This is a genomic window from Neobacillus sedimentimangrovi (genome assembly GCF_010614825.1).
GTDB lineage: Bacteria > Bacillota > Bacilli > Bacillales > Cytobacillaceae > Neobacillus > Neobacillus thermocopriae.
Genome location: NZ_JAAFZF010000001.1, coordinates 57,672 through 115,342 on the forward strand (window position 1 = coordinate 57,672; position 57,671 = coordinate 115,342).

General features: G+C 36.4%; 58 protein-coding genes and 3 pseudogenes (1 of these 61 only partly in view). 44 read left to right on the forward strand and 17 right to left on the reverse strand.

Annotation, left to right across the window (positions count from 1 at the left end; all coding sequences use genetic code 11):
• Nucleotides 1-231 precede the first annotated feature (231 nt).
• The 3 genes from GZA11_RS00320 to guaC form a co-directional block, all read right to left on the reverse strand.
• On the reverse strand, nucleotides 232-1,071 hold the full coding sequence (locus GZA11_RS00320; protein WP_163182490.1) for an RMD1 family protein: 840 nt from the start codon (nucleotides 1,069-1,071) through the stop codon (nucleotides 232-234).
• Between the two features lie 22 nt (nucleotides 1,072-1,093).
• Nucleotides 1,094-1,699: a cell wall hydrolase gene (locus tag GZA11_RS00325; RefSeq protein ID WP_235924726.1), complete on the reverse strand. Its 606-nt coding sequence runs from the start codon at nucleotides 1,697-1,699 to the stop codon at nucleotides 1,094-1,096.
• Between the two features lie 280 nt (nucleotides 1,700-1,979).
• Nucleotides 1,980-2,966: a GMP reductase gene (gene guaC, locus GZA11_RS00330; RefSeq protein WP_038535390.1), complete on the reverse strand. Its 987-nt coding sequence runs from the start codon at nucleotides 2,964-2,966 to the stop codon at nucleotides 1,980-1,982.
• A 294-nt stretch (nucleotides 2,967-3,260) separates the two neighbouring features.
• Between guaC and GZA11_RS00335 the strand changes: the two genes are divergently transcribed.
• The 14 genes and pseudogenes from GZA11_RS00335 to GZA11_RS00400 all read left to right on the forward strand — a co-directional run bounded on the left by GZA11_RS00335 (nucleotide 3,261) and on the right by GZA11_RS00400 (nucleotide 15,743).
• On the forward strand, nucleotides 3,261-4,370 hold the full coding sequence (locus tag GZA11_RS00335) for an FtsZ/tubulin family protein (RefSeq protein ID WP_163182491.1): 1,110 nt from the start codon (nucleotides 3,261-3,263) through the stop codon (nucleotides 4,368-4,370).
• Between the two features lie 234 nt (nucleotides 4,371-4,604).
• Nucleotides 4,605-4,865, forward strand: a complete 261-nt coding sequence (locus GZA11_RS00340) for a hypothetical protein (protein ID WP_163182492.1) — start codon at nucleotides 4,605-4,607, stop codon at nucleotides 4,863-4,865.
• A 555-nt stretch (nucleotides 4,866-5,420) separates the two neighbouring features.
• Entirely contained in the window at nucleotides 5,421-6,113 is a 693-nt protein-coding gene (gene vanR / locus GZA11_RS00345; protein WP_163182493.1) for a VanR-ABDEGLN family response regulator transcription factor, read from the forward strand.
• A complete protein-coding gene (vanS, locus tag GZA11_RS00350; protein ID WP_163182494.1) occupies nucleotides 6,106-7,245 on the forward strand; it encodes a vancomycin resistance histidine kinase VanS in 1,140 nt (379 codons plus the stop codon). The genes vanR and vanS overlap by 8 nt, the downstream gene beginning before the upstream one ends.
• A 272-nt stretch (nucleotides 7,246-7,517) precedes the next feature.
• Nucleotides 7,518-7,634: pseudogene (locus GZA11_RS16995) on the forward strand (D-lactate dehydrogenase VanH-E); the annotation flags it as partial.
• Between the two features lie 50 nt (nucleotides 7,635-7,684).
• Nucleotides 7,685-8,605: a VanY-A/VanY-F/VanY-M family D-Ala-D-Ala carboxypeptidase gene (vanY, locus tag GZA11_RS00360; protein WP_163182496.1), complete on the forward strand. Its 921-nt coding sequence runs from the start codon at nucleotides 7,685-7,687 to the stop codon at nucleotides 8,603-8,605.
• Nucleotides 8,602-9,192 (forward strand): VanZ family protein, encoded by a 591-nt coding sequence (locus tag GZA11_RS00365; protein ID WP_235924728.1) that lies wholly within the window; start codon nucleotides 8,602-8,604, stop codon nucleotides 9,190-9,192. The genes vanY and GZA11_RS00365 overlap by 4 nt, the downstream gene beginning before the upstream one ends.
• Nucleotides 9,193-9,371: 179 nt before the next feature.
• Nucleotides 9,372-9,815 carry an ASCH domain-containing protein gene (locus tag GZA11_RS00370; protein ID WP_163182497.1) on the forward strand — a complete coding sequence of 148 codons (444 nt, stop codon included), beginning with the start codon at nucleotides 9,372-9,374 and terminating at the stop codon, nucleotides 9,813-9,815.
• A gap of 255 nt (nucleotides 9,816-10,070) precedes the next feature.
• Complete coding sequence (locus GZA11_RS00375; RefSeq protein ID WP_321175674.1) at nucleotides 10,071-10,562, forward strand: DUF456 domain-containing protein; 492 nt, start codon at nucleotides 10,071-10,073, stop codon at nucleotides 10,560-10,562.
• Between the two features lie 411 nt (nucleotides 10,563-10,973).
• Nucleotides 10,974-11,234: a CGCGG family putative rSAM-modified RiPP protein gene (locus GZA11_RS00380; RefSeq protein WP_163182498.1), complete on the forward strand. Its 261-nt coding sequence runs from the start codon at nucleotides 10,974-10,976 to the stop codon at nucleotides 11,232-11,234.
• 338 nt (nucleotides 11,235-11,572) lie between these two features.
• Complete coding sequence (locus tag GZA11_RS00385; RefSeq protein ID WP_235924736.1) at nucleotides 11,573-12,490, forward strand: beta-carotene 15,15'-monooxygenase; 918 nt, start codon at nucleotides 11,573-11,575, stop codon at nucleotides 12,488-12,490.
• A 361-nt stretch (nucleotides 12,491-12,851) separates the two neighbouring features.
• Complete coding sequence (locus GZA11_RS00390) at nucleotides 12,852-13,064, forward strand: spore germination protein (RefSeq protein WP_163182499.1); 213 nt, start codon at nucleotides 12,852-12,854, stop codon at nucleotides 13,062-13,064.
• A 538-nt stretch (nucleotides 13,065-13,602) separates the two neighbouring features.
• Entirely contained in the window at nucleotides 13,603-14,247 is a 645-nt protein-coding gene (locus GZA11_RS00395; protein ID WP_163182500.1) for a class I SAM-dependent methyltransferase, read from the forward strand.
• Nucleotides 14,248-14,624: 377 nt separating this feature from the next.
• Nucleotides 14,625-15,743, forward strand: a complete 1,119-nt coding sequence (locus GZA11_RS00400; protein ID WP_163182501.1) for a PrsW family glutamic-type intramembrane protease — start codon at nucleotides 14,625-14,627, stop codon at nucleotides 15,741-15,743.
• Between the two features lie 67 nt (nucleotides 15,744-15,810).
• Here GZA11_RS00400 and GZA11_RS00405 read toward each other — a convergent pair whose 3' ends face one another.
• A complete protein-coding gene (locus tag GZA11_RS00405) occupies nucleotides 15,811-16,371 on the reverse strand; it encodes an HD domain-containing protein (RefSeq protein ID WP_163182502.1) in 561 nt (186 codons plus the stop codon).
• A gap of 161 nt (nucleotides 16,372-16,532) precedes the next feature.
• On the reverse strand, nucleotides 16,533-17,963 hold the full coding sequence (locus GZA11_RS00410; protein WP_163182503.1) for a Na+/H+ antiporter NhaC family protein: 1,431 nt from the start codon (nucleotides 17,961-17,963) through the stop codon (nucleotides 16,533-16,535).
• Nucleotides 17,964-18,249: 286 nt separating this feature from the next.
• On the opposite strand from GZA11_RS00410, the gene hutU reads away from it, so the two are divergent.
• From hutU to GZA11_RS00425, 3 genes are read left to right on the forward strand one after another with little or no spacing between them, the layout of a single operon-like run.
• Complete coding sequence (gene hutU, locus GZA11_RS00415; protein WP_163182504.1) at nucleotides 18,250-19,926, forward strand: urocanate hydratase; 1,677 nt, start codon at nucleotides 18,250-18,252, stop codon at nucleotides 19,924-19,926.
• Between the two features lie 5 nt (nucleotides 19,927-19,931).
• The gene (gene hutI / locus GZA11_RS00420) at nucleotides 19,932-21,239 is read left to right on the forward strand and encodes an imidazolonepropionase (protein ID WP_163182505.1); all 1,308 of its coding nucleotides are present in this window, start codon (nucleotides 19,932-19,934) and stop codon (nucleotides 21,237-21,239) included.
• Entirely contained in the window at nucleotides 21,202-22,206 is a 1,005-nt protein-coding gene (locus GZA11_RS00425) for an agmatinase family protein (RefSeq protein WP_235924741.1), read from the forward strand. Before hutI ends, GZA11_RS00425 begins: the two co-directional genes overlap by 38 nt.
• Before the next feature lie 37 nt (nucleotides 22,207-22,243).
• Here the strand turns inward: GZA11_RS00425 and GZA11_RS00430 are convergent, their stop codons facing one another.
• On the reverse strand, nucleotides 22,244-23,170 hold the full coding sequence (locus tag GZA11_RS00430; RefSeq protein ID WP_163182611.1) for an LCP family protein: 927 nt from the start codon (nucleotides 23,168-23,170) through the stop codon (nucleotides 22,244-22,246).
• Between the two features lie 367 nt (nucleotides 23,171-23,537).
• On the opposite strand from GZA11_RS00430, the gene GZA11_RS00435 reads away from it, so the two are divergent.
• Nucleotides 23,538-24,293 (forward strand): thermonuclease family protein, encoded by a 756-nt coding sequence (locus GZA11_RS00435; RefSeq protein WP_163182612.1) that lies wholly within the window; start codon nucleotides 23,538-23,540, stop codon nucleotides 24,291-24,293.
• Between the two features lie 412 nt (nucleotides 24,294-24,705).
• Here the strand turns inward: GZA11_RS00435 and GZA11_RS00440 are convergent, their stop codons facing one another.
• From GZA11_RS00440 to GZA11_RS00460, 5 genes are all read right to left on the reverse strand, one after another.
• Nucleotides 24,706-26,109 carry a PQQ-dependent sugar dehydrogenase gene (locus tag GZA11_RS00440; protein WP_163182506.1) on the reverse strand — a complete coding sequence of 468 codons (1,404 nt, stop codon included), beginning with the start codon at nucleotides 26,107-26,109 and terminating at the stop codon, nucleotides 24,706-24,708.
• A 111-nt stretch (nucleotides 26,110-26,220) separates the two neighbouring features.
• Nucleotides 26,221-26,562: a hypothetical protein gene (locus GZA11_RS00445; protein ID WP_163182507.1), complete on the reverse strand. Its 342-nt coding sequence runs from the start codon at nucleotides 26,560-26,562 to the stop codon at nucleotides 26,221-26,223.
• Between the two features lie 259 nt (nucleotides 26,563-26,821).
• Complete coding sequence (locus GZA11_RS00450; protein WP_204317729.1) at nucleotides 26,822-27,442, reverse strand: DUF2812 domain-containing protein; 621 nt, start codon at nucleotides 27,440-27,442, stop codon at nucleotides 26,822-26,824.
• A 12-nt stretch (nucleotides 27,443-27,454) separates the two neighbouring features.
• On the reverse strand, nucleotides 27,455-27,769 hold the full coding sequence (locus tag GZA11_RS00455; protein WP_163182509.1) for a PadR family transcriptional regulator: 315 nt from the start codon (nucleotides 27,767-27,769) through the stop codon (nucleotides 27,455-27,457).
• 273 nt (nucleotides 27,770-28,042) lie between these two features.
• The gene (locus GZA11_RS00460; protein ID WP_163182510.1) at nucleotides 28,043-28,414 is read right to left on the reverse strand and encodes a winged helix-turn-helix transcriptional regulator; all 372 of its coding nucleotides are present in this window, start codon (nucleotides 28,412-28,414) and stop codon (nucleotides 28,043-28,045) included.
• A 196-nt stretch (nucleotides 28,415-28,610) separates the two neighbouring features.
• Between GZA11_RS00460 and GZA11_RS00465 the strand changes: the two genes are divergently transcribed.
• From GZA11_RS00465 to GZA11_RS16410, 3 genes are read left to right on the forward strand one after another with little or no spacing between them, the layout of a single operon-like run.
• Nucleotides 28,611-29,840: an MFS transporter gene (locus GZA11_RS00465; RefSeq protein ID WP_163182511.1), complete on the forward strand. Its 1,230-nt coding sequence runs from the start codon at nucleotides 28,611-28,613 to the stop codon at nucleotides 29,838-29,840.
• Between the two features lie 15 nt (nucleotides 29,841-29,855).
• Nucleotides 29,856-30,701, forward strand: a complete 846-nt coding sequence (locus GZA11_RS00470) for an aldo/keto reductase (protein ID WP_038535353.1) — start codon at nucleotides 29,856-29,858, stop codon at nucleotides 30,699-30,701.
• 40 nt (nucleotides 30,702-30,741) lie between these two features.
• Complete coding sequence (locus GZA11_RS16410; protein ID WP_038535351.1) at nucleotides 30,742-30,936, forward strand: hypothetical protein; 195 nt, start codon at nucleotides 30,742-30,744, stop codon at nucleotides 30,934-30,936.
• Here the strand turns inward: GZA11_RS16410 and trmL are convergent.
• The 3 genes from trmL to GZA11_RS00485 all read right to left on the reverse strand — a co-directional run bounded on the left by trmL (nucleotide 30,928) and on the right by GZA11_RS00485 (nucleotide 33,794).
• A complete protein-coding gene (trmL, locus tag GZA11_RS00475) occupies nucleotides 30,928-31,398 on the reverse strand; it encodes a tRNA (uridine(34)/cytosine(34)/5-carboxymethylaminomethyluridine(34)-2'-O)-methyltransferase TrmL (RefSeq protein ID WP_038535348.1) in 471 nt (156 codons plus the stop codon). The genes GZA11_RS16410 and trmL overlap by 9 nt on opposite strands.
• A gap of 121 nt (nucleotides 31,399-31,519) precedes the next feature.
• Nucleotides 31,520-32,419 carry a nuclease-related domain-containing protein gene (locus GZA11_RS00480; RefSeq protein WP_163182512.1) on the reverse strand — a complete coding sequence of 300 codons (900 nt, stop codon included), beginning with the start codon at nucleotides 32,417-32,419 and terminating at the stop codon, nucleotides 31,520-31,522.
• 316 nt (nucleotides 32,420-32,735) lie between these two features.
• Nucleotides 32,736-33,794: a DUF3231 family protein gene (locus GZA11_RS00485; protein WP_235924744.1), complete on the reverse strand. Its 1,059-nt coding sequence runs from the start codon at nucleotides 33,792-33,794 to the stop codon at nucleotides 32,736-32,738.
• A 591-nt stretch (nucleotides 33,795-34,385) separates the two neighbouring features.
• Here GZA11_RS00485 and GZA11_RS00490 point away from each other — a divergent pair.
• Nucleotides 34,386-34,835: a DUF5946 family protein gene (locus GZA11_RS00490; protein ID WP_163182513.1), complete on the forward strand. Its 450-nt coding sequence runs from the start codon at nucleotides 34,386-34,388 to the stop codon at nucleotides 34,833-34,835.
• Between the two features lie 489 nt (nucleotides 34,836-35,324).
• A complete protein-coding gene (locus tag GZA11_RS00495) occupies nucleotides 35,325-36,440 on the forward strand; it encodes an aminopeptidase (protein WP_163182514.1) in 1,116 nt (371 codons plus the stop codon).
• A gap of 380 nt (nucleotides 36,441-36,820) precedes the next feature.
• Here the strand turns inward: GZA11_RS00495 and GZA11_RS00500 are convergent, their stop codons facing one another.
• Nucleotides 36,821-37,225, reverse strand: a complete 405-nt coding sequence (locus tag GZA11_RS00500) for a DUF5367 family protein (protein WP_163182515.1) — start codon at nucleotides 37,223-37,225, stop codon at nucleotides 36,821-36,823.
• Nucleotides 37,222-37,809, reverse strand: a complete 588-nt coding sequence (locus tag GZA11_RS00505) for a TetR/AcrR family transcriptional regulator (RefSeq protein ID WP_163182516.1) — start codon at nucleotides 37,807-37,809, stop codon at nucleotides 37,222-37,224. Before GZA11_RS00505 ends, GZA11_RS00500 begins: the two co-directional genes overlap by 4 nt.
• Before the next feature lie 283 nt (nucleotides 37,810-38,092).
• On the opposite strand from GZA11_RS00505, the gene GZA11_RS00510 reads away from it, so the two are divergent.
• The 11 genes from GZA11_RS00510 (at nucleotide 38,093) to GZA11_RS00560 (ending at nucleotide 48,686) form a co-directional block, all read left to right on the forward strand.
• Nucleotides 38,093-38,842: a conserved phage C-terminal domain-containing protein gene (locus tag GZA11_RS00510; RefSeq protein ID WP_163182517.1), complete on the forward strand. Its 750-nt coding sequence runs from the start codon at nucleotides 38,093-38,095 to the stop codon at nucleotides 38,840-38,842.
• Nucleotides 38,835-39,167 (forward strand): replicative helicase loader/inhibitor, encoded by a 333-nt coding sequence (locus GZA11_RS00515; protein WP_163182518.1) that lies wholly within the window; start codon nucleotides 38,835-38,837, stop codon nucleotides 39,165-39,167. The genes GZA11_RS00510 and GZA11_RS00515 overlap by 8 nt, the downstream gene beginning before the upstream one ends.
• Nucleotides 39,168-39,172: 5 nt before the next feature.
• Nucleotides 39,173-40,477 carry a replicative DNA helicase gene (dnaB, locus tag GZA11_RS00520; protein ID WP_235924746.1) on the forward strand — a complete coding sequence of 435 codons (1,305 nt, stop codon included), beginning with the start codon at nucleotides 39,173-39,175 and terminating at the stop codon, nucleotides 40,475-40,477.
• A gap of 304 nt (nucleotides 40,478-40,781) precedes the next feature.
• Entirely contained in the window at nucleotides 40,782-41,222 is a 441-nt protein-coding gene (locus GZA11_RS00525) for a PH domain-containing protein (RefSeq protein WP_163182519.1), read from the forward strand.
• A 242-nt stretch (nucleotides 41,223-41,464) separates the two neighbouring features.
• Nucleotides 41,465-41,830, forward strand: a complete 366-nt coding sequence (locus GZA11_RS00530; protein WP_038535336.1) for a PadR family transcriptional regulator — start codon at nucleotides 41,465-41,467, stop codon at nucleotides 41,828-41,830.
• A complete protein-coding gene (locus tag GZA11_RS00535; RefSeq protein ID WP_163182520.1) occupies nucleotides 41,817-42,407 on the forward strand; it encodes a DUF3784 domain-containing protein in 591 nt (196 codons plus the stop codon). Before GZA11_RS00530 ends, GZA11_RS00535 begins: the two co-directional genes overlap by 14 nt.
• 32 nt (nucleotides 42,408-42,439) lie before the next feature.
• Entirely contained in the window at nucleotides 42,440-42,718 is a 279-nt protein-coding gene (locus tag GZA11_RS00540; protein WP_038535331.1) for a DUF3784 domain-containing protein, read from the forward strand.
• A 288-nt stretch (nucleotides 42,719-43,006) separates the two neighbouring features.
• Complete coding sequence (locus GZA11_RS00545) at nucleotides 43,007-44,869, forward strand: PDDEXK-like family protein (protein WP_163182521.1); 1,863 nt, start codon at nucleotides 43,007-43,009, stop codon at nucleotides 44,867-44,869.
• A gap of 242 nt (nucleotides 44,870-45,111) precedes the next feature.
• Nucleotides 45,112-47,046, forward strand: coding sequence for a DUF2075 domain-containing protein (locus tag GZA11_RS00550; RefSeq protein ID WP_163182615.1), 1,935 nt, complete (start codon nucleotides 45,112-45,114; stop codon nucleotides 47,044-47,046).
• Between the two features lie 291 nt (nucleotides 47,047-47,337).
• Entirely contained in the window at nucleotides 47,338-47,661 is a 324-nt protein-coding gene (locus GZA11_RS00555) for a nucleoside triphosphate pyrophosphohydrolase (protein ID WP_163182522.1), read from the forward strand.
• A gap of 29 nt (nucleotides 47,662-47,690) precedes the next feature.
• Nucleotides 47,691-48,686: an HNH endonuclease gene (locus GZA11_RS00560; protein ID WP_163182523.1), complete on the forward strand. Its 996-nt coding sequence runs from the start codon at nucleotides 47,691-47,693 to the stop codon at nucleotides 48,684-48,686.
• A gap of 384 nt (nucleotides 48,687-49,070) precedes the next feature.
• On the opposite strand, the gene GZA11_RS00565 is transcribed toward GZA11_RS00560, so the two are convergent.
• Nucleotides 49,071-49,529 carry a MarR family winged helix-turn-helix transcriptional regulator gene (locus tag GZA11_RS00565; protein WP_235924775.1) on the reverse strand — a complete coding sequence of 153 codons (459 nt, stop codon included), beginning with the start codon at nucleotides 49,527-49,529 and terminating at the stop codon, nucleotides 49,071-49,073.
• Nucleotides 49,530-49,667: 138 nt separating this feature from the next.
• Between GZA11_RS00565 and GZA11_RS00575 the strand changes: the two are divergent.
• The 10 genes and pseudogenes from GZA11_RS00575 to GZA11_RS00620 form a co-directional block, all read left to right on the forward strand.
• Nucleotides 49,668-50,870: pseudogene (locus GZA11_RS00575) on the forward strand (FAD-dependent oxidoreductase).
• Nucleotides 50,871-51,237: 367 nt separating this feature from the next.
• Nucleotides 51,238-51,501: a metal-sensitive transcriptional regulator gene (locus tag GZA11_RS00580; protein ID WP_163182527.1), complete on the forward strand. Its 264-nt coding sequence runs from the start codon at nucleotides 51,238-51,240 to the stop codon at nucleotides 51,499-51,501.
• A gap of 219 nt (nucleotides 51,502-51,720) precedes the next feature.
• Entirely contained in the window at nucleotides 51,721-52,200 is a 480-nt protein-coding gene (locus GZA11_RS00585) for a DsrE/DsrF/DrsH-like family protein (RefSeq protein ID WP_163182528.1), read from the forward strand.
• A gap of 156 nt (nucleotides 52,201-52,356) precedes the next feature.
• Complete coding sequence (locus GZA11_RS00590) at nucleotides 52,357-52,944, forward strand: sulfurtransferase TusA family protein (RefSeq protein ID WP_038535304.1); 588 nt, start codon at nucleotides 52,357-52,359, stop codon at nucleotides 52,942-52,944.
• Between the two features lie 167 nt (nucleotides 52,945-53,111).
• Nucleotides 53,112-54,239: an MBL fold metallo-hydrolase gene (locus GZA11_RS00595; protein ID WP_038535303.1), complete on the forward strand. Its 1,128-nt coding sequence runs from the start codon at nucleotides 53,112-53,114 to the stop codon at nucleotides 54,237-54,239.
• Nucleotides 54,240-54,267: 28 nt separating this feature from the next.
• Nucleotides 54,268-54,498: a sulfurtransferase TusA family protein gene (locus tag GZA11_RS00600; RefSeq protein WP_038535301.1), complete on the forward strand. Its 231-nt coding sequence runs from the start codon at nucleotides 54,268-54,270 to the stop codon at nucleotides 54,496-54,498.
• Nucleotides 54,499-54,548: 50 nt separating this feature from the next.
• The gene (locus GZA11_RS00605; protein WP_038535299.1) at nucleotides 54,549-55,319 is read left to right on the forward strand and encodes a sulfite exporter TauE/SafE family protein; all 771 of its coding nucleotides are present in this window, start codon (nucleotides 54,549-54,551) and stop codon (nucleotides 55,317-55,319) included.
• A gap of 247 nt (nucleotides 55,320-55,566) precedes the next feature.
• Nucleotides 55,567-56,259, forward strand: a complete 693-nt coding sequence (locus GZA11_RS00610) for an MBL fold metallo-hydrolase (RefSeq protein WP_163182529.1) — start codon at nucleotides 55,567-55,569, stop codon at nucleotides 56,257-56,259.
• A 235-nt stretch (nucleotides 56,260-56,494) separates the two neighbouring features.
• Nucleotides 56,495-56,953, forward strand: a complete 459-nt coding sequence (locus tag GZA11_RS00615; RefSeq protein WP_204317730.1) for a DinB family protein — start codon at nucleotides 56,495-56,497, stop codon at nucleotides 56,951-56,953.
• A 365-nt stretch (nucleotides 56,954-57,318) separates the two neighbouring features.
• Nucleotides 57,319-57,671, forward strand: a pseudogene (locus GZA11_RS00620) (helix-turn-helix domain-containing protein); it runs 103 nt beyond the window's last position.

Sequence of the window (57,671 nt, forward strand, 5' to 3'; positions counted from 1 at the left end):
CCAAATTAAAAACCCAAGAATGTTGATTTAACAGCATTCTTGGGTTTTGCTTTTATAAAGATTACGGCTGAAATACTACTTTCCGGACAGCCCCTTTTTTTGTTAAAAGCTTTCATGTATTACACGTCTAAAAAGAGAGTGTTATGGAAAGGAAGCCATATGCCATTAATCATTATTTCTCAAATTGAACTGGTTAAAACTTCTTCTTGCATAAATTCTAAAATATGTTTTTTATGATGGAAGCAGGCCGGCAATTTCTAAAAGAGTGAGGACAATCTCAAAAAGAATAAGAATAACGATAATCCATTCGACGAAAAGCCCTCGCATCGAATGGCTGATGGTAGAAAACCCATCCATGATGTTATACAATATTTCCGTTTTACTTTTTAATATTTTATACCGATCATTCAACTCGAAAAATTCGGTCATGTTATCATAAAATTCACTAGCATCACTGCTTGTCCATGTAATGTCAGGCTTATCTAAAATCATAATATAGGCAAGGGTGTTGTACTCATGGCGGACAATTATTGCTGTGGTCCTAGCCAATTCTTTATTACCAATTCTCAAATTCCCTTTTTCCAGCCGATCGATCATGGTCTCGAGTTTATCGAGTATTTTTCCAAGTTGTTCTTCGGTTTTTTCCAAAGCAACAGATTTGGCTAGTACGGTGGAGATTAATTCCGGATAGAAATCCTCATATTTAGGCACTAATACATATTCATCATCGAATTCAATTTGTTCATTTTCAGCAATGTGAAGACTATAATCATCGGTATACTTGTCAATATTTCCCATATCAAAATCTGGCTCGAACGAATGGATGAAGGTTAATAAACGATTGATCATATTTGTGGAAGAATGGTTAATAAACACGACGCTCCCAAAAGAAAAAACAAGTACTTGCTCTGATTCCTTTACCTCTTCGTCCAGAATGGAACGTAAAATAGGACCCCTTAAAATTAATGGTTCCTCCCATGTAAATTTCTTTGGAATTCCGCAGTGAATAGCGATTTTGTTTAAGTCAATTTCATTGGTTATGGCGTATGCTTTAAAGGTCATTTCTTTCATGATCGATCACCTAATTAGGGAATTATTTTTTAAAAACATGATTGCCAATAACGAGCGTGGTTGCTCTAGAATCGAGCCAGCGACTGGTAGCAATATCCGGATTATAAAAGAACAGTGAATCCCCTGCCAAATTTCTTTGTTCATTTATTGCCGCATGAACGGCTTGAATGGATTCCTCATCAGTTGGTTGGTTGATTTTTCCATTCATGACAGGTTGGAATTGATTTTTTTGATAAATGACTTCTTTGATGGTGTCTGGAAATGTAGGACTAGCTACTCTATTAAGGACGACACAAGCAACGGCTATTTTCCCTCGAAAGGGTTCGATTTCCGCTTCTGCCCGAACTAGTCTTGCAAGCAAATCTATTTCGCGTTTGGAATATCCTACTTTTATTTCTGGAGCATTTGAAGGTGAAGCTTCTGATTTTATAGTATGGACCATTTCTCCCGCATATATAAGATCGAGGTTCTGAATGGGTGAATCCATTATTGCCAACTCTTCTAATGGGGGAGACTGTTCACTGCTGATTTTTGTCATGTTCTCGCTACTTTGATGGAAGGTTGCAGAAGCAGGAGAGACCATTGATAGGCATAAAATAAGTACGAGAGTCGCAAATAGTTTTTTCAATCGTTTTTCCTCCATGTTCCATTCCAAATAAATCATTGATTTTTTTCTATTACTATGAATGCTTTTAATAGAATAGAATTACATTTTTGTTACATAGATTTTTGAGGATATTAGAAATAGGTTCATTACGTTTAAGAGTAAAGGATAATAAAGGAAAGGAAGAAGATTTATTTATGAAGGAATATCGAAAGATGAGAATAAAAAATGGCGTAAACCCTTCCAATTAAATAGAAGATTCACGCCATTTTTTCGTATACATTATAATGTTAATTTAAATACATTAGTATATGATTCGGTCGCCGTTAAAGATCGAGTTTTTAACGATTACATAGTCAACTGTGCGAATGTCTTTTAATTTGTTTCCACCCGCGTAAGAAATAGAGGATTGAAGGTCTTGCTCCATTTCAATCAATGTATCGATAATCGGGCCTTTGTATTCTACATACATTTTTTTGCCCTCTACATTTTTTCTTTCGCCTTTTTGATATTCTGAAGCAGATCCAAAATATTCTTTATACGTTTTTCCATCTCTAATAACTGTTTCACCAGGCGATTCTTCATGGCCTGCAAACAAGGAACCAATCATGACCATGGTGGCGCCAAATCGTATGGATTTTGCGATATCACCGTGTGTACGAATTCCACCATCGGCAATAATCGGTTTGCTTGCCGCTTTCGCACACCATCTAAGAGCAGCTAACTGCCAGCCGCCAGTACCAAATCCTGTTTTAATCTTTGTAATACATACTTTACCTGGTCCAATTCCAACTTTTGTAGCATCTGCACCAGCATGTTCTAGTTCTCTAACGGCTTCTGGAGTACCCACATTACCAGCAATGACAAAGCTTTTCGGTAAATGATTTTTAATATGTTTAATCATTTCAATAACCGAATTGGAGTGGCCGTGAGCAATATCGATGGTAATGAATTCAGGTGTAAGATTTTCCTCTGCCAATTGTTTGATGAATTCAAACTCACCTTCTTTAACTCCCACACTGATCGATGCAATGAGACCACGTGATTGCATATCCTTTACAAATGCAAGACGTTTTTCCGGTTGAAAGCGATGCATAATATAGAAATACCCATTTTCAGCTAAAAATGCCGCTAACTTCTCGTCAATAATAGTCTGCATGTTGGCTGGGACAACAGGTAATTTAAATTTATAACCACCAAATTCAACACTGGTATCACATTCAGAACGACTTTTGACAATGGATTTTGCAGGAATTAATTGAATATCTTCGTAATCAAATACTACATCCATGAAAAACACCCCTAAACACGAACATTAAATTGAAGTTTTGTTAAAATCATTCGTACATTTGTAATGTACAGTATTTTATTCAATATGTCAAAGACTTTTTAGTTATATGTGTTTAGGGGGTAATTTTATACATATTCGGATTGTTCACCTTTGGCCATGATGATTTTTGGTTTTCTTCATGGATAGACAGAAATATTTTTATAAAAGTGTATGGGGACAAGGTTATTTTTTAAAAGAAAAAGTCTATTTTCGTACATACATGAGTATTAGTTATAGTAGTGAGGAGGCGATTTAGTGAAAACAATTGGCATCTTAGGTGTTGGTCAAGCAGGTGGAAATATCGCTGAAATAGCATCTACATTGGGTTTTCCAACCGCCCTAATTAATACGAATCAACGAGATGGGGCTGTTAATACTAAAGTAGAAAAGAAGTATTTTGTACCAGGATATAATGGAGCAGGGCAGGATCGGTCAGTTGGCTTGCGGGCAGTTCATGAACATTATCGGGAAATGGTTGACTTTGTCAAAAAATCCTTTAAAAACATTAAACTATTATTAGTAGCCTTTTCTACTGATGGTGGAACTGGATCAGGGATGAGTCCACTCTTAATCGATATTTTATTGGACCAATTGCCAGGCGTTCATGTGGGGGCTATCGCCATCCTACCTGAGCGTAACGTTTTAGCTGGGAACCGAATTAATGCAGCTGAATGTATTGAACAAATTTCAAAGATTGAAGGCATTTCCTCGGTATTTTTGGTGGACAATGATCAATTGCGTAAGACAAATCCACAATCTAGCAAACAAGAAATTTATCTTTCTTCTAATCGTCAAGTCATGGAGGCCATTTCTCATGTACTGGATATTACACAAAAAAGTTCGTTTTACGGGAATTTTGATGAAACAGATTTAATGAATATCCTAAATACAAGAGGCGTAACCATGATCTGTTCAGCAACGGTGACTGATGCAAAAACGACGGCAGATGTTTCCAAATTGATCCAGCGTTCATGGGCGAAGTCGATTTTTTGCCCGGTTGATACAGTGGGGGTCATTCGTGCAGGGCTCATTTATGAAGGCCCTGAATCAATGGCAAAATTGATTAATGTGCCGTCTATATTTGAGGGAATTGGGGAACCAGTGGAATTGTTTGAGGGAACGTATATCACGGAAGGTGACCCAACGATTACCACCATTTTAGCAGGTCTTTCCTTCCCAAGGCACCGTTTACAATCACTGGAAGAATCCCTTGAAAAAAACAAAGAGCGGCTGCAGTTCCTAATTAAAAAAGAACATACAGAGAAGTATGAATCCAAAATTGCTTGGGCCTCTAATTTAAAAGCAAAAGCACCAGAAAGGAAATCTGGAAATCTAACTGCGAAACTTTCAAAATATCAAAAATAACATCTTATAAAAATGAAACAGAGAGGGGATTATGCTCAATATGAGTATATACCCTCTTTTTTATGGGCAGTTTTCGTAATCTCTATTGCTATAAATTTCAAATTTTTGTTAATATAGAGATATATTTACAGTTAATGGAGATTAATGGAAAATCAGCTAGTTTTGAAAGCTAACTAATTATAGTTAGAAAGATAGATATGAAACACAAAAACTATTCAAGTTGGAGGAAGAAACGTGAAAAATCATTCATCCATCATAATTGGTCTTTCCATCATAATAGGGTTCACTATATTAGGCATATTTTTAATGGTGACAGTTGATAAATTCATTACAAATAAAGGGAATGTTAACAATGAATATAAATATGAATTAGTTCCTGCTAATGAAAATAATATGATTATTTTTGATAGGAAAACGGGTGAATATTGGACTAAGTTTATACCGAGTGAAGAAGGTCCTACAAATTGGGAAAAAGGCGATTCTCCATTAGATTAAAATGCAAAAACCACCTTGATTTTAGGTGGTTTTTATACTTCTTTATGCATGGTTAATGTCTTTCTTTTCAAGAAGTATTTGTCTTATATTAATCGTATCACTTTTGGAATCTTTTTATAATCGTCAGCAGTACCAGTACCTAACACATTAAATGTGTAAATAAAATCACCTATTGTATAGTTCATCTATTCTGCTTTTATACGCCCCAACGACAGAATTGATCCTCCATCCTCTTTTAAACTCCTATTTACCACTATCTTTTTCCTCTTGGAGTTTCAAAGATTTATTGGTGAGATCTTTGTAAAAAGACTATTCCTTTAAATTAGTATATAACTATTATTGTGAACTTAAGGATTGGAATAGGTTTAAAGCTGGGGTTATAATAAATAACTTTCTACTTGGATGTCTACAGTACAAACTGACTGATAACAGATCGTCGTGTACAATAATATTTTGAGAACAGGTTGCTATCAATTTTACATTAGAAGCCAGTGGGAAAAGATTTTGATATAGAAAAGAGAACCGTTCATTAATTGAGTAGGAGGATGGAACACTGTGAGCAATAAAATACTTGTCGTCGATGATGAACATGAAATTGCCGATTTGGTTGAGCTCTATTTGAAAAACGAAAATTATACGGTTTTTAAATTTTATACTGCCGAAGAAGCATTGGAATGCATAGAAAAGATGGACCTTGACCTTGCCATTTTGGATATCATGCTTCCTGGTACAAGTGGTTTAACTATCTGTCAAAAAATAAGGGAGAAACACACGTATCCAATTATCATGTTAACGGCGAAGGATTCAGAAATTGATAAGATTACAGGACTGACGATGGGAGCGGACGATTATATAACAAAGCCCTTTCGCCCATTGGAGTTAGTTGCTCGAGTGAAAGCACAGTTGCGTCGTTACAAACAATACAATGGAGGAATCGAGCAGAACGAAAATGTGATCGTTCACTCTGGAATTGTGATTAATAAAGACACTCATGAGTGTTTTCTGAACGAGAAGCCTTTATCCCTAACTCCAACCGAATTTGCCATCCTGCGAATCCTTTGTGAAAACAAGGGGAAAGTGGTAAGTTCTGAGCAGCTCTTTCATGAAATATGGGGAGATGAATATTTCAGCAAGAGTAACAACACGATTACTGTACATATCAGACATTTGCGCGAAAAAATGAACGACCGAAGTGATCATCCTAAATATATTAAAACAGTTTGGGGAGTTGGATATAAGATTGAATAATAAAAATAGGTATAAAAAAAACGATTATTCCAAACTGAAACGGAAACTTAACCAATATTTCCTTGTGACAGTTGTTACAGCCGTTGTATTTGTATTAATTTTACGTTTATTTGCCTGGCGACGGGTTGGGGACGGGATCGTAAGTTTTTTAGAATACACTTTTTACTTAGATCACGAGCAAGCGTTATTGCTTTATCATTATACGATTCGGAATAATTTAGAAGTGATTATCTTTGTTGCGATTATCATCAGTATTCTAATTTTTTCTCGTTTCATGCTTTCAAAATTTGTAAAATACTTTGACGAAATCAATGCTGGTATTGATATACTTATTCAAAACGAAGAGAAAGACATCGAGATGTCTGAAGAAATGGGGTTCATGGAACAGAAGCTTAATACATTAAAACAGACACTTGAAAAGCGAGAGCAAGATGCAAGGTTGGCTGAACAACGAAAAAATGATCTTGTGTTGTACTTGGCGCACGATATTAAAACTCCCCTCACATCTGTTATCGGTTATCTGAGTTTACTTGACGAGGCGCCAGACATGCCTGTAGAGCAAAAGGCAAAATATGTACGTATCACATTGGATAAAGCCCATCGTCTAGATCAACTAATCGATGAGTTTTTTGAAATTACTCGGTATAACCTTCAAGAGATTCCACTTACGAAAAAGCAAATAGATCTATACTATATGCTAGTTCAGATGACCGATGAATTTTATCCCCAGCTTGCTGCAAAAGGGAAACAGACGGTCATCCATGCTCCTGAGGATTTGACCGTATTCGGTGATCCCGATAAGTTGGCAAGGGTCTTTAACAATATACTGAAAAACGCTGCTGCGTATAGTGAAAACAACACTATCATTGAAATCAATGCTGGTCTCAAGGGGGATATGGTATCAATCGAGTTCAAAAACACTGGGAGCATTCCTAAAGATAAACTTACCACCATATTTGAAAAATTTTATCGGCTGGATACGGCACGTTCCTCTGAAAAAGGTGGATCAGGTCTTGGATTAGCCATAGCGAAGGAAATAGTCATTGCCCACGGCGGGCGTATTTATGCGGACAGTGATGAGAAATATACGACCTTTACAGTAGAACTTCCTGTCATACCAGAGCAAACTTAGGAAAAAATGAATAGTTTCTTAACTTTTTCTTATGAATTTATCCATTAAAAATTAATAAAAAGCTCGTTCTTTTTCGGTAATCTAAATACCGTAGGAACGAGCTTTTTTAATTGCACAAAAATCGATACATAAGTTGATACGAAGAAATCAAGCACACACAAAGAACATGAATAGGGGGTCATGAAATGATTACGCGAAAAAATTCATTTTTGACAATGGTTGTGTTTCGAGAAATTAACTGTATTTCTTTTACACAAATAGAGGCTAATGGTGTGAAAAATATCGGTATTCCCATGTATGGATGTGAAAAGGACGAGGGGAAATGATTTCATGATTTTTCATCCCGTTTTGGTGTCATCCCTATCATGACAAGTTCATCCATATTTGAAATCTAACGTAAAGTGCGCGTTTGGTAATCACTGAAGGAGAGGAAACATAAATGAAAAAGATGGTTTTTATCTCGTTATTTTTTTGGTGTCTAAGTTTATATGTCATTGATCAAGCACCCATTTTTCAGAATCATATAGAAATGAAGAATCATAATCAAAATTACGAAAATCAATTCGATAACGAAGGGATTTCTAAAAATACTCAATCCATAACTATTAAAAAAGAACAAATCTATCAAGGAAAACTACTATTAATTAACAGTAAATATCCTATTCATAAAGAAGGAATCAAGTCAGATATCGTAAATTTAGCTAAATATAACGAATTAATCAATGGATATGGGTTGAAAGATGCGAATATCTTTTTGTCAAAAGAAATGGCTGAAAAATTTTCAGAGATGGTTAAAGATGCTGAAAAGGAAGGGGTTCGTCACTATATGATCAATAGTGGCTATCGTAACTTTGATGAGCAAAATCGGCTTTACCATGAAATGGGGGCTAGTTATGCCTTACCAGCAGGGTATAGTGAACACAATTCTGGCTTATCACTTGATGTAGGATCAAGTTTGTCAAAAATGGAACATGCACCTGAAGGAAAGTGGCTAGAAAATAATGCTTGGAAATACGGCTTTATTTTAAGATATCCAAAGGACAAAACGAAAGTAACTGGAATTCAATATGAACCTTGGCATATTCGCTATGTTGGACTGCCACACAGTGTGATTATGAAGGAAAAAAACTTTGCTTTAGAAGAATATTTGGAATACTTGAAAGAAAAAAATGCGGTTTCCATCACCATACATGGTAAAAAATACGAGATTTCTTATTACCCGGTAACGAAAGATAGAACGATACATGTGCCCTCCAATCTTCATTATGAGATATCAGGCAACAATATGGATGGGATCATTGTGACCATGTATTCTAGTACAACACATACGAATGTCAGGGAGGGAAGGGAGGCGGAATGAATAAAATGATAAAGAAGGTAATAAACAAACTCATTTTACTAGCGCTCTTTGTCCTATATTTGTATGGGTTACTTAGAATCATTCTATTTAAATTCCACTGGATGGATATGGCCCTTCTCTGGCATCACTTTGAGCGGACTCTTGGGAACCCTGATCATCTTATGTCCCAGTTGCAAAGCGGCAATTATATCCCGTTTCAAACAATAATTATTAATATCCATAGTCTATCAGTGCTGCGTGATTTCAGTAATTTGTTTGGGAATATCGCTTTGTTCATACCATTTGGAATGTTTCTTGTACTCTTTTTGAAAAATAAAGAGATATCATTCAAAGGTGTATTCGTTCTATCATTCGGTTTAAGTTTAGTCTTAGAATGCTTACAAGTTATTTCTTCTCTCGGAATTTTTGATGTAGATGATCTCTTACTAAACACCACTGGGGGATTGCTTGGCTATTGTCCCATCAAGCTTTATGACAGGATTCAAACGAAATTAAAAATAAATCAATCAAACATTGTCTTAGAAAGAGATATCGTTGAAACACAAGAAATAAAAAATAATGAGGAAGGTGCACCATACTCTAAATAAAGGGTATGGATATTCTCTTTGTTATACGAGATCTAGGTCCCAAGGGCAATTACGTTGTGTCAAGGTTATCGATATAATAAAAATGAATAGCCAAAACGATCGTCTTAACGTTCAGACCTCATTTTACGAACGGGCTAGGTTAGTAGAGGAAAAACTCATTTTTACTAAAGGGTGTTTTTATGAATAGGAAAGTACAACCATTTTGGAATGATTTTTGTCTAGCTACTGGTCAAGAAGGGATTGAATATAAAGATGCCTTTCAATTCGGAGTTTCACCTGATTGGTTAGCCGATTTAGTTATCAAAGGAAAGAAGACCGCAACTACTTCAGGTTTCGTATTTTATGAATTAGAAAAAGAAGAGATACCAAAAGCTGGTGAATATTATATTGTTTTAGATGGTAAAGAAGAGCCTGTCGCAGTCATTCAAATTCAATCGGTTGAAGTGGTTCCGATGAATAAGGTAACAGAGGAATTTGCATTAGCTGAAGGAGAAGGAGATTATCAGGATTGGTGGGAGGCACACGAAAAATTTTTTACTGAGTCATTAAAAGAATATGATATGGAATATTCGCCAAGTATGTTGGTTGTATGTGAACGATTTAAAAAAGTATATCCATTATAAAGTTGTTAAATATGTTAGAATCTTAGAGGATGGATGCCTAGGAACATATGCAGCGAGCGCAAATATTCATGAAACAAGTAAGAGCATAGACGTAGGAGTCATATGATGTTTAGTCCATTTATTTAATGAATGAAATGTTATTTTCAGTGTCTTTTCTGCCATTGAAACATTTACATAATATGACTTTAAGTGATTAGAAAAAGGAAAACGGATAAGATATAAATAGAAGAGGAATTTAATTGCAGGTATAAAGAGGTGTTCACTATAGATATACTATTTTGGATTTTAATCATTGGTTGTTTTATCTTAAGTTTTGTTGGATTGTTATATCCCATTATTCCTTCGGTATTGGTTATTTGGGCTGGAGTTGGGATTTACCATTTTGGCATTAATTCAAATGAAATTTCCTGGATCACCGTTACCATGTTGGTCATTTTGACGATTTTGTTATTCTTGGCAGATTATTTGGCAAACCAGCATTTTGTTGATAAAGCCGGAGCAACCCAATGGGGGAACCGAGCAGCGGCCATTGGTTTAATTGTCGGAAGCTTTGTCATTCCACCTTTTGGGGTGATTATTATACCTTTTGCTTTTGTATTAATAGCGGAAATGCTACAGAAAAAATCGTTCCAAGAATCATTTAAAGTTGCCTTTGCTACTTTTATCGCGTTTTTAAGTGGGACAATAGCCAAAGCAGTTGTCCAGCTGATCATGATCATTGTCTTTTTTGTCGATGTGGCCATTTGAGTATTTGGAATGATAAGAGTAGAGACCCCAACTACTGATACCAGTCGGGTGGAGTCCGCTCTTATATGTATTGGGCAATTAGACAAGGATGAACCATAGAAAAAAATAGATTGTAGAATAATTCCATCTTTATTACAGTGGCAGTAGCATAACCCCATATAGGGGTCTTTTTTGTCAGTGATAGGTATGACAAGATCAGATTTAAAAATCATCTCATTAACCTCGATTTAAGCTACCAAAGTTCTTTGTACCTCCAATTCATTACTCCAAAAATCATCATTTCTCCTTTAGAGTGATTTTTCTATATCTTAAAACAGAGTGAAAGATATCCTGAAAAGTTTGATTTTTATGATCATCATCACCTCATGCCATAGAAAAACCATTTAGAATCATGGTGAGAGGTGATTGTAAGTGGAAAAGAATTGGTCTATATCTCTAGAACATGAAGAATATGAAAAAAATCGTGAATTACTAATGGTTGATGCTATTGAGGCTGTCAAACAAACAGCAAAAGGATTTTATGTGAATGTAGTCACATCCGAAAGCTTCGGAAACCCGGAACTGTACTTAACACAAGAATTAGAGAAAGTATTTGGAGACGAAATTAAGATGAAATTTATTGATCAATGCAGTTGTGGCGGTTACGTGTTAAGAGTATGGAAGATGAAATAAAAGGGGCTGTCTAAAAAGTCCATTTAAGAGAAAAATGAACCCAAATTAAAAACCCAAGAATGTTGATTTAACAGCATTCTTGGGTTTTGCTTTTATAAAGATTTCGGCTGAAATACCACTTTCCGGACAGCCCTTCTTAATTGAGATAATAAAATAATCATATTATGTAAACTGAATATTAGTAAACTTTAAATGAAAATTAGATAAAATCAAATGCATGTAAAATCTTATAAGCTGTATGAGATAGGGGGGAATAGGCAATAATTTATTCCATTTCATAAAGTGATAATAGGAAAATGATGGTATAATGTAGGAAAAGATGGAAAGGGATGACTCTTGTGGTTCTTAAGAAGAGTCTCAACAGATATTTTTTTCTAGTGTCCCTTTTGCTCGTACTAAGTGCAAATTATTCCTTATACTATACTTCTTTTGGCATCCAGTTAATCCCTAATGATACGAATATGATTGTGGCAGGATCGATGATTGATTTGGCGCTTATTTCCCCATTATTATTTTTAGCGTGGAAGGGAAGGGTGACCTGGAAAAATTTCATTTTTGGTATAGCTGGGGGACTCGTATTCGTACGGTTTTTCATTCCAATGGAGTATTTAGCTCCTTTGGAAAGCGTTACTTGGATAGGTTTTGCCGTGGAAAGTGGATTAATTTTTCTGGAAATCGCGATTCTCGTATCGTTATTTATACAATTGCCAAAAATAGTTCAGTATGTTAGGAAAAGCTCACTGCCGGTTCTCTTTTCTTTTTCAACTGCTGTGAACCAAAAAGTCAAGTCAATCACCATCATTCAAATCATCTGTTCTGAAATGCTGATGTTTTACTATGCATTCGCAAGCTGGAGAAAGAAACCTCCTAAGGGCAATAATTGGTTCACCTTGCATCAAAAATCGAGTTATCTTTCCATGCAATTCATGTTGATCCATGCGGTCATTCTAGAAACAGCGGCCTTACATTGGTGGTTACATGAAAAATATTTTATTCTCTCCATTATTTTGCTTGTGATTAACCTTTATTCCGTTATATTTTTCTCAGCTGACATTCAAGCTGTACGCCATAATCCAGTGCATGTCACAAATGACAGACTGTATTTATCACTCGGTTTAACAAAACGGATGGATATTAAATGGACGGATATCGACGAGGTAATCGTGGATCCAAATCGATTGCGACAAAACGTTCTAAAAATACAATCGAATTCATGGCGCGTGATTTTGAAGAGACCTTTCCAGACGTTATTTTGAAACTGAAACATCCTGTGGAAGCAACCTTAACATTGGGAATGATAAAAAAATTTGACCAAGTAGCGATTCGGTTAGATGAACCAGAAAGATTTCTTGAATTAATAAAAGAAAAGGTCCATGATAATGTTGTAGAACATTAGAAAATAATAGACAAATTGATGATGGCTAGGCGCTCCTTCATAAAAGGAGGGCCTTTTTTGATTTTTCTAGGATAAAAATGATTGAATAAGATTTGAATTTCATCACTTGTTCCTGGGAAAGGAATTCGAGTTTGCCATAGTAGACCATTTAAGAAACAGCACACCTATTACCCATTAAACATAGAATGAAATGCAAGTAAAAAGAAAGAGGATGTGCTTTTATGTCTGATCATCGAATAAAAATTGATACAGTGAGTGGCGGTGTTGTACAATTTGGAAATTCCTTAAAGATTTCCCCCAAACATGCCTCTAAGTCGACACATGGTTCAGGTTCTTCCAATCAAGCGGTGAACATTCAAAATAATAATGGAATCAATACAACGAATACGATTGATCAGGATTTGATTGATCAGCCGATTGTGAAGGATAAATAAGAAATGCTTCTTAACAAGTCCGAAACATCCCTCTAATAGAGAGAGCATTGTAAATAATCAAGAGTAAAAATATCACCCGCTTAGATAATTTCAGTGTAATTTTTGAATGTAAGCGCATACATTGATAATGATCGGCGGAGGTGATACTTTTGATTTATATTTACGGTATTGACTATATTAAATATTTAAACGACACTAGTTCTTATTCTTTAACTTATGATCAGTGGAAAAATAAAAAAATGCAACAGAACAAGAGCAAATGTGTTTACTGCGGATCAATGAAAGAAAGCTATCATAGTTGTCCGAGATGTCATCATTAATGGGTAATTCATAAAGCTCAAAAGGAGGCACTATGGTGCGAGTTCATTCCCTATTGTAGGCAGAAGATTATGACTGCCGGGCAATAGGTTTTTTTTGTTTTTAATGGAATGAGAGAGAGTGGTAATATTATTGTAAAATAATGGTTTGAACACATTTTTTTATAAATCATACTATACAGATAAGAATTATAAGTATATATTATAATAGGGTGATTAAATTGGGTAGAGAATTTTTAGATATATTTGAGTCATGGGCAGAATCTTATGATCATTCCGTTTCAGGTAAGGATGAACAGTATCGCGAAGTGTTTAGAAACTACGAAGCGATACTTGAAGAGGTTGCACTCCTTTCCCATGGAGATGTAATAGAATTTGGGGCTGGAACGGGAAATTTAACAGAAAAACTGTTGGAAAAAGGCCATAAGGTAACGGCGATCGAACCTTCGAAAGCCATGAAAAAACTTTTTCAGAAAAAAATGATGGCAAAATCCAATGTGACGATCATGGATGGGGATTTCTTAGAATTCCCTGTACCGAAAAAGGTAGATACCATTGTTAGCACTTATGCTTTTCATCATTTAACAGATGAAGAAAAAGCGAAGGCGATCTCTATTTATCGTGAACTGTTAAAAACGGGTGGAAAAGTGGTTTTTGCTGATACGATGTTTCCATCTAAAGCCGATCATAAACAAGCAATTGAGAAGGCGAAGACCGCGCATTATGATGATTTGGCTCACGATTTACAGACGGAATATTATACAACCATCCCATATTTACAAAATATCATGACAGCCAATGATTTTCAGGTAAAATTCAAGCAGTGGAATGATTTTGTTTGGATTATGGAAGCGGTTAAACAATAGAGGAAACGGACTCTCATTGAAAATAGAAATAGCGCCAGTTTTGTTTAAGGAAAGCTTAACAGCCCCATCGAGTGACGGTGGGGCTGTTAAGCTAGTTGTTGGATGCATCGGAAACAAAAATCGGTTTAGGTGGAGGAGCAATGTTAAACTTCCCCCCATTTTTAGATATAAGCTGAAAAATGTAAAATTCGAGGTTATTTGTTAATGTGGAAAACCATTAAAAGGACAACCGGGAAATGATCCTCCTTAAAAAATGGGAAATGAAAAAATATTTTTACAGACAAATTCATCACCATTTCTCATTTTGTCAGGCATGATAGGGTAAAGTAAAATCAATCAGTCTTATCATGATGGCGTCACCAAGAGGAGGATACAGAATGAAGTGCCCGGAATGTATTTACTCCAACCCAGAGGGAGTAAAGTTCTGTTTGAATTGTGGTAAAAATTTTTCGAGCGAGGATGAAATTCAGGATCCAAACCAATTATTTTATGAGTTTGCCAGCTATGTCGATGGTATACCTAGAAATCACCGCTCCATCGTACCCAACATTAAAAATATTTTCTCAAGGGTATTCCGCAAGCATAGTGTCCTTGAAGCGGAGCGGCTTTTTATTGTAGGCACAGCGATTACTACACCTAAAATAGAGGATGTAAAGGAAACATGGCCAAAACCATGGCTTTTTGCCAGAGTGTTTATCTTTGCCTTGCTGACTTTTTTAGGGTTGCATATTGGATTGATTTGGTTCCAAAACATAAACTTTCTGCCGGGGCTTATCGTTGTAGGTGCCTTTGCGGTTCCATTGACAACACTTATCTTTTTTTGGGAAATGAATGCACCACAGAATATAGCTATATATCGAATCATTTACGTGGTATTTATCGGTGGAATTCTCTCGATGTTAGCTGCGCTCGTATTTTTTAATCTTCTTAAGAATAACATTAATCCGATTACGATTGGGATTGTCGAGGAACTTGCCAAAGCAATTACGGTTATTTATTTTGTTAGAAACCAGAAATATCGGTATATCTTAAATGGGCTGCTGATTGGAGCAGCGGTTGGGGCTGGATTCGCTGCTTTTGAAACAGCGGGTTATGCATTAAGAAGCCTCCTTACCGGGAGTTTTGAAACATTATACAATACTCTTTTATGGCGCAGTGTGTTGGCTCCAGGAGGTCATGTGGCATGGGCAGCTTTAATTGGAGCGGCTTTCTTGCGTGCCCGAGAGAATGAAAACTTTTCGTTAAGCATACTAGTAAAGCCCAAATTCATTCGCATTTTTTTACTAGTTGTACTGATACATGCTTTATGGGACACCGATATACCAGGTATGTTTCCCTATGGACATAGTATATTGATGGCGATTTCTTGGGTGGTGGCATTCCGAATGATTCAATTAGGATTAAAAGAAATTGCCGAGAAAAAATCTCAGTTACCAGAAGAACCTAAAGAATCGACTGTGACAGCAAAAATTATTTCAAAGGTGAAGCAACCATAATGAAGGCGATGTTGATCAACATCGCTTTTTTGTATGGGACGAGAGGAATTTTTGTGTGGTTAACTTTTTAATCGGTTTGGTTTTTATACGCTAGGGGATGCTTATTTAAATAGTCTTGACTCATTTCGTCTTCTACCATCTGGTCTAATCGTTCAATCATTTTGATCGCTTTATCTTTGTCCATTTTTTTATAATGATGGAGCCCGCCTTGTTCTTCATCCATTTCATCTGCTAATTTTACGATTTCTTGTAATGGCGTCCTTTTAATAAAACCTTCTGTCATATATGAATCCGTATGAAACAAGATCGCTAAGGCAATATCTTTGGCCATAATGGGGTTTTCCCCTAATCTGATCAATAATTTATGAGCTCTTTCCGCCCCTTTGATGGCATGGATATCATTTTGTCTGTATAAATCATAATCCCATTTGCCATTTCGATACCATGTGTAATGACCAATATCGTGTAGCAAGGCTGCTTTTGTCGCTAGGTCGACCGATACACCGTATTCCTTAGCCAAACGAAAGGCATGATAAGCACAAGCAATGGCATGGACAACACCTGATCGATTGAGATATTTTTGAGCAATATGATGATTGAAAATCTGAATTAATGTAACTTCTCTCATTTCCATCACCCTTTTTTAATAAAATATTAATTTGAATTATATAACGATATGGACAAGAAGTAAAAAACTTTAAAACTATTTCAAAAAAATCTCCTGCCCAAATTATCATTGGAACAGGAGAGTTGATGTATGGATTACGCGATGAAATAAAACATATTTAATTATTGTAACCAAAACCCACTCATGAGATATAAAACAGTCGCTATGGCTCCTCCAACCAACGAAATCTTCAATTTATAGCGAGCATAATCGACCAAAGTGAGATCGAGTATTGAAGCAGTGGTGATCGTCGTATCGCCTAATGGAGAAGCTAATGCTCCGAAAGCTCCGCTTGCAAATACCGCACCTACGGTTAAAGGGATGGATGTCCCTGTGGAGGAAGCTAGTGATATTCCTAATGGCATAAACAACCCCCATGTTCCCCATGAGGAACCGATAAAATAACCCGTAACCGATCCAATCAGAAAAATAGTGGCCGGGGTTAAGAAAGCAGGTAAGAATGCCCCCAATGTGGAACTAATAAAGGCTGAAAAACCGAGATCTTCTGCCGCTAATGTCAGGGCCCAGATTAAAACAAGCAGACTGATGGCCTCCATCATTTGATTTCCCCCATCATAAAAATGGTACAAGAGTTCTCCTAATGGCTGCCGTCTTACTGTGTAAAAAAGAAAGGATAAAACTAGTGTAATGAATACAGCTAAGAGCATCACAAAGGTGGCGTCTGCTTTTGAAAAGGCAGCAAATATTGAATCGGCCCCTTTTTTTGTCCCGTCTTTCCATAATAGAAATAAAGAAAGCCCCAGAAGCAAAAAAACAGGGATGATTAAATGCCATGGCTGCGCTTTTACTAAAGATAATTCTCGTTTGATCCCCGCCCGGTGATACGGATGTTCTACTTCTTCTAAAAGTTGATTCTCTTTTGGCTGGAGGGAGTCCTTTGACTTTTTGGATGGAGGCCAGAATGTTTGAATCAACCCAATCACTAACATAATAATGGCAAAAAAATTAAACAAAATACTAAGTAAAAAGATTTGATAGGCAGAAATTTCGCTAGGCAGTCCTCGCATGCTACCTGCTACTAAAGAAACCATGAAACCAACAAAGGCAGTAGCAACTGGCAATAAGACAATCACGGATTCAGTGGAAATATCGAGAGTCAGCCCAACTTTTTGTTTAGGAATATTCAATTTTTTAGCTAACGATTTCACGACAGGACCAATTAACATGATGCGAAACATTGGCATCATAAAGGTAAAAGGGAGGGTAAGCCAGATAAATCCGAGCAGACCGCGTTGGGTTCGAATTTTCTCCCCCATCCATTCTGAAAAGCCTTTGATCCCACCTGAAATGTTCATCATTCCAACAAGACCACCAAACAAATAAAGAAAGGCGATGATTTTCATATTCGTCTCGTCGGACAACGTAGTAACGAGGTAAGACACAGTTTGATAGGATCCTGCCAAAAGATTCGAATTTACAAGGAAAGAGCCAATAATCAGGCCGATGACAAGACCAGGGAGTATATTTTTGAGCCATATGGACATTGAAATGACAATAACAAATGGGATGAGTGAAAGCCATGCATGTTCCATTTTTCCATCCTCCTGCATTCGATCAGTATTTTTATTATGTTCAAAAAAACGTTGATAAACTAAAAAACTTTTGATTAAAGAATACTTTCCACCCTACTAAAATCAAAAGTATGAACTAAAAAAAGTATACTTTATCTAAAAAAATTATCATTCATCCCCATTTAAGCCTAGATTAATGAAAGAAAAATACAAAAATTTTACTCAACATCTAATTTTCCACTCGTATTTTTTCAGAAGATTTTATTTTTTAATTAAATATAGAAAGATGAAATAAGGGGTGGATGAAATGCAAGCAAAAACAAAGAGAGTTATTAAGAATTATAAAGGGACCGAATTACATGCTAAGGGTTGGATTCAAGAGGCGGCACTTCGCATGTTACTAAATAATCTTGACCCGGAGGTAGCAGAAAGGCCAGAAGATTTAGTTGTGTACGGTGGAATTGGAAAGGCAGCACGCAATTGGGAGTGTTTTGACGCTATTGTGAAAACGCTTTTAGAACTGGAAGAGGATGAAACATTATTAATTCAATCAGGTAAACCGGTCGCTGTTTGGAAGACTCATAAAGATGCGCCGCGCGTATTAATTGCTAACTCTAATCTCGTTCCTGCTTGGGCAAATTGGGAGCATTTCCATGAACTTGATAAAAAAGGTCTCATGATGTACGGACAAATGACTGCAGGAAGTTGGATTTATATCGGCAGCCAAGGGATTGTTCAAGGAACCTATGAAACATTCGCAGAGCTTGCACGGCAAGAATTTGGCGGTTCTTTAAAACACACGATTACTTTAACCGCCGGTCTTGGTGGTATGGGCGGGGCTCAGCCATTGGCTGTCACCATGAATGATGGTGTTTGTATTGCCGTTGAGGTGGATGAAACGAGAATTGACCGGCGCATTCAAACGAAATATCTAGATGTCAAAACACATGATTTAGATGAAGCATTACAATGGGCGTTTGAAGCGAAGAAGGAAGGAAAAGCATTATCCATTGGATTATTGGGAAATGCTGCAGAAGTACTGCCGCTTTTAATTGAAAAAGGTTTTACTCCTGATGTATTAACCGACCAAACATCCGCACATGATCCATTAAATGGGTATATTCCTGCAGGTTTCACATTGGATGAAGCAGCGAAGCTTCGAAAAGAGGATCCAGATTTATATGTGAAGCTTTCCAAGCAAAGTATGGCTAAACATGTAAAGGCGATGTTAATCATGCAACAAAAAGGGGCAGTAACATTTGATTATGGCAACAACATCCGCCAGGTAGCGAAGGATGAAGGGGTAGAAAACGCATTTGATTTCCCTGGGTTTGTTCCAGCTTACATCCGTCCATTATTCTGTGAAGGAAAAGGACCTTTCCGTTGGGCTGCCTTATCAGGAGATCCTGAGGATATTCGCAAAATCGATGAGGCTTTATTACGTGAGTTCAAAGATGATGAGCATCTTTGTAAATGGATTCGTATGGCACAAGAGAAAATTAGCTTCCAAGGCCTTCCTGCTCGTATTTGCTGGTTAGGCTATGGAGACCGTGCTCGCTTCGGAAAGCTGATCAATGACATGGTGGCTAGTGGTGAAGTTTCAGCTCCAATTGTTATTGGTCGTGACCACTTAGATGCTGGTTCTGTCGCATCACCTAACCGGGAAACAGAAGGGATGAAAGATGGCAGTGATGCCGTATCTGACTGGCCGATTTTAAATGCGTTAATCAATGCAGTTGGTGGAGCAAGCTGGGTATCTCTTCACCATGGTGGAGGAGTAGGCATGGGGTATTCTCAACATGCCGGCATGGTCATTGTAGCGGATGGAACGAAGGAAGCAGAGGTTCGTCTGCAACGCGTCTTAACGACCGATCCGGGCATGGGTGTTGTCCGTCATGCTGATGCTGGTTATGAATTAGCGATAAAAACAGCGAAAGAAAAAGGAATTAACATGCCAATGCTGAAACAAGATGAAAGAGGTTGAATGGAATGAGTAAAGCCATTTTTATAAGAAATGCATCACAGCTTGTCACACTAGAGGGGAGCTCACATGCTCCTCTCGTAAAAGAAGCGATGTCTGAGCTTCGAATTATAGAGAATGGGAGCGTCTGGATTGAGGATGGGATCATTCAGGCTGTTGGGACAGATGAAGAACTTTTGGCGGAATATGGAGACCGATTAGGTGAAGCCGAAGTGGTGGATGCAACTGGCAAGTTAGTAACACCTGGGTTAGTCGATCCACATACCCATTTGGTTCATGCAGGTAGCAGGGAAAATGAATTTAACATGCGTCTGCAAGGGGCAACCTATATGGAGATCATGAATGCAGGTGGAGGCATTCATGCAACTACGAGTGCTACAAAAGCCGCTTCACATGAGCAGCTTTATCAAGAGAGCTATGCACGATTAGATCAATTCCTGCTTCATGGGGTGACAACCGTCGAGGCAAAAAGTGGTTATGGAATGGAATGGGAAACCGAGCTGAAGCAGCTGGAAGTGGCGAAACAACTGAACGAAAATCATGTGGTTGATGTCGTCTCGACGTTTATGGGTGCTCATGCAATCCCAAAAGAATTTAAGGAAAATCCAGATGAATATGTGCGCCTTTTGGTGAAAGAAATGATTCCAAAGGTAGCCGAATTGGGTCTAGCCGAATTTAATGATGTTTTTTGTGAGCATGGTGTGTTTACACCAGAACAATCGCGGATCATTTTGGAAGCCGGTAAACGTCATGGCTTGATTCCAAAAATCCATGCCGATGAAATTGTTGCTTATGAAGGGGCTGAGCTGGCTGCAGAGGTAGGTGCGATTTCCGCCGACCATTTATTAAAAGCATCGGAAAAAGGGTTGGCAGCGATGGCCAAAAAGGGAGTCGTCGGGGTGCTTCTACCTGGAACAGCATATTTTTTAATGGCTGAGTCGGCAAACGGACGCAAAATGATTGATACAGGGGTGCCAGTCGCATTATCCACTGATTGCAATCCGGGTTCATCACCAACGGTTTCCTTGCCTTTCATCATGAATTTAGGCTGTTTGAAAATGGGAATGACTCCTGCTGAAGTAATTACAGCAGCGACTATCAATGCGGCACATGCGATTAATCGCGGTAGCGAGATTGGTAGTTTAGAAGTGGGGAAAAAGGGAGATGTCACGATTTTCAATGTTAATAATTATATGAAGCTGCAATACTCTTATGGTGTGAACCACGTGGATACGGTTGTGAAAAATGGTGTGGTTGTTGTAAAGGGAGGGCAGCTTTGTGAAGAGCTTTCTTTTTCCAAAAATGAATCCGCCTAGTTTTACTTGGGTGAGACCAGAGGGGCGAGTTCCTGAGAAAGTTCATGAATGGATCAAGCCAGTGACGGCTTCGACGGATCCGGAAAAGTGTAAAGACGCCGAGGCGATTATCCTCGGCGTCCCTTTATCCCGTTCCTCCATCAGTCCTTCAGGGGCTTCTGAATTTCCCGACTATTTCCGCCGTGCATGGAAAGGATTTGCTACTTATAATTTGGATGAAGATGTGGATTTGGCGGAGATGACGGTTCTTGATGCCGGAGATGTTTCGATGCATGTGACGGATATTCATAGATGTCATGAGAATATCGTGGAGGCATCTTGCGCCCTTCATAACCATTTTCGTGATTCCAAAATTTGTGCCATTGGTGGCGACCATTCTATTACCGCTATGATGGTAAAAGGGATGCAACAGGCAAAACCGAAGGAAACGATTGGTATTTTGCAATTTGATACCCATTTTGATTTACGAGACATGTCTGATCATGGTCCTACCAATGGAACACCGATGCGCAATTTAATCGAAAGCGGTGTAGTGGAAGGCCGAAATATGTATAACATTGGTTTACATGGATTTTTTAATACGAAGGAGTTAAAACAATACGCGGACGAGAAGGGTGTTAACTATTTCACACTTCGTAACGTTCGAAAAGATGGGATGAAAAACACGGTCTCGAAATGTTTAGAAGAATTATCTGCCAAAGTGGATACCATTTATTTGACGGTGGATATGGATGTCCTAGATATTGCCTATGCCCCAGGTGTACCAGCCTCAACACCGGGAGGCATGACAACAGCCGAATTATTAGAAGGTGTATTTTTAGCAGGAAGTCATCCAAAGGTAAAAGCGATGGATATTGTCTGCCTCGACCCACTAAAAGACGATCAAGTCCAGCCAACCGTCAAAGTAGGTACTCACGTGTTTTTAACCTTTCTTACAGGAGTCAAACACCAACAAAAGACAATTTAAAGGATTTGTCCATCTCAGGTGGACAAATCCTTTTTTTCTACTCTTCTAAAAAACGATGAATCGATTCAATATTTTGCATGAGGTCTATTTCTAATACATCACCTAGTTCTTCGTGTCGTGCATTTTCAAAACTTCCATCCTCAGGGATGCGTAAGGTTTCTATTTCGCTCTGATTGTTCGTTATGATATCTTTTCCAATGGTAATGATGGTAGAACTCTCTATATTTGTATCAATGTATGTAGATAACAGATCAAATAATTTCGGTAGCTTTACAACATTATGGAGTCCTACCGCTTCTTCTTTTAATTTTGAAATCACTTCTTGTTGTCGTTCGATTCGCCCGAAATCACTTAAACGATCATGACGAAAACGGACATACCCTAACAATTCTTTCCCATGAAGACGCTGGATACCTGGTTCTAACGTCATCCCAATGCCATACGACATTTCGTATGGGATTTCAACTTCAATTCCATTGGGTACGAGCAAATCGACTACTTTTTCAAATCCTTTAAAATCGACAATGGCATAATAATGAATATCCAATCCAAAATTCCCAACAATGGTTTTCCTTAGTAATTCAGGACCACCATAAGAATACGCGGCATTTAATTTTTGTTGTCCATGCCCCGGTATAGTGACGAGCATATCACGCATGAATGAAATAAGTTTGATTTTATGAGTCTGTGGGTCATAATGAGCAATCATGATGGTATCGGTTCGAGCTGGTTCTTCCCCGCGTGAATCACTCCCTAATAAAAGCACATTGATTTCATCGATTTTCTTTTGTGCACCTTGAAAGGACTGTTTTCCCTCCGCTTTTTTTAGTGGTTCGTTCATCACTTTAATGGTGCCTTCTATGTATTGAATGATTGTAAAAAGTCCAACCATAAAGATCCCTAAAAAAAGTAGAGCACCAAATACTCTGCCCCAACGAACTCTTTTTCTTCTTCTTCTTTGCATCCTTGTCAAAACTAACACCACCCAAACCAAACTCTTTGAAGTAGTGATTATCCCATAAATAGTTTTCAAGACTTTTACTTTCCGATTAAATTTTTTTTAATTTACGAGTGATTGAAAAAACGAAGAACGGTAACCCACGTAAATCCTATATGGAAAGGAGAATAAAGGGAGGCTTGCTTAAAAGTTGGAGGAGCTCTCCTTTCTCATTGTTAAAAGAAATAAAAGTTTATACTATTATCTTTTCCTATAAAACTCGTGATTGGGGATTGAAAAAAAGTCGAGCCATGATTAAACTTAACACGGAGGAAAATGATAACAATTGGTAGAATCATAACCAATCTTAATGTTGGAAAAGGATTTGATGATATTGAAAAAATTACTGCTAATTTTATTCATTGGTTTGTTATCCATTCACCTGATTGGCTGCTCATCCATGATTACTGACGAGAGTTTCAGTCCAGATAAGCAAGCCAATACTCAGGAAAATAATACAGAATATAAAAGAATGGAAGTGGCACTTGTCCATCCAAGTGATGGTGATACGATTGCTGTCAATTATAAAGGGAAACGTGAAAGTGTGAGATTTTTACTCGTAGATACTCCGGAGACGTCCCATCCACGCCTTGGGGAACAACCATATGGTAAGGAAGCGAAAGAATTTACTAGAAAATTAGTGGAAAATGCTAGAAAGATAGAATTAGAGTTTGACATCGGTCCCCAAAGAGACAAGTATGGGCGGTTATTAGCTTATGTATATGTAGATGGGAAAATGATCCAAGAAGAATTATTAAAGAATGGACTAGCTAGGGTCGCCTATATTTATCCTCCAAATACCCGCTATGTCGATCAGTTTCGAGCGATTCAAAAAGAGGCACAACAAAAAGGAATAGGGATTTGGGAAATTGAAAATTATGCCCAAGAAGACGGTTTTCACCCTGAAATCATCGATTCAAAAGAAAAAGAAACTAGTCAAGCTGATGAGGACTGTCTCATTAAAGGGAATATCGGAAAAGAAAAAATTTACCATACGCCTGATTCTCCTTGGTATGAAAAAACAAAAGCAGAAATGATGTTTTGTACGGAAGAAGAAGCGGTTAAAGCTGGATTTCGACCTGCTAAATAATAGTAATGTATAATGGAATTTTTCATAGCATACCTAATAGTTTGTTATAAACTTTGGCTCTTTTCTAAAAGATTGTTGTTTTAGTTAAATGGTAAATGCTTTATCAATTACTTAAAGATAGCGATTTGTAAAAGGTGGTCATGATGTTGAAATTTAGAAAAAAAGACTATGTTATCTCTTTCTTTATCGTTCTCGTACTAATGGGTTCGCAAATTTTTCCAAGCGAAAACAACATACCCGTTCTAATAAAAATTTTGCTTTCAAGTGTGATTGCGTCTTTAGTTATTGGAACTATGACAAACTTCTTATTTAAGAAACGTAAATAATAGTGGTTAAGATAGAACTCAAAAAAAGCCGATTTCTATTTTTGGAGAAATCGGCTTTTTTGATTCTGAGTTGGTTCTATTCATGGTCATGGAATGATTTCAAAAACCGTACCCTGGTTGAAATCTGTCACTCTTACTGATCCATATACCCCTAAAAATAATCTCGTTTGATCCAGGTTCGTTCCAAGACTAACATAATAGGCAGCTTGAGACCCAAATGAGTAATCTGTCTCGATGATACGATAGTCATTGAGTTTTCCATCCATCCTTGCCATTGTATAAGCTAGAACTCCTTGAGCTGGAGCAGGGGAACCTTTCCGGGCAAGATCGGTGAATACCACACTACCTGTCAACGCTGGGATGGCTCTTCCCATATAAGCTTGTACACCAGTAAGAGCTGTTCCGGCAAACTTATCAGATCTTTGATCTTGATGATAATAACTAGTTAAAGGCTGAATTCGCCTTACAGAAGTTTTTACTGCTTCATTGAAATAGGCAATGGTTTTCTCATCCTGATTCGGATTGGTCGTACAGCTTTTTATGATCGGGGTAGGTAAAGTTCCTTCCCATCCTCGCCAACCTAAGTTTATAAATCCTTCTTGGTCGGGTTCCATATTCATGGATAAAGCTTGGATTAGCTGGGGAACAGGGAGTGGTTTATAATAAATAAAAGAAAAGATGGATTCTACTAAATCTTGCCCGACATTCCCTGTATATTTAATATATTGATGGTTGTATCTTTGAAAGGAGATGCCAGTAATATTGCGAACCCCTTTGGCCATTACTGTAAGTGTATTTTGAATGGTTACAGGCAATTCATCGAAACGTGTGACAATAGGGGGAGATTGGATGTATGGATACCTTGATACATCAATCTCAATAATTTTACCAGCGATTTCTAAATCATTCTGGCTTAAATTAAACGGGTCATATCCTGAGCCCCCATCACCAGTCGTTAATACTAGTTTTCCTGATTCGGGTGAAAAGTTTAAACTGTTGACCCCATTATGATTGGAATAGGGCCTCCTCATGTTCAACAATGTGCGACGTTTTTGAGGCTGACCATTTCGATTGAACCCCCATTCCTCGACCGTATCAATATGATCATATTGCGTTTCTCGATTTTCCCACTTGCGGTTTAATGTGTTGGGATCACACGGGTCAGGTTGAAAAGATTTAGGTTCTACCCCTGGTCCTTGGGTTCCAGCAACGGAATAATGGAGATAAAACAAACCGTTATAATAAAATTGGGGATGGAACGCTAGTCCCAGCAATCCCCGTTCATCATATCCACCAGAAGTACCTAGTTGTAAAATTTGTGGGCGAATATCTAAAAATGTCCGAATCTCCCCGTTTCTTATGAATAAGACTTCTCCTACCTGTGTAGCAATAAAGATACTTTCAATGGTGTCACCTGGAAGGATAGCTGTTTTCAATACGGTGGGTAAGTTAATCCCATTGACAATGGGCCGTAAACGAACCTTTACCATTTCTTTTACACTCCCTCTATTATTCTTTTAAAAGAATATGAATAGAAGGGGGCGCTTAGTACCAAATAGTAGGTGCTTCTATCTCGATACAACTCACGGTTCTATTATTGATTATCCTTTTTTTAAGAATTTCTTCAAAAAGGGAGAAACTTCCTTGATCAAAGGTTGATATTGTTTATAGGTTTGCATAGCGGTATCAATCGTTCCTATAAGCAATTCCAAGTCAATTTGATTAAGAAGCTGCTGGATTTGGTTTGGTTGATGGTGCATGAAGGGGGCTTTATGAATTCGTCTTTTGCCAAGAAAGCTTTCCTCAAAATGTTCTTCACGGTCGAAGGATTCGTTGGAATGGTACTTGTCCACTTTAATAGGAACTCGTCCAGAACCAAACATTAGTTTGGTGAATGGGTCTACATCATTTACCGGATGTTTTTCCTCTTCTTGAAATTCCACGAAACCACACTTCCTTTCTTACGGTAGTTTCCAATTGATCTTTATTTTAAACTATGAATTGCTTTGATTGAGGGTGAGGGCGAATGGAACCTAACCATGACTCAAAAAGCCTACTGGTCAAGACGATTAAAAATAGAAGTGGATGACTAATAGTTTACAAAAGAGTAGGGCGGGGACCAAGTGTAAAAGGATATGTATAATATAAAAGGCCCGACAAGGTTTTGTCCGTTTGTCGAGCCATTTATTATGCATTGTAGATTTATTGGTTTTTATGTTTTTCAAATAACATTTGTGCTTTATATCCAAAGATGAAATATAAAAGGATCATAATTGGAATGAATAACCAACTTAACGTACGAAAAATGACAAATGGGGTTTCGAATAAGAAGGCTTTCCAAAATTCACCTCCAGTCATATCCCACAAACCTTTCGTTAAATACAATTGTTTTGGATGAAATAAGGCTGCTATGTCAATAGCATCAGTGGCTACTAAGGCAGCAAAGATTGGCACATAACATAACCCTAACTCGATAAACATCTCAGATAATCTTTTATATTTTCCAGCCTTTGATAATTGGTCTGAAAAAATATCATCATGAGCATTCGGGTCGGTCTTTTTAAAATATTGAGCCCCAGACCCTTTACTTCCTGATACATGTTTCCAGCCACTATCTTCGAAAAGCGTAATATAATCAATGAAATCCGCTTGATTTTTAAACCTTCGGAAGTCAATCTTGATGATCGTATTTTCCGGTTCCGATTCTTGGAAAGTATATCCGAATATCGATTTATGAAGGAACTGATAGCCTTTTTTCGCCATCTCATTTAGCCATTTTTCTTCTTTATCAAAATCTATAAAGAATTTAAACTTTCTCAACATGATTCCCCCAATTTAAAGATTTAATAATTCTTTCGTAATACCAATCATGTGTTGCATTCTATAAAAGTCCAATTTCAATACTTCCTTCCCTTTTTCTGTAATGACATATGTTTTCCGGCGCTTATCTTCACTTTTAACCGATTGAATCATTCCTTGTTTGAGTAAGTTTTCAATCGCTCCGTAAAGGGTACCAGCCGCAATTTTCACTTGATGATTACTGAGCTCCTCCACCTTTTGCATAATAATATAGCCATGAGCAGGTTCTAATAGGGAGAGAAGTACATAGTACGTTGTTTCAGTCAGTGGCAAATGTTTATCTCTATTCATGTAATCCTCCGTATAAATAATTACTAAGTCTAACTATATAGTTTAACTGTATAGTTATATTATATACAGTTTAACTGTATAATGTCAAAAAAATCTCATGATGAAAAAGTTGATTTCGTGTGAAGAAAGATGAAATGAGAAGGGGGAAAATAATGAATAGGCGTGAAATGGTTCCGTACTGTGAAAATAAGGATCAGGAAAATTCAAAAAAGAAAAAGAACCACCTACCTACCTAACAATGATAGGAGGAGCTCTTTTACGATTGTTGAAGTATTATTTTAATTTTTCATTTAGAATATTTTCCTCTAAAACCGAAAATTTGTCTCCATATACTTTGGTGATATGTTTTTCTCCCCAAGCACACAAGGAGTCGAGTATGTCTTTCAAACTCCAACCATACTCACTGAGTTCATATTCGACTTTTGGGGGAACTTGATTATAGACAATCCGATTAATCACGCCATCTTCTTCTAATTCTCGTAATTGTTGCGTTAACATTTTTTGAGTAATATTTGGCATCAGGCGCTTCAATTCACTTGTTCGTTTTTTACCATGGGTGAGATGGCAAAGGATTACACATTTCCATTTTCCTCCAATAACCTCTAATGTAGCTTCCACTGCAATATTGTATTTCTTTTTGTTCATCGTATCCCTCCAAATCGATAGGTACCAAAAAGTAACTATATTACTTTTTGGTGCTTATGGTACTTATAAGTACGTTCTTCTCAATCAGTATGATATGTTCCATAATAACATGTGCCGGCGAAACTTCAATATATTCATCATTTTCTGCTAGCAGAGTTTGATTCATACAACAAGAGATTAATCAGGAGGGGAAGTCATGTCTTTGAACAAAACAAAGAGTAATTTTGCGCTATTGGCCTTGGCAATAAGTGCATTTGCGATTGGCACAACTGAATTCATTAGTGTTGGTTTATTGCCATTGATAGCAGATGATTTAAATATCTCAGTCAGATCAGCTGGATTAACAGTTTCGTTATATGCATTGGGTGTAACATTTGGTGCACCGATCTTGACGTCTCTGACATCTGCCATGTCACGTAAAGCATTATTACTTTGGATCATGATTGTTTTTATTATCGGAAATGCTCTTGCGGCTAGTGCATCTAGTATGGAGGTTCTCCTAGTTGCCCGTGTTCTTTCAGCGTTTTCACATGGGGTCTTTATGTCAATTGGATCTACCATTGCGGCTGATTTAGTTCCAGAAAACCGTAGGGCAAGTGCGATTGCGATGATGTTTACTGGGCTTACCGTTGCTACGATTACAGGAGTTCCGTTTGGCACGTTTATCGGGCAACAATTTGGATGGAGAATTTCGTTTATGGCGATTGTGGCAGTTGGTTTGATTGCCTTATTAGCTAATTTCATTTTTGTACCATCTCATTTGCGAAAAGGAGCACGGATGGTATTTCGGGATCAAATTCAGTTGTTAACAAATGGCCGACTATTACTGCTATTTTTGATTACAGCTTTAGGGTATGGAGGAACATTTGTTGTATTTACGTATTTATCTCCATTGCTTCAAGATATTACAGGGTTTAAAGAAGGAACGGTTGCGGGCCTTTTGCTAGTCTATGGTGTGGCCATTGCGATCGGTAATGTCCTTGGCGGAAAAGCAGCGAACAAAAACCCATTAAAAGCATTATTTTATATGTTTATCATTCAATCTATTGTGCTGTTTGTTCTTACCTTTACCGCACCATTTAAGATTGCTGCAGTCATCACGATTATCCTAATGGGGGTACTGGCATTTATGAATGTGCCTGGCCTGCAAGTGTATGTCGTGATCTTAGCGGAGCGTTTTGTACCTCGTGCGGTGGATGTCGCTTCTGCCGTTAACATTGCTGCATTTAATGCAGGAATTGCGATTGGTTCCTATTTGGGAGGAGTCATTACCGATTCGATTGGTTTGATCCATACACCTTGGATCGGGGCAGTAATGGTGCTAGGAGCGGTTGTTCTCACTGCGTGGAGTATGGCCTTGGAACGAAAAGATAAAAGAATGACAGCAAATTCAACATGTGATTCAAAAACGGTTTATTCATCATAAAGGGAGGAAATGATGATGACAGCGAAAAATTTACAAGATCGAACGACATTAACTAATGGGGTTCAAATGCCTTGGTTTGGTTTAGGGGTATTTAAAGTAGAAGAAGGTCCAGAACTGATTCAAGCAGTGAAAACCGCCATCAAGCATGGATACCGAAGCATTGATACAGCCGCAATTTATGAGAATGAAGAAGGGGTCGGACAGGCAATCCGGGAAGCAATGAAAGAAACAGGCATTTCCAGGGATGAATTATTTGTGACCTCAAAAGTATGGAATGCAGATTTAGGTTATGATTCCACCCTTTTAGCCTATGAAAAAAGCTTAGAAAAACTCGGATTGGAGTACCTTGATTTATACCTCATTCATTGGCCAGTAGAGGGTAAATTTAAAGAGTCTTGGAAAGCATTAGAAACTCTTTATAAACAAGGCCGTGTAAGAGCGATCGGAGTAAGCAATTTCCACATTCATCATCTGAAAAATTTAATGGAAGAGGCTGAAATAAAACCAATGGTCAACCAAGTAGAGTACCATCCACGCTTAACTCAGAAAGAGCTTAAAGCGTTTTGTCAGGAACATGGTATTCAAATGGAAGCCTGGTCTCCGCTCATGCAAGGACAAATTCTGGACAATCCGATACTGAAAGAAATCGCTGAAAAATATCAAAAGTCTGTTGCACAAGTGATTTTACGTTGGGACTTGCAGAATGGCGTCATCACGATACCAAAATCCACGAAAGAACATCGTATTATAGAAAACGCGAACGTATTTGATTTTGAGTTATCGAAAGAAGATATGGAGCGAATTGATGGGTTAAACGAAAATCACCGTGTAGGTCCAGACCCAGATAATTTTGATTTTTAATATAGAAAAATAGGACTTGATTTAATGAGTCCTCATTTTTTTGAACTTCGAGAATGGTAGTGCAAGCGCCCATATGGTATCCAAAGTAACAGGTGAAATGACAAAATCGCCCCCGTCTTCATTTGTGGGGGCAGAATTGACCAATGATAGGAAAACAAAAGGAATGGGAACGAACCCATTCCTAGAAAACAAAGCAAATAAAAAATCTTCCATCACGAAAGATTTTTTATTTTAAATGAGGATATCCTTGCTGACGCAACGCCTCATAAACCAAAATCGCAGCTGTACTTGAGAGGTTCAGTGATCGAACATTCTGATTCATAGGTATTCTTAAAAAGTGATCTCGATGTTTTTCTAGTAAATCTTTTGGTAAACCCGTTGTTTCTTTTCCAAACATAAAATAATAGTCTTTTGATGTATCACTGAAATCATAGGAAGAATGGGTTTGTTCTCCAAACGTCTCTATATAGTAAAACTCGCCTTGATTTTTCGAAAAGAATTCATCCAAGGAATCATAATAAGTGATGTTTACCAAATGCCAAAAATCTAATCCAGCTCGTTTGATCATTTCTTCATCGGTAGAAAATCCAAGTGGTCGGATTAAATGTAAGGCTGTATCCGTTGCCGCACAGGTAAGGGCAATATTTCCTGTATTTGCGGGAATATCTGGTTGATAAAGTACAACATGTATGGCCAAGAATGTCACCTCAATCTAAATTTTACCCTCCAAATTATAACATATGGATGGAAAGAAAAAAGTTTAGCTTTATAAATGAAATCCAGGCTTTTAGGGTGGCAGTACAAACGGGTGCATAGTATTACATCTTAATGGAATTTTCCTCAACTGTCGTGCAATAATTGGCGATTTCCATACAATGTTCAATATTTTTCAGTTGAAAAGCCCCGTAAATTCTTTCCTTAGTCGTGAGCTCCTGAAAAAAGAAATGTTGTAATTGTTCTTTGTTGCAAATACGTGTGACGATGCTGTTATCGGACCAATCGTGAACTTCACTTTCTTCGTGATTAAAAAATAGTAAAGGGGTGATCCAGGTTTTAATCTCTTGACTTTTCAAATAGTTGGAAAGGATCACGGTCGTGTTTTGAACCTCGCCTAACGGATTTTCACAAGTTTTGACAGTTAATTCACCCCATTTATTTTTATCAAAGATCACAGCCTCTTGTTTTTCATCGTCCAATAAATTTGCTAAGAAAGAAAATTTATGGCTACCCATCCTTGTTAAGCCTAATACAATATGCCCTTTCCAGTGTTTTGTTTCAATGACATATATTCCTGTTGGGAGTAGGATCACGTGATCAATTTGCTGTTTCTTTCCATTTTCATCAGGGATGTAAATATTAGGCATGATAATCATTTCATCCGGAAGAATGATTCTTTCTTGGATGAATGTGGTTTTCATATGTTCAAGTATTTGATGGGTGAGAATTTCCCCTTGGTTAAGATAATTTTTCCGAATCGTTTCGTTTTCCAGCATTAGCTTTTCTATTTGATGTTGATAGGATTGAGATATTTGTAAGACCTTTTCATCATAGGCCGCCGCAGCCGCTTCCATCGATGCTTTTTGAATTTCTTTTATCGCCTCTAGCTCTTGGTAATGGCTATTTCTCATTTCTTTTTGTTTCGTTTTCTCTTTTTTAAGTTTTATAGTCAACCAAGTAGCCAACACAGCAAGGAAGATGGAAACAATAAACCAGACCATTTATTTTCTCCTTTCTTGCAATGAGTTGGAAATAAAACGAACATTTTCCATGTGTTATATTATAGCAATTATTTTTTGGAATATCGAAAAAAAGTAGGGGATTTCACATAATAGTAAGGAGTAGTTAAAAATAATATCATTATGTAAATCTTTTTAGAGAATAGAGTGAGGAGAATGAATTATATAAAATTGTTCAAAGAAAAACCCCTATAGTGGACTTTTCTATCTACTAGAGGGGAAAAGTAAATATTTCTTCAACAAATCAAAAGAACATGTCATTTCCAAAATAGGAAGGGGGGATAGGACCAATTAGATGTCACAATTTGGATCTGTCAAATGCCAATGGCGGTGATTCCATCCATCCATTTTCAATGAGGAGATTAGCTGCATCATCAACGAATAACCCGATACTCGTTAAGTTTCTTAAAAATAAGGCACTAATATCCCTTCTACCATTCACGGAGATTGCGTTGGCACAGGAACGGATCTTCATGGCAAACATATCCAATTTATGGAATAACATGATCTTATCCGAAAATGGTGCAGAGTCGGATGTTGTGACTAAATGGTCTATGTATGTTGGTGTTGGCAAGTTTTCTTTTTGTAATTTCTCCATACATTGCTTTACTGCTTTATCTGTCAAATCTATTCCACGTTTAAATAAAGCTTTAATTTTCTCATCACGAACAGTTTGATAAAACCCTAATAATAATGCTTTACTTGTTGTGTTATTTTCAATGTTATCGTAAAGATGAATTACTTCCATGGCATGTAAAGGTCTGACATCCCCGAACCAACCATTTAAGTAGTTTTGTTTATTTATAAAAGTAGGCTTTTCTGGTATTGGAATCATGGGAGGTTTTGCTAAGTAATGCTGTCCGTACAAAATATTATTAATTTGCCCTAATAAAATAGCGGTACATTCATTGGCATAATTAAAAAATTCTCTTATATCCTCCCTCAAAACTAAAGGAATGGCAATGGAGTAGAGGTTGAGTCCTGCTTTAGCCGCATATTTGAGATAATGCACATAAAATTCATCATGAAATAAGCGTGGGGCAGTAAGATTTACATCCTCTTCAGTAAAGCTGAATGGAATCGGAAAATTTTCCTTATGGAAAAACACCTCAATCTTTTTCAAAAAATCTTTGCATAAAGCCAAACTATTTTCCAATAATGTTCTTATCGCATCATCATCACAATGTTGAAGAAAATAAGTTAATATTTGCTGTGACATGATGTTCCCATTAAACGTAGCCCAAAGTTTGCCCATTTCAACAGATGTAAAGGGTTGAGTCTCATCTAATTCTTTTGCACTGTATTGGATGGGTTTTATTACATCCATTGGATTTAAATTCTTATCGGCAGTCATCATGAATCCCCTTTCCACATTTGTCCTTAGATTGATCATTTTACTACCATTTCATTCCTAGTTTGGTCAGTCCAATGAGAAAATTTTTATGAAATGGGGAGTTAATCGAATTGCTTTTACAAAATATAAGAACGAAACAAGTTGAGCGACAACTATCGATTTGACATTTCTACTATTATTTACAATGTCATATTTGGTACGAAAACATTCGCTTTTATAGACAAAATAAGAATATATTCCTAAATGATTTCGTAGCGAAGTGGCTACTTGATATACCTTTAAACAAGAATTTTATATAGTTGATTTTTTTTAGCCTTTACTAAAATTTGTAATCTATACATAGTGAAATCCAGTTTTCCTTTTTATATGGAGAAGCACTCATTTGTGAAAAGGGGAGGAGAGCTACTTTCGTAAAAATAGGATACGATAAAATATTAGGAAAACACGCCAAAATGTTGTTATATCAAGCGATTTGTCGTTTTAGCAAAAATTAAACGAACAGGGAAGAATAACTGAAAATAATGTTTACCTTTACGTTACGTGAAAGTTTAAATAAAAAAAGTTTAATAATCTTTTATGGAGGATATACCTACAATGGTAGACAATCACACATGGAAGGGGAATGGAAAATGTATGGAATGTGGTGCGAAGGAAATAGATGGATTATCCTGTTACGAAATGTTTCAATTTCCACTTGTTTGGGAACATAATGCTACAGATTTATATGCCTTACATTTTTGGCTTGTTTCTTGTTATATGAATCAACATCCCTCTAACTATACGGAAGAAGGGTATAATCTCCTGGTGAACTTGTTCACTGAAGCGTATGATAATGAGTGGCCAACGGATTATATTCTTCAAAAAAATCGGGAACTCGTATCAAAAATAAATAAAATAACCAATCCTTTACCAAATAATAAAAGAAAACGTATATCAAGAAATTGGTCAATGACAATAGAAGATATTTATCTATGTGGAGAGGAACATGCGATAGAGAAAATAAAAAAATGGAAAGAGCAAGTTAGAATCGATTTAGAAAAATAATTAGTTATGGCAATCAACTTGGTTGTTATTATAAACCTTTAAAATTTAACAACCAGTCTATACCGAAAATGGCTAAAATGATATTACGAAACGAAAAGAAAAACATGACATCGTATGTTTTTCTCTTCAATAAATTCGAATATCGATTCACCACGCTTTTTTGAAAAATCTTAAAACTAAAGTGCTTTATTTTGTCTCACGAAATCTATCACTGGAGAACCAATTGTAATCATATAAGCAAAAGCATTTTTTACTGTTTTTTATTTAGCTAAAAATGTGGTTATCTAGCTAACATACTTCTTATTAACAATAAATATCTAATATAATGAAGTTATTACAATGACTATAATAATAACGCTTCATACCAATAAAAAAAAGTAAGAATTGTTTGAGGAAATGAAAGAGTAAGATAGGCGTGATGGTTAGTTATTGTATTTTGTTGTTTTAATAGAATAAAATAACAACAAACGAACAAAGGGAGATGATATTGTGCGTGATCCACGTTTAGAAAAATTTGCTGAAGTCATTACCGGATATTCCATTGAGGTTCAACCAGGGGAAAACGTATTAATTGAAATGATAGGAGTTCAGGATCCTGAATTTCTAAAGATATTAATCGAAAAGGTCTATGAGAAAGGTGGAAATCCTTTTTACAATATTAAGGACCCACGGGTAACGCGAGCATTCTTAAAAGGTGCCAATGAAGAACAATTAAAGAAACAAATGATCGTGGATATGACACAAATGAAACTGATGGATGGCTATATTGCTGTTCGTGGTGGAGACAATATCACAGAGTTATCTGATGTTCCAAGTGAAAAAATTAATTTGTATAACAGACTGTATAGTGAAGTACTAGATGAGCGTGTGAATAATACGAAATGGGTGATTATGCGGTACCCCACTCCGTCTATGGCCCAGTTATCCGGTGTACCTACAGATGTATTCGAGCAATTCTACTTTGATGTTTGTACATTAGATTACAAGAAAATGGACAAGGCGATGGATGCCCTTGAGGACCTGATGAATAGAACCAATAAGGTTCGCATCGTTTCTCCGGGAACCGATCTCACTTTTTCTTTAAAGGGCCTTGGTGCTGTGAAGTGTTCAGGTAAACGAAATTTACCAGATGGAGAAGTATATAGTGCTCCAGTAAAAGATTCCGTTAATGGGGTTATTACCTATAATGCAACGACCATTTACAATGGAACAACTTTCGATAACATTCGTTTAGTATTCAAAGACGGCAAAATTATCGAAGCTACTGGATCGAATACGAAAAAACTAAATGAAATTTTAGATACAGATGAAGGTGCTCGATATATAGGGGAATTCGCCATTGGTGTGAATCCATATGTCCTTCATCCGATGAAAGATATTTTATTTGATGAAAAGATTGCCGGCAGCATTCATTTTACACCAGGCCAAGCATATGAAGGTGTAGCTGATAATGGAAACCGTTCGGCTGTTCATTGGGATATGGTGTTAATTCAACGCCCTGAATATGGTGGCGGAGAAATTTATTTTGATGATGTGTTAATTCGCAAAGATGGATTGTTCGTTGTTCCTGAATTGGAAGCTTTAAATCCAGATAATTTAAAATAAATGAGAGTAAGTATTGCAGTAAAAAAAGCCGAATATTCGGCTTTTTTTCATCTTTCATTTTATGTTAAGTAGAATGAACTTCAGATATAACCGTTCAAACGGTAAATAGATAAGTATTGAATCAAATTCTGCTATCTTTGTTCCATGATTGACCAACTTGCACGATACTTCATGTCATTCCGAAGTAAAAGAGGGACTCAACATGGTTCATCGGACATATCACGATGCATGATGGAAGAAACATGTCTGAACCAAGCAATACCATAGATTACACAAAGATTTTTTTCAGAGAAAGTAACAGAGAGAACAAAGAAAAAGGTTGTACCTCATGTGATTCAAACTTTATTATTAATTCTTAGAACGGTACGAACATTATTTAATCATTTGTAACTGACTTTTTTATTGAAGATGTAAGGGATAAATAAATACAGGGCATAAGCAATAGTCATCCATGCGGTAAAAGCAATAACTTGAGAATTATCCAATTTCGGAAAAACGAGATGATGATAAGATAATGTAAATGTGTCTAATGCTAAACCAATGATCGTACCGAAAAATCCAAACTTTAATGTAGCATGGTTGGTTTTATCGAATAACAGATATACATAAGTGACGCCCCACAATACAGCGGATGTTCCAACTAATAAGAGGATCGTGCTGATAAAGAACTCCACTGAACCTGAACCTGGATGAAATAAAACATATTCTCCGAAAAGCCTAAAAAACAATGTTGCCAACAACCATACGAACAAACCCCACATCGCAGTGAATAAGAAGCCTTTCATTCCTTGTCCTCCTTACCTTTGAAAGTACTAAGCTCCTTAATGAAATGTTCGAATTCCTCGTATGTTTTTTCAATGGGAAAGTCTTTTTGCAATAATGCTTGAAGTGCCAATCCATCCACAATGGCATTGAATAAAATTCCCCATGTTTCAAATGAAACTCCTTTGATCGGGGATTCTACCCAAAGGCTTGATAAAATCTCGGATAGAGCCTTATTTTCGTTCCTCATCATTTCCCCGAGTTTCCTTCTTATTTCCTCATTGTTAAAACTGGAAGCAACCAAAGAAAGAAATAATTTATGGAAAAACGAATCATAAGAACAACGACTTTTAGCCGGATCAAGCGCTTGCTCTATCACGTTTTCTCTAGTTTGAGATAATTCTTGCCAACTGTTGTTACAAATGTCCTGAACGAGATCGATGAACAATTGTTCCTTCGTTCGAAAATGATAGTAAATCGTCCCCTGTGTTACTCCTGCCTTTTCAGCCACTGCTCGTAATGTGAAATTTTCAATCCCTTTCTCAACCAAACACTCCTTTGCACATTGAATAATTTCATTCTTACTCATTCCATTTGGTTTTGCCATTTGATCAACACCTTTTAGTTATTCAACTAACTAACTCTATATTAGCAACGAAATAACAAAATTACAAATATTTACATATAAAGTCTATGGGTGTACCCGATTATCCTATATGTCTTTGTAAGAGTTTTTATTCACATTTCATCTGAAAACAAAAATTTTTTTCCACCCCCCTGTCTTTTTTCATTCCTACTTCCTATATAAAGGGTGAGAGAGTTGACCTGATGGATCGGTCTTTCAACTTTACTTAGGAGCCACTCAGTGAAATAGGAAAGGGAGGAAAAAAATGAGCAAATTATTAATTCAAGAAAGTCCGGTGATGATTATTCCATCACTGGCAGTAAAAATTGGTTTGAACGAAGCGGTAATCCTGCAACAAATTCATTATTGGGTGTCCATGAGTAATCATGTGATCGAAGGGAGAAAGTGGATATACAACACGTACAAAGATTGGCAGCAACAGTTCCCATTTTGGTCAGAAAGCACGATCAAACGGACGATCCATTCGCTTGAAAAACAGGGATTAGTGATTTCTGGCAATTGGAACCGAACGAAGATGGATAAAACGAAGTGGTATACGATCCATTACGAACAGTTGGAAGCATTAACAGATCTCCCTCCAGAAAAACCGGTGATCGAAACGGAACTACCCAAACGATACGATACAAATCAACCAAAACAGCCATTACCTAATGATGACAGAATGAAGGACAAAACGATCGAGCGAAATGAAAGTCCAGAGACGGAAAAACTAGTCGAGGAAGTGATCAATTATCTAAATGAAAAAACATTCTCATCCTACAAACCTCATACAAAGAAAACAAGGGAATACATCCTGGCAAGGATAGAAGATGGTTTTACATTGGAAGATTTCAAAAAAGTCATTGACATCAAAGCCCGGGAATGGCTTTATGACCCGGTGATGTGCAAATACTTGAGGCCATCAACATTATTTGGGACAAACTTCGAGTCCTATCTCAACCAAAAGATGGTGTACAAATCCCTTCAAGAGGAGGATTTTGATTTAAATGAATAAGCGTGAAACATTTACCTTGTTGAAAATGATCTGGAATTTTTATGACCAATTCGTGGTTGACCAAGATAAAGTCAATTACTGGTATGAAGTGATGAAAGAATGGCCATTAGAGGAGGTACAAAAAAACTTACTGGAATTTGTCAGACAATCCCCTTATCCTCCAAAAATATCCGAATTAGCACCGAATAAAACGACCAATGCCATGTCCGTGCCGAATCTAGAGGAAACGAAAGTCATCATCACGAGAAAGCATAAGCCAGCCAGTGAGGAAGTCGCCCAACGATCTATGGCCCAAATGAGAGCGATATTAGGAATCGAGAGGTAAAGAACATGAACGTGATGCAGAGTTTTGAACCATATAACGAACAAGCGGAAGAGGCACTAGTAGGGGCATTTTTTCTCGATGAGCAGCTAATCAAAGAATGTACGATCAAGCCTGAACAGCTATATTCTTCAAGGCTTAGACAGATTTTTTCGGCGATACGAAGCTTGGATGAAAAAGGAAAGCCGATTGATATCATCTCTATTATAGAAGAACTCGGTTTGGACCGTTTGCAGGAAATTGGAGGGGTAAGCTACCTGAATCAGTTGGCAGGGAGTGTGCCAACAACAGCGAACTTTCATTTTTATGAAAAATTAGTCAAGGAATACGACCGAAAAAGAAAGACGATACATATTGCAGAAAAAATGATGGACCAAGCATGGTGGGGAGAAATTGGCCAAACATTAAAAGAAGGGATCCATGACCTTATGGCTATCCAGGATGAGGAGACAGTGGATGATGACGGGAATATTCAGCAAAGCTTAGTCAATTTATATGAGTATTGTGAACAAGATCATGGCGAGATGGTGGGAATTCCATCTGGGTTTTCAGACTTGGATAAGATTACCGGAGGATTTCGGGATTCCGATCTCGTCATTATTGGAGCGCGTCCGAGTATGGGGAAAACGGCATTTGCCCTAAACTTGGCCGTTCAAGCAGCGGTCAAGGATGTAAGTGTGATTTTTTCTCTCGAGATGCCGAAAATCCAATTGTTGAAACGGATGGCAGGATTTATAGGAAAAATCGACAGCCTGAAAATGCAAAATCCAAGAAAAGAGTTTCAGGAGGAGGATTGGGATCGTTTTTCCACCGCCATTGGGGATCTGTCCAATAGGAACCTTCATATTTTTGACAAAGCCGGTATGGATGTTCCTTATATTTGGACCAAGGTGCGAAAGTTGAGAAGGGAATACGGTGAGCAAAAAAGAATGCTTGTAGTGATCGACTATTTGCAGCTCATCGAAGGGGACCGTAAATTCCATAAAACGCGTGAGGCAGAAATAAGTGAAATCAGCCGGGCACTTAAAACGATGGCAAGGGAATTAAAAATCACCGTCATCGCCCTTTCTCAATTAAGCCGAGGGGTCGAAAGCCGCAAGGACAAGCGTCCGATCTTATCAGACCTACGAGAAAGTGGCCAAATCGAACAGGATGCCGACCTCATCGCATTTCTGTATCGCGATGATTACTATTCGAATCAATCTTCAAAGAAAAATCGGATCGAACTCATCCTGGCCAAACATCGAAACGGTCCAATTGGAACTATTGAACTCGGGTTTAGGAAAGAATATGGGTTATTTTTAAACTTGTAAGGATGCGGCAAAGTCAAGCGAGGTTGGGAGTATGTAAATTTGGTAGATTGCTATTGTTGGGCAACTATATTTGTTAGAGTGAATGGAATAGGAATTGGATTTTGTATAACATAAAAATTACAAAATGAGCCCTAGATTTATTGACGATCTTTTTCTCATTATTCGAGCAGGAATATAAAAATGATATGCCATCTGATAAAAGTGGATTTTAGAAAGGGCTCATTTCTTTCGGTACAAGTAATACTACATTTATCATAAAATGTAATAATAACCGTATCTACCGTAAAAAAGAGGGGATGGCTCAATGATGTACCGTTCAAAAATAGATGGTGTATTCATCACATTTTTATCGATAGCGATTTTAATTATAGCTGCTGTTACGTTACTACCTCCGCTCCTTGATAAGGAAGCATCCATAACCGTCGTCATGATTATGGTCACTATCTTTCTCATTGCAGTCGGCTTTTTATTATGGACTACTTTTTCTATTAAGTACGTTTTCTATGAAGATTATTTATTCGTGAAAGGCGGACCATTCAGGAGTAAAATTCCTTATCCGTCTATCACCAAAATGACACCAACGAACGATCTATTCACTGGTTATCGAATTTTATCCTCTAAAGAGGGACTTGAATTATTTTATCAATCTGCCACACTAGGTAGTGTTAAGATTTCTCCAAAGAATAGGGATGAGTTTATTACGGAGTTAAAAAAACGATGTCCGAATGCTGAGATTCAGGTATAATTAATAATAAGAACTAAACACCCCTAAAAAAGGGGTTTTTTTTATGCCATTTTTAACATTTCAACAGTTAGACAAATTGGTTTTAACATGCTGAAAATAATGATTGTCTCCATAGAATGATTCAATAGAGACTGTTCTTCAAGTTACAACTACTTGGAAAGGCACCGTCACAAAAAATAACTATATATGATTCATACATATATATCATTGATACATAGTAATTTTTGGAATATAATGGAACTATGAAGGTGGATAAAAAAGATGATAAGTGGTTCATTCAGTTGCGGAAAGGTGTTTTTGAGTTAGCAATTCTTTCTTTGTTGAAATCGAAACAGATGTATGGGTATGAGATTTCGAAATTCTTAAAAGAAGTACCGACTTTGTCCATTTCGGAGGGAGCGATTTATCCCATTTTAAAACGAATGTCTGAGGAGGGGTGGATTGATTATTATTGGGTCGACTCTTCAGGAGGACCAAAACGAAAATATTATCAAATTACTACGAAAGGGGAGAAAATTTTAGAATATCGATTAACACAGTATGAGGAAATACATAAGGTACTGCTCTTTTTAGGGGAGGGAGGAGTAAATATAAATGAAAAACCTTGATGATTTTGTTCAAGATTACCTGGATAACTTTTCTAATCAATTGAAAGAGATGTCAAAGGTAAAGCGAGATGGTTATGTAGAGGAAATAAAAGATCATCTGTATTCTTTTGTACAAGATAAACGGGAGCAGGGATACACTCAGAATGAAATCATTCAAAAATTAGAAGAAGATTTCAACTCTCCTGAAAAACTAGCGAATGAAATACTATTTGCAAATAACAAAAGATTTTCTAGGAAAGTGAAATCATCTCTAATTCTTGCTTTTACTCTCATTATTTTATCACTTCCCATATTTGTTCCTAAACTAGGTGTTCTCCCTTTATCTATTTTATTTTTTGTTTATTCTTTTATTGTCTTTACGAAGAAAAATATTTCGGGATTTTTTGTCATTAAGAAAAATAATTTCCGTATAAAAGATAGGAACAAGGTAGCAAAAATCGGAGGCATATACTTATTCATCATAGGATTGGTTCTTTGGTTGGATCATTTTTTTGCTTCAACCAACTTGTTCATTATTGTCATAGTTTTATTTTTAGTTTTTTCCTTTTTCATTCAAAAAACAATTATCGAGAAATAAATTTTTATTATGTTACTTGAAAGGGGTTACTTATGGATTATAATGTAATGATTTTAGGTGTTGTCTTCTTAGTGCTTGCCTATTTAGTGGGTGTGAAAAAGCAAACGTATTGGTTGAGTGGTTTTAACCAACATCGTGTGAGAGATAAAAAGAAACTAGGAACCATTGTGGGATCCTATAGTTTTGTGGTAGCTGTTGTTTTAATCATGAGTGGATTTGTGAGAATCCTACCTTTAGAATTACTTATGCCTCTTATTGTCATTGGTTATCTTCTTCTTATTGTTTATGTCAATGCTAAAATGGTCGAATAAAACTTCATTTATTCATGAATGTATTTTGATATTGCGAGGTTATTACTTCGCAATTTTTTGTTTTTATGACGGTAAGTCAATTAGGTTCAATGGGGAGTTTTCCCATTTTCCTAGACTTAGAAACTAGGAACATTGTATGATAGTAGTGTATTTTTTTGGATGACTAGGGAAGTATAGGAACTTCTCCCTATATCTTGGAGTTTCTTATAAATGAATAACAATAGGTAATTTCGAGAAGCCTTTTTAAATTACATGTTGAATTGATAGTGGATAGGAGAAAAACTTGCTATGACATATTCATTGGATTCGATTGCGCAGCTCGATCACTCGAAAGATTTCGCTCGTTTGCATCAAAAATTTCATCAGTTTAATCCATTAAAAGTATTGCGGGTGGATCAATTTGAAATTCGGCACTCCAATGTATTGGCATGGTTATTGGATCCGAATGAAAACCATCAATTGGGCAGTTTTTTTATAAAAAAACTGTTGTCCCGTCTCATCATGCGTCCCGAAAATGAGGAGAAAGCGGAAGGGTGGAATTTCCTTTCCTATTTCTATGCTTCTTTTTCAGACGCAGAAGTTTATCGTGAAGTGAAAACAGAAACAAACCGATACATAGATTTATTAATTATTGTCCCATCACAAAAGCTCGTTCTTTTAATAGAAAACAAATTTCATGCCGGAGAATCGTTGGGACAGCTGGAAGATTATTTAAGTTATGCTCGTAAATGTTTTGAAAAGGATGGATATACGATTCTACCAGTTTTCTTGACTTTAGCAAGCGACGCCCCATCTTTTCAAGATTACTGGGTGCTAGATTACTATGATGTTTTAGAAATCATTCAATCCCATATTGAATTCAATAGGGAAGCGATGTCTGACAATGTTTATGACTTTTTAGTGTATTATACCGCCATCCTTCAGGAACAGCTCGTTCAAGATGAAGAAGCGAATGAGCTTGCCCTTGAGGTTTATCAAGCCAATCAAGCAGCCATTGATTTATTATTTTTAAGTCAACATGAAGAGTACAGGAAACAACCGCGGTATCGTAAAGTCTTTGAGCAAATGACAGAAATAACCGATGAACAAAAGCACGCTTTGAGAAAAATTTATGAAAAAAAGAAACAAACGATTGATTTTATTTTCAAAATCGGTAGCAACGTTCTCCGAGAGGCCTTTTTATCTTTTGTTCAACTAGAAAACATCCCAGAAGAAGTTTACCGTGCTCATATTCGAGTGCCGAACTTTATTTTACCTGAATGGCAAGATTTTGCTGAAACAATAGGTGAACCTGAAGGGGAATATTGGCTAGGACACGGACTCATCAACTGGTTCGAACGTACTTGGGATGACCGTTTAAAAATTAATGTAGAAGTCGGACCAATCCCATTTGAAAAAAGGTTGAAGTTGTTGAACGCACTAGAAAATCAAGGTGTATCGATCAGGCCATCTGCCAAACAGGAAGGGAAAAAATATACGAAAATTTATACACAAACAACCGAAATCTCGGACTGGGCTAATAAGCAAGTCATTGTCGAGGGAATGGGACGTTTATATCATGATCCTGACCTGCATTCATTGTTTAAAAAAGTAGCCTTGGCGGTCGCATCAATAGAGGAATCATCAGAAGGAGTTTCAGAAGAAAGTGCGTCTTATTATGGACATTTCCCGAAAGGAAAAATTCCTGCTGATGCATTTTTAAAATTTGCTAAGTCTCAAGGAATACCAATGGATCATTATCGCATTCAAAATCGAATTGCCTCATTCCTTTTACCGGTATTTCGAAAGCTTGAAAAATCCTTTGGAGGTACCCGACACAAATGGTGGTGGCATGACAGCACCTTTACCTATTGGTTCGAACGTTTAAACGATGATCGCTTAAAGCTAACATTGGAACTTGGGCCTTTATATCCGGAAAAACGCTTAGCTATCATTCATGAACTAGAAGCCCAAGGCTTGACCATTTCAGACAAATCGAAACAACCATCCTCAAGATATACTCGTCTTTTCTCTAAATCTATATTTATAATGAATTGGGAGGATGAAGAAGAGATATATAGGGAGATGGAAGAATTGTTCAATGATCAGAAGAATCAAATGATTTTGCAAATGATTGAGACAATTCAATATAACTATGGGGGAGTAATATGATACACAATCATACACGTAATATTATTTATGTATGTTGGTTCTCTGTTCTAATTAAAAGAAAATTGCGTCTGATTTGCTAATTAAACAGATCATAAAGGATTTATAGAAGGTATTTTACCTCCTTGGATAAAGAGTAAATGATTGATGTAAATTGATTTTTTTATCTTTTAATTGGTGTACATGAAAAATTTCGTATCAATTAAAATAATGATTATAGTAAATAATGGGGAATGAATTTATTAATGATTGTCTATGAAGCGACTAAATCAGAATTTTTAAACGATGTTTTTCACGATGAATTAGTTAACAATATTTGTAGAAATTATAATGCAAAAATTGGTCGAATCAATGAGCGAGAAGTTCGGGCTTGGGATAACTCCATGCAATACATGTATAGAGTTCTTAGTGATCATGAAATTCCAGCGGATGCGGGTGTAGCAATTGAATTTAAGATTCCCTACACTTCAAAACGGGTTGATTTTTTAATATCTGGAAAACAGGGAGAAAAAAACTCAGTTGTAATAATTGAATTAAAACAATGGAAATCTGTGGAGAAGATAAGTGGGAAAGAAGCTATTGTGAAAACAGTCATTAACCGTAACTTGGTGGAAACGACTCATCCTTCTTATCAGGCCTGGTCATATGCATCATTAATCAAAGACTATAATGAAAATGCTCAAAACGATGAAATTCATCTTTATCCTTGTGCTTACCTACATAATTACATCTATCAAGGCGATTATGATCCTTTAACTGATAAGGTGTACCGGTATTATATAGAACAAGCTCCTGTTTTTTTGAAGGGGCAAGCAAAGCAACTACGTGATTTTATAAAAAAATACATACAATATGGTGATAATAAGGAAAACCTCTATAAAATTGAAAATGGGAGGATTCGTCCTTCTAAATCCCTGCAAGATTCCTTAAACAGTATGTTAAAAGGAAATCCCGAGTTTGTCATGATTGATGATCAGAAAGTGATTTTTGAACAAGCCATTTATCTTGCGAAGGAAGCATTACGGACTAATACCAAACAAGTTTTGGTGGTAACTGGTGGTCCGGGTACAGGTAAATCTGTATTGGCTATAAACATATTAGTTGAGTTAACGAAACAACATATGGTTTGCCAATATGTCACAAAAAACGCTGCTCCTCGAAATATCTATGCAACAAAATTAAAACGTGATTTCCGTAAAGGAGTTATTGACAACTTATTCAAAGGATCTGGAAGTTATATAGATGCATCACTTGATGAGTTTGATGCAATAATAGTGGATGAAGCCCACAGGTTGAATGAGAAATCCGGAATGTTTTCCAATCTGGGTGAAAATCAAATGAAAGAAATCATCCATGCTTCGAAGTTTTCTATCTTTTTTATTGATGAAAGACAGCGTGTTACTCTAAAAGATGCGGGAAGTATAGGGGAAATAAAAAAATTCGCTTCAGAATTTGGCGCGAATTTGACTATTATGAATCTAGAATCCCAATTCCGTTGCAATGGTTCTGACGGCTATTTAGCTTGGATTGATGACGTGCTTCAAATTCGAGAAACAGCAAATGCTGATTATATTGGTGGACAGTATGATTTCAGGGTATTTGATAATCCGAATATACTGAGAGAAGAAATTGAAAATTTGAATAAAGTGAATAATAAATCACGAATTGTTGCTGGTTATTGCTGGAACTGGGATAAGGTTGGAAAATCAAATCCGGATTATTATGATATTGTGCTTCCTGAATTTGATTTTAAAATGAGCTGGAATTTGGATAATACAGATACTTGGGCAATTGATGAAAACTCAGTCAGAGAAGCAGGCTGTATTCATACATGCCAAGGTTTGGAGTTTGATTATGTAGGTGTCATTATTGGAGACGACCTAAGATATGAAAATGGAAGGGTAGTCACGGATTATACTAAACGTGCAAAAACAGATAATTCATTAAGAGGCTTGAAAAAAATGATTAGGGAAGAACCTGATAAGGCATTAAAGCTTGCGGATGAGATTATTAGAAATACATACCGAACGTTAATGACACGTGGTCAAAAAGGATGCTTTGTTTTTTGTACGGATAAGAAACTGGCTGCCTATTTAAAGGAGCGGTACCAAAAAAGTAACAAATATGAAACTAATGAGTTTTTTATGTCAATGGTTGCCGAAGAGAAAGAAAAATATTAACTCTTATTTTTTTAGTTCTGTAGAGATGTTCCTTACAGAGCTTTTTAATTTGAAATTTTCCATTTTACAATATTAAAACTTTGGAACTTGATCACATTTTCAAAGGTACTGTAAAAGAGAAAACGGTAGGAAAAAACTGATATGTTTTATCATTAAAAACATTTATTTCTATTAATTATTTGGAATCATTTTGTTTAATGGAAATAGATAATTTTGGAATTGTTTGGTATCAATCCAATTTAATTTAACTATTATGTATAAGTATATTTCACTAAAAGGGGTAACAAGGAAATGCCAATTTATAATAAATTAGTGCGCGATAAGATACCGGAAATTATAAAAAATAGTGGTAAAAATTTTATCATGAAGATATTGAATGATGATGAGTACATAAAAGCACTACAACAGAAAAGTTATGAAGAGCTTGAGGAGTTCATACATAGTAAGACTATAGAGCAATCTATTGAAGAGCTTGCTGATATGCTGGAAATTATTCATGCCTTGGCCGATTATCATGGGGTTTCATTTGATTATATCGACGAATGTAGAAAAAAGAAACTGCAAGAGCGTGGCGGATTTAAAAAAAGGATATGTTTAATAAAAGTAGATCATTAATTATATAACAATCATACAGGTGAAAGCTCATGAGTCATAAATTACAAGTCGGCGAAATGAAAGCAAAATATCTAACTGATAAAGAGATTTGGGGTCATTTTAATTACATATTTTCGTCGAAATCAAAAAACTCTACTACATACAAATTCGTTCTGATTAAGTCAATTTTGGAAAACTTGTACAATTTTAATGAAAAGTTAGAGATAAATTATTCTACTTTGTTTGCGAGTTTTGCAAAAATATATTGGAACTTAGTTATCCATCATAACCTAAATCAAATAAATATGACGGGAAAAAAGGCCGAAGTCCAGAAAATCCTGCTTGCTGTTCAATCTAAGTATCAGATTCCCAACACATTAGTTTTTGATAAACTTTCTGAAGAATTACAGGTGGAAATTATAAATAAAGTGAAGAGAAAATGTAAGGTTAATGTCATGGGGGCAATATATGGCGATACAGCGTGCACTATTTATGATTTTGATAATCAGAAGGAACAATTAAAACTTAACAGTACATTTTTCTCATTTATGCAGCGTTTTCAGCGAGTATTAAATTATTTAACTAATTACCATCTAGCTTTGTTTTTAGAAAAATTTAATGAAAAGGGAGATACTACGAATTTATTGTTAAAAGTTGAAAATGTCTCTAGAAGGTCATCTCTTGATCAATTTTACCAGGTTCTCTCTTCTTATTATAACGGAAAATGTTTTTATTGTGGAAAAGTCATTAGAAAGCAACATGCTCATGTCGATCATTTTATCCCATGGAGTTTTGTTCAGGCAGATCAATTGTGGAATTTAGTGATTGCATGCAGCGCATGTAATTTATCAAAAAATGATAAATTAGCGAGTAAAATATTTTTAGAAGAAATCGTTGACCGTAACGATAAATTACTTTCTATACCAGAGCTCAGAAAAAGGGAGGATATGCAGGTTTATACCAGTAATAAACTAAAAGATCTTTACCATTATTCAAGGGAAAATGGGTTTTCGGATATTTGGACACCGAAAAAAATAATTGTATAGTTTCAATTAAATGTATGGTGGAGATATATTTTCCATAAGGAACGATTATTTAAAGAACTAAATAGGGTAGTACCTAACAGTTTTAGCCGCAATCACATGATTGAAAGCTTCCACCTTACTATAAGTGGTATAAATCATCCATTGCTCCATGTTATTTATAGTGTTAAAATCAAGGAATTTGTTATGACTAATGATAAGATAGATTCTGAAAAAAAGGGAAAACAATCGCATTCACGATTAAGTCATAGGTAGAAAGATTGGGATACTTCCCCAACTCCCCTGAAGTTTATTACTTTTGTATTTCCTAAAACGGAAAAACGGACGGATCAAGACCGTCCGTTTTAGGGTAATAGTTTTAAAACCTTGACTTTATGTCAGATGTCTTTATTTATTCACTTCCCCCTCCACAATTTCCACGCTTTTTGTTACAAAATCCAAAATGGTATGTAGTTCTTTTTCGGAATATTGGTTGAACAATTCATTCATGGCCGTTCCAAGTGAGTTGAAAAAGGGGCTGACTTCCTTTAATGCCATTTCTTTATTGGCAACCACCACAATTTTTCTTCGGTCGTTCGGATCTTTTTCTCTTTTCACCAGTTCTTTCGCTTCCAACCTGTCAATCACTCCGGTAATGGCTCCGGTTGTTAACCCAGTTACTTGTGCTAATTCTCCTGCCGTCATATAGTCATTTTTCATAATCAAATCCAAACATTTATGGTCCGTAGGATTTAACCCTAAATTTTGGGCAATTTTTTGATGGAAAAGAACTGTAACTGTACTCAATTCCTGCATTTTTCTTCCCAGTTTTTCGATGATTTTGTTTGATTGTGGGTAATTATCCATTGACACTATAATCCTCCTCCTATACTATTTATCTTAGTTAACTAAAATATTTAACCAAATAAGATATTTATCTTAATAAACTTTATTATTCATTATAACATGTTTAGACAAGAAGTATATCTGAAGGGAGAGAGGAAGATGAAAAAGAAAGTCATCATTATTGGTGGCGGGATTGCAGGTACCTCTGTTGGATTGTTTTTAAAACGACTCAATTTTGAAGTGGAAATCTATGAAGCCTATGAAAAGAGGAAAGATATTGGTGGTGATTTTCAAATTGCTCCCAATGGAATGAAAGTCATAGCAGAACTTGGCCTTGCTGATGCTGTTTTGAAAAATGGAGTGGAATGCCCAGTGATGCAGTTCCAAAATGATAAAGGGAAGGTCCTTGCTCGAGTCCCACAATGGGGACGTGAAAAATTTGGTTTGCCATCCGTGAATATCGCTAGAAGTACTTTCCATGAAATTCTTGTTGATGCAGTGAAGAAAAACGGAATAACCATCCATTACAAAAAACGATAAAAAAGCATCATGGAAAACGATGAAAGTGTGACCGCGATTTTTGAGGACGGAACGGAAGTAAGTGGAACATTTTTAATTGGCGCCGATGGGGTTCATTCTAAAACAAGGGAATATGTGACAGAAAACGGTCCGAAGCCGGTTTACACAGGTCTCCAAAATGTGGGAGGGTTTGCCCCAGCGTCCTCCATTGGGGAATTACGTTTACACAATGAATACCCTACATTTTTAACATTTGGAAAAAGGGGATTCTTCGGATATACGTTGTGTAATAAAAGCGATGGAGAGGAAGTAATGTGGTGGAGTAATATACCAGAAAGCAGAGAAATTTCGAGAGAACAACTTCGGCTAATTGGAACCGAAGAGATTAGAAAAGAGTTACTGAACCTTCATCAAAATTGGCATTCACCGATTGAAACGATTATTCAGCAGTCTCGATCTATTTTTAAAAGTAATATTTATGAAATGGATCGTCTTCCTAATTGGTGTAGAAACAGGGTTGTTCTTATTGGGGATGCTGCCCATGCGATAAGTCCCCATGCAGGACAAGGAGCTTCGGTTGCCCTCGAAGACAGCATGTACTTAGCCAAACTGATGAAAGATTCCAACTTGCCCATCGAACGTATCTTTCAACTTTTTGAAGCTCACAGAAAGAAACGGGCGGAAAAAATGATTAAAACTGCCAGAAGAAATGGAAGCGGAAAAAAGGAACTAAGCCCTGTCGCCTGTTGGTTTAGAGACAAATTTTTATCCATCGCTCTTCCGCTTTTTGCAGGCAAAGGTCAAGACTGGATTCACGGCTATGAAATTCATTGGGATTTATAAAAAGTTAGTTAAGAGTTTTTATCTGGTTGATAAGGAAATAGAAAAAGAGTAGCCCTAGTCATAACCCTTATACTGACAGGGCCCTAATTTGAGTTTTTAATGATTAAAATCAGATAGAAATCCTGTTTCATTTGGGCCTAATTTATTAACTGGAAAGGAAGAAAAGAATTTTGACATCATACCTATAGGGGTATATAATAAGGTTATCAACTTTATTTGTTAGCTTTTACCTTTTCTGATTGTGAGAATTGATAAGTTATAAAACGTTCTTTAGAAAAGTTTTTCGTATTTTTGTTTATTTAACACAAGATTCAGCAAAAAGCAACGAAAAAGTCCAATTAACAGATGAATAATGGAGGAAACATAAATGGAATACAATGATCAGATGAAAAATAGAGTAAAGCGAATTGAAGGTCAGTTGAGAGGTATTTTACGCTTAATGGAAGAAAATAAGGATTGTAAAGAGGTTATTACGCAGTTATCTGCTGCTAGAACCGCCATCGATCGAACCATTGGAGTCATTGTAAGTTCCAATTTAGTGGAATGTGTCCGAAAAGCTGAAGAAATGAATGGAAGAAGTGCAGAAGATTTGGTGAAAGAAGCTGTTGATTTATTGGTAAGAAGTCGATAAAAAAGGGTTGACACCCTCTTTTATTTTCTTTATTATATACCCATAGGGGTAATGGTAGAAAGTAGAGGTGGAATGGAGACAATGCTATTCTAGGTCAATCTAAAAAGAATGGATTTTAGGATTAGGTGAAATGAGTGTTAAAGTTTTAGAGGAAATAAATAGTATTTTTTTATTTTTATAAATACTCATAGGGGTATAGGTAATTAAGGGGGAGTAACCATGACAAAAAAGAAAAAAACAACCATTATCTTATTTAGTGGTGATTATGATAAAGTGATGGCAGCTTATATCATCGCAAATGGTGCAGCAGCTTATGATCATGAAGTAACCATTTTCCATACATTTTGGGGATTAAATGCTTTGCGAAAAGATGAGAATATTCATGTGAAAAAAGGATTGTTAGAAAAAATGTTTGGAAAATTAATGCCAAGAGGCGTGAATAAAATGGGCCTTTCTAAAATGAATTTTGCCGGTTTTGGTCCTAAAATGATAAGAAATGTCATGAAAAAACACAACGTCCTATCACTACCAGAGTTGATTGAAATGGCGAAAGATCAAGATATAAACCTTGTTGCATGTACAATGACGATGGATTTATTGGGACTTCAAAAAGAAGAATTGTTGGATCATGTTGAATATGCGGGTGTTGCTGCTTATTTAGCTGATGCAGAAGATGGGAATATAAACTTATTTATATAACTGAAAGGAGGGAGGGGAATGGAATAGTAAATGATCTCTTCATGACGATGATCCTATTTTTCTATGAAAATGAGGATTGCTTGCGTGACAAGGTAAAACAAAATATATTTTTTTAATAAACTATATACCCATAGGGGTAACTGTAGGAGGGTAAACATGAAATTATTAAAAACGGATTTTGTTTTAGATGCCAAAGGGTTATCTTGCCCAATGCCAATCGTAAAAACGAAAAAGGTCATGAATGAATTACAAGCGGGGCAAGTCATAGAAGTTCAAGCAACCGATAAAGGATCGAAAGCTGATCTTCAAGCTTGGGCAAACAGTGCTGGTCATCAGTATCTTGGGACCATTGATGAAGGAGAGGTATTCAAACATTATCTTAGAAAATCATCTAATGAAGGCTTCATTGAAAGAAAACATCCCCGTGTAGCAAGTAATGAAGAATTAGAAACGAAGTTAGAAATGAATGAAAAGATTGTCGTTCTTGATGTAAGAGAAGAAGCTGAATATGCATTTTGCCATATACCTAATGCCATTTCCATACCATTAGGGGAATTGGAAGAGCGTTTAAGCGAACTAAATAAAGAAGATAAAATCTATGTGGTCTGTCGTACAGGAAACCGCAGTGATCTGGCTGCTCAAAAATTAGCTGAAAAAGGTTTTGTTGATGTGATAAACGTCGTTCCTGGTATGAGTGCTTGGACTGGAAAAACCGATTCTTTAAATAAGGAGGGGAGGAAATAAAGATGAACAAAGTGGCAATTCATACAACTACACTTTGTCCATCATGTGTGAGGCTAAATACCTTTTTCATAGCTCAAAACATTTCCTTAAAAATGTAATATTACACTAACATTCTAAAAAAATATTTATTTTTTTTATTTACCAATATACCATAGGGGGTAATGTGAATGACGGTAAAAGCAATGACTGCAAAAGAAGTAACAAGAAAGGTTTTTCATAAAGAAGAATTATTTATTCTCGATGTACGTAACGAAAGTGATTTTCTAGATTGGAAAATTGAAGGGAAAAACTTTGACTATTTAAATATCCCTTATTTTGAATTATTGGATGGAGTGGATAGGATTTTAGAAAAGCTTCCATCTGATAAGGAGATTCTGGTGGTCTGTGCTAAAGAAGGGTCTTCAGTGATGGTGGCAGAGATGCTCTCAGAAAAAGGGTTGAATGTCTCTTATTTAAAAGGTGGAATGAAAGCATGGAGTGAACACCTCGAACCAGTAAAGGTAGGGGAATTAACGGATGGTGGAGAAATTTATCAATTTGTCCGTATTGGAAAAGGTTGTCTATCCTATATGGTAATTTCTAACGGGGAAGCGGCCATTATAGATGCTACTCGTATGACGGATATTTTTTTGGACTTCGCGAAAGAAAAGGGAGCAAAGATTACACATGTTTTCGATACCCATCTACATGCTGACCATATTTCTGGGGGTAGAACGATGGCGAAAGAAACAGGTGCAACATACTGGTTGCCACCAAAGGATGCAATGGAGGTAACTTTCGAATACATGCCATTAGAAGGTGGAAACGTAGTGACAATTGGAAATACCGCAATCGATATTCATGCACTATATAGCCCTGGGCACACTATCGGATCTACTTCCTTGGTCGTTGATGGGAAGTTCCTTCTTTCAGGAGACATCCTATTTATTAATTCAATTGGAAGACCGGATTTAGCAGGAAAGGCCGAAGACTGGGTCACAGATTTACGAGAAAGCCTTTATTCCCGATATAGAGAACTTTCCGCTGATCTTGTGGTTTTACCAGCTCACTTCATGATCATGGATGAATTAAAGGAAGATGGAAGTGTATCGGAAAAATTAGGCACTCTGTTTGTGAACAATCATGGATTGAATATAGAAGATGAAAATGAATTTAGAAAATTGGTAACAGAAAACTTACCGCCTCAACCAAATGCATACCAAGAAATTCGAAAAACAAACATGGGGAAAATGAACCCTGATCTAGAGAAACAACGCGAAATGGAAATTGGACCAAACCGTTGTGCGGTTCGTTAAAATCTAAATAATAAGGAGTCTATAACCTATGGAATCTACAAAAATTTTAAATGTCAAAGGATTAGCTTGTCCCATGCCCATTGTAAAAACAAAAAAAGCAATGAATGAGTTACATCTAGGTGATGTTTTAGAAATTCATGCAACAGACAAAGGAGCAAAAAAAGACCTTGCTGCTTGGGCAAAAGTAAGTGGACATGAGATGTTGAAATATGAAGAAGATGGAGAAGTCCTAAAGTTCTGGATGAAGAAAGGGAACTAATCTTATCATGGGGAACCTGCTTGGGTTCCCTTTTTTAGGAGGGAAGGAATATGGAATTTATGATTATCATTTTTTTCATCGGTTTTATTGGTTCCTTTATTTCTGGGATGTTAGGAATCGGTGGATCCATCATTAAATACCCTATGCTTCTTTATATACCGCCATTATTTGGTTTTGCTACCTTTAGTGCTCACGAGGTTTCAGGCATAAGTGCGATACAGGTATTTTTTGCAACGATCGGAGGGGTATGGGCTTTTCGGAAAGGTGGATATTTAAATAAATCCTTAATTACAAATATGGGGATTAATATTTTAATAGGAAGTTTTATTGGCGGATATGGCTCAAAGCTAATGTCTGAAGCAGGCATCAATTTGGTATATGGAATACTTGCATTAACTGCAGCGGTCATGATGTTTATTCCTAAAAAAGGTTTGGATGACATTCCATTTGATCAAGTGAAGTTTAATAAATGGCTTGCAGCCATCCTCTCTTTGATAGTTGGGATTGGGTCAGGAATCGTTGGGGCGGCAGGTGCCTTTTTATTAGTACCTATTATGTTGGTTGTCCTAAAAATACCAACAAGGATGACCATTGCCTCTTCTATGGCCATTACTTTTATTTCTTCCATCGGAGCTACAGTTGGTAAAATGACAACAGGCCAAGTCGATTATGGTCCCGCCATCATTATGATTGTAGCAAGTCTTATTGCATCTCCATTAGGGGCCGTGACTGGGAAAAAGATAAAGACGAAAATTCTTCGAATCATTTTGGCATTCATGATCCTAGCAACTGCCGTAAAGATTTGGATGGATATTTTGTAGTAGATTCAATGAAGATAAGAAAGGGAAGAGAAATCGTTATTAGAAAACTCCTCTCCATTTATTCATGGTTAAAACTCAGGGAGTCTCTTTTCATTTTTTTTATAAACTTTCCATCATGGATTTATCATTTTTTTATGTAATGATCTATTTAAATGAAATGTATGATATTTTGAGTTTTATGATATATATTTTTACAATGGAAGTAAGTCTCTATTAGGAAAAATTAGAGTAAGATGGAGGACGGAAAATGAAAATTATCGGGCTTCCTATTCATTATGAATTTAATGGCCAAAAAGATACGATTTACCCGACCTTAATCATCATGAATAATGAACTTACCTTAGTAGATACTGGGCATAAAAATTTTTTGCCGCTGATTACCAATGAAATTCTCAAATATAGCTATCAAATGGAGCAACTAAAAAATATTATTATCACACATTATGATAACGATCATATCGGTTCTTTATATGATTTTAAGAAAGAGTATCCGTGGGTAAAGATTATAGCTAGCGAAAAAGAATCGAAATACATCAGTGGGGAAGTCAAATCAGAGAGATTAGCGCAAGCCGAAGCGTTGCTAGAAAACATGTCAGCGGAAGAAATCGAATTTGGAAAATGGTTTATCCAACAATTAAAGAGTTTGAAGCATGTTCCAGTAGATCAAACGGTCCGTGATGGGGATTTGATTTTAGATGACCAATGTAGAGTCATCGCCACACCAGGTCATACTTCCGGCCATATTTCACTCTATATTCCTAGCTTAAATAGTGTCATTACCGGTGATGCCGCTGTAAAGGAAAAGGATGAATTAGTGGTAGCCAATCCACAGTTTTGTTTAAACCTTGAAAAAGCGGAACAATCTTTGGCTAAACTTAAAGATCTACAAGCGAAAAATTATTATTGTTACCATGGAGGGAAATACGTTTCTAGTTCCTAACAAAATTTGAACGATTCGATTCATACATGTGATTTTAAGTAGGATCATCCCATAAGGTATGGTATGAGCATTTCGGGGGTGGTCTTTTCTTTTGGCTGTTTCGTAAGGTTGTACCAAATGATTCAAAAGGGAATTATTTTCTTCTTCAACGAAAGGGATAGGTTCGTTTAAGAAGGGATATTCCTATCTTTAGTCGAATTTTGTTTTTTAGATACCTATTTAAGGGGTGAAGTGTGTGGAGGAAATAATGAATGGGATAAACCACTGGATACAAACCTTACCGAAAGTATTAAACGCAATGTTAGAAACAGAAATATCCAATCGCCCATTACCAAATAAATGGTCAAAAAAAGAGATTTTAGGACATCTATGTGACTCCGCCATAAATAATCTTCAAAGGTTTATAAACATTCAGTATGAAGAACAACTATTGGTCATCCAATCCTACAACCAAGATCAATGGGTCAAACTTCAAAATTATCAAGAAAGACCACTGGATGAGATATGTAACCTTTTTATCGCATTAAATAAACAAATCATTAAAATTTTATCAAATATTCCGAAAGAGAAATTATCTTATGTTTGTGATATAGGTAACAATCAATTGAAAACAGTAGAGTGGTTAATAAAAGATTATCTTAAACATATGGAACATCATATTAACAACCAAATTCTGATGAAAAATTATGCGTAATAGGGATTCTGCTAAGCTGCTTCCTTTTGGAAGTGGCTGTTTTTACCTTTCAAGAAATATTGAATTGTATTTAAATGGATTTTTGACAAACACATGGCCGCACTTGCCCTTGGTCGCCATTTTTTATTCTATTGAAGGAAATGGAATCAGTAGAGGTAGTTCCAGATAATTGGTTGCCACAACCTGATACGGCTCCATCCAATCTTACATACAAATTATAATCATTGTAAACATGAAGTTGCTACTTGGATTTTCCTGAAAAATGAAGGTGCAACAGGAGGTTGCCCCTAGATGCACCTATTAAGAGCTTTACTTTAACCACTATTTTCCTCGATAATGGAAAGGAAGAAAGGTGAGGTTGAACAATGATTTTTAGTGAACGATTAAAAAGAGAAAGAGAAAAAAGGGGATGGTCACAAGCCGATCTTGCAGACAAACTTCATGTGAGTCGTTAGTCTGTTTCGAAATGGGAAACGGGTAAGAATTATCCAAGTATCGAAATCATCATTGAGTTGAGTGATTTATTCGGTATTACGATAGATGAATTGTTGAGGAGTGACAAAGAATTGACGGAAAAAGTGATTAAAGATAGTAAGCAATTGGCCTATCCAAAATGGAAAACATTTTTTGATACGGTATTCATGTTAGGCGTATTTTTATTAATCATCAAACTATCTATTCTCGGCTTCAATTATTTTGTTGGTACAAAAATAACGAT

Coding starts and splice junctions, on each gene's coding strand:
- GZA11_RS00320 (WP_163182490.1), bottom strand. CDS start 1,071: ATGAAAGAAATGACCTTTAAAGCATACGCCATAACCAATGAAATTGAC.
- guaC (WP_038535390.1), bottom strand. CDS start 2,966: ATGGATGTAGTATTTGATTACGAAGATATTCAATTAATTCCTGCAAAA.
- vanY (WP_163182496.1), top strand. CDS start 7,685: ATGAAAAAGATGGTTTTTATCTCGTTATTTTTTTGGTGTCTAAGTTTA.
- GZA11_RS00365 (WP_235924728.1), top strand. CDS start 8,602: ATGAATAAAATGATAAAGAAGGTAATAAACAAACTCATTTTACTAGCG.
- GZA11_RS00370 (WP_163182497.1), top strand. CDS start 9,372: ATGAATAGGAAAGTACAACCATTTTGGAATGATTTTTGTCTAGCTACT.
- GZA11_RS00390 (WP_163182499.1), top strand. CDS start 12,852: ATGTCTGATCATCGAATAAAAATTGATACAGTGAGTGGCGGTGTTGTA.
- GZA11_RS00400 (WP_163182501.1), top strand. CDS start 14,625: ATGAAGTGCCCGGAATGTATTTACTCCAACCCAGAGGGAGTAAAGTTC.
- GZA11_RS00405 (WP_163182502.1), bottom strand. CDS start 16,371: ATGAGAGAAGTTACATTAATTCAGATTTTCAATCATCATATTGCTCAA.
- GZA11_RS00410 (WP_163182503.1), bottom strand. CDS start 17,963: ATGGAACATGCATGGCTTTCACTCATCCCATTTGTTATTGTCATTTCA.
- hutU (WP_163182504.1), top strand. CDS start 18,250: ATGCAAGCAAAAACAAAGAGAGTTATTAAGAATTATAAAGGGACCGAA.
- hutI (WP_163182505.1), top strand. CDS start 19,932: ATGAGTAAAGCCATTTTTATAAGAAATGCATCACAGCTTGTCACACTA.
- GZA11_RS00430 (WP_163182611.1), bottom strand. CDS start 23,170: ATGCAAAGAAGAAGAAGAAAAAGAGTTCGTTGGGGCAGAGTATTTGGT.
- GZA11_RS00440 (WP_163182506.1), bottom strand. CDS start 26,109: ATGGTAAAGGTTCGTTTACGGCCCATTGTCAATGGGATTAACTTACCC.
- GZA11_RS00450 (WP_204317729.1), bottom strand. CDS start 27,442: ATGTTGAGAAAGTTTAAATTCTTTATAGATTTTGATAAAGAAGAAAAA.
- GZA11_RS00455 (WP_163182509.1), bottom strand. CDS start 27,769: ATGAATAGAGATAAACATTTGCCACTGACTGAAACAACGTACTATGTA.
- GZA11_RS00460 (WP_163182510.1), bottom strand. CDS start 28,414: ATGAACAAAAAGAAATACAATATTGCAGTGGAAGCTACATTAGAGGTT.
- GZA11_RS00465 (WP_163182511.1), top strand. CDS start 28,611: ATGTCTTTGAACAAAACAAAGAGTAATTTTGCGCTATTGGCCTTGGCA.
- GZA11_RS00470 (WP_038535353.1), top strand. CDS start 29,856: ATGACAGCGAAAAATTTACAAGATCGAACGACATTAACTAATGGGGTT.
- GZA11_RS00480 (WP_163182512.1), bottom strand. CDS start 32,419: ATGGTCTGGTTTATTGTTTCCATCTTCCTTGCTGTGTTGGCTACTTGG.
- GZA11_RS00485 (WP_235924744.1), bottom strand. CDS start 33,794: ATGATGACTGCCGATAAGAATTTAAATCCAATGGATGTAATAAAACCC.
- GZA11_RS00490 (WP_163182513.1), top strand. CDS start 34,386: ATGGTAGACAATCACACATGGAAGGGGAATGGAAAATGTATGGAATGT.
- GZA11_RS00500 (WP_163182515.1), bottom strand. CDS start 37,225: ATGAAAGGCTTCTTATTCACTGCGATGTGGGGTTTGTTCGTATGGTTG.
- GZA11_RS00505 (WP_163182516.1), bottom strand. CDS start 37,809: ATGGCAAAACCAAATGGAATGAGTAAGAATGAAATTATTCAATGTGCA.
- GZA11_RS00510 (WP_163182517.1), top strand. CDS start 38,093: ATGAGCAAATTATTAATTCAAGAAAGTCCGGTGATGATTATTCCATCA.
- GZA11_RS00515 (WP_163182518.1), top strand. CDS start 38,835: ATGAATAAGCGTGAAACATTTACCTTGTTGAAAATGATCTGGAATTTT.
- dnaB (WP_235924746.1), top strand. CDS start 39,173: ATGAACGTGATGCAGAGTTTTGAACCATATAACGAACAAGCGGAAGAG.
- GZA11_RS00525 (WP_163182519.1), top strand. CDS start 40,782: ATGATGTACCGTTCAAAAATAGATGGTGTATTCATCACATTTTTATCG.
- GZA11_RS00530 (WP_038535336.1), top strand. CDS start 41,465: ATGAAGGTGGATAAAAAAGATGATAAGTGGTTCATTCAGTTGCGGAAA.
- GZA11_RS00535 (WP_163182520.1), top strand. CDS start 41,817: ATGAAAAACCTTGATGATTTTGTTCAAGATTACCTGGATAACTTTTCT.
- GZA11_RS00540 (WP_038535331.1), top strand. CDS start 42,440: ATGGATTATAATGTAATGATTTTAGGTGTTGTCTTCTTAGTGCTTGCC.
- GZA11_RS00545 (WP_163182521.1), top strand. CDS start 43,007: ATGACATATTCATTGGATTCGATTGCGCAGCTCGATCACTCGAAAGAT.
- GZA11_RS00550 (WP_163182615.1), top strand. CDS start 45,112: ATGATTGTCTATGAAGCGACTAAATCAGAATTTTTAAACGATGTTTTT.
- GZA11_RS00555 (WP_163182522.1), top strand. CDS start 47,338: ATGCCAATTTATAATAAATTAGTGCGCGATAAGATACCGGAAATTATA.
- GZA11_RS00560 (WP_163182523.1), top strand. CDS start 47,691: ATGAGTCATAAATTACAAGTCGGCGAAATGAAAGCAAAATATCTAACT.
- GZA11_RS00565 (WP_235924775.1), bottom strand. CDS start 49,529: ATGGATAATTACCCACAATCAAACAAAATCATCGAAAAACTGGGAAGA.
- GZA11_RS00580 (WP_163182527.1), top strand. CDS start 51,238: ATGGAATACAATGATCAGATGAAAAATAGAGTAAAGCGAATTGAAGGT.
- GZA11_RS00585 (WP_163182528.1), top strand. CDS start 51,721: ATGACAAAAAAGAAAAAAACAACCATTATCTTATTTAGTGGTGATTAT.
- GZA11_RS00590 (WP_038535304.1), top strand. CDS start 52,357: ATGAAATTATTAAAAACGGATTTTGTTTTAGATGCCAAAGGGTTATCT.
- GZA11_RS00595 (WP_038535303.1), top strand. CDS start 53,112: ATGACGGTAAAAGCAATGACTGCAAAAGAAGTAACAAGAAAGGTTTTT.
- GZA11_RS00600 (WP_038535301.1), top strand. CDS start 54,268: ATGGAATCTACAAAAATTTTAAATGTCAAAGGATTAGCTTGTCCCATG.
- GZA11_RS00605 (WP_038535299.1), top strand. CDS start 54,549: ATGGAATTTATGATTATCATTTTTTTCATCGGTTTTATTGGTTCCTTT.
- GZA11_RS00610 (WP_163182529.1), top strand. CDS start 55,567: ATGAAAATTATCGGGCTTCCTATTCATTATGAATTTAATGGCCAAAAA.